The sequence below is a fragment of the Brasilonema sennae CENA114 genome (assembly GCF_006968745.1).
Taxonomy (GTDB): Bacteria; Cyanobacteriota; Cyanobacteriia; order Cyanobacteriales; family Nostocaceae; genus Brasilonema; species Brasilonema sennae.
Genome location: NZ_CP030118.1, coordinates 3,941,716 through 3,999,386, shown reverse-complemented (window position 1 = coordinate 3,999,386; position 57,671 = coordinate 3,941,716). Strand labels below are relative to the sequence as shown.

At 43.3% G+C, this 57,671-nt stretch carries 45 protein-coding genes, 1 other RNA gene and 3 pseudogenes (2 of these 49 only partly in view); 24 read left to right on the top strand and 25 right to left on the bottom strand.

Annotation, left to right across the window (positions count from 1 at the left end; all coding sequences use genetic code 11):
* Positions 1 to 2,132: the 3' portion of a phosphoketolase family protein gene (locus DP114_RS16990; protein WP_171976662.1), read on the top strand. The gene continues 82 nt to the left of window position 1, outside the view; 2,132 of the gene's 2,214 nt are visible here — the last part of the coding sequence; its start codon lies off the left edge, out of view; the stop codon is at positions 2,130 to 2,132.
* 753 nt (positions 2,133 to 2,885) lie between these two features.
* A complete protein-coding gene (locus tag DP114_RS16985; RefSeq protein WP_171976661.1) occupies positions 2,886 to 3,953 on the top strand; it encodes a DNA cytosine methyltransferase in 1,068 nt (355 codons plus the stop codon).
* A gap of 22 nt (positions 3,954 to 3,975) precedes the next feature.
* On the opposite strand, the gene DP114_RS16980 is transcribed toward DP114_RS16985, so the two are convergent.
* Together DP114_RS16980 and DP114_RS16975 are read right to left on the bottom strand one after the other, a co-directional pair.
* Positions 3,976 to 4,200 (bottom strand): DUF4926 domain-containing protein, encoded by a 225-nt coding sequence (locus DP114_RS16980; RefSeq protein WP_169268375.1) that lies wholly within the window; start codon positions 4,198 to 4,200, stop codon positions 3,976 to 3,978.
* Positions 4,197 to 4,499 carry a DUF6883 domain-containing protein gene (locus DP114_RS16975; protein WP_339379358.1) on the bottom strand — a complete coding sequence of 101 codons (303 nt, stop codon included), beginning with the start codon at positions 4,497 to 4,499 and terminating at the stop codon, positions 4,197 to 4,199. Before DP114_RS16975 ends, DP114_RS16980 begins: the two co-directional genes overlap by 4 nt.
* A 276-nt stretch (positions 4,500 to 4,775) precedes the next feature.
* Here DP114_RS16975 and lysS point away from each other — a divergent pair, with 276 nt between their 5' ends.
* Positions 4,776 to 6,299: a lysine--tRNA ligase gene (lysS, locus tag DP114_RS16970; RefSeq protein ID WP_171976660.1), complete on the top strand. Its 1,524-nt coding sequence runs from the start codon at positions 4,776 to 4,778 to the stop codon at positions 6,297 to 6,299.
* Between the two features lie 112 nt (positions 6,300 to 6,411).
* Here the strand turns inward: lysS and DP114_RS16965 are convergent, their stop codons facing one another.
* Both DP114_RS16965 and fldA read right to left on the bottom strand, forming a co-directional pair.
* On the bottom strand, positions 6,412 to 7,029 hold the full coding sequence (locus DP114_RS16965; protein ID WP_169268377.1) for a superoxide dismutase: 618 nt from the start codon (positions 7,027 to 7,029) through the stop codon (positions 6,412 to 6,414).
* Between the two features lie 651 nt (positions 7,030 to 7,680).
* Positions 7,681 to 8,193 (bottom strand): flavodoxin FldA, encoded by a 513-nt coding sequence (gene fldA, locus DP114_RS16960; protein ID WP_169268379.1) that lies wholly within the window; start codon positions 8,191 to 8,193, stop codon positions 7,681 to 7,683.
* A gap of 24 nt (positions 8,194 to 8,217) precedes the next feature.
* Between fldA and DP114_RS16955 the strand changes: the two genes are divergently transcribed.
* Positions 8,218 to 8,409, top strand: coding sequence for a hypothetical protein (locus tag DP114_RS16955; RefSeq protein ID WP_169268380.1), 192 nt, complete (start codon positions 8,218 to 8,220; stop codon positions 8,407 to 8,409).
* A 1,382-nt stretch (positions 8,410 to 9,791) separates the two neighbouring features.
* Here the strand turns inward: DP114_RS16955 and DP114_RS16950 are convergent.
* A complete protein-coding gene (locus DP114_RS16950) occupies positions 9,792 to 10,832 on the bottom strand; it encodes a class I fructose-bisphosphate aldolase (protein WP_171976659.1) in 1,041 nt (346 codons plus the stop codon).
* A gap of 441 nt (positions 10,833 to 11,273) precedes the next feature.
* On the opposite strand from DP114_RS16950, the gene DP114_RS16945 reads away from it, so the two are divergent.
* Complete coding sequence (locus DP114_RS16945) at positions 11,274 to 11,720, top strand: hypothetical protein (protein WP_171976658.1); 447 nt, start codon at positions 11,274 to 11,276, stop codon at positions 11,718 to 11,720.
* A gap of 423 nt (positions 11,721 to 12,143) precedes the next feature.
* Here DP114_RS16945 and DP114_RS16940 read toward each other — a convergent pair whose 3' ends face one another.
* Together DP114_RS16940 and DP114_RS16935 are read right to left on the bottom strand one after the other, a co-directional pair.
* A complete protein-coding gene (locus DP114_RS16940) occupies positions 12,144 to 13,457 on the bottom strand; it encodes a CO2 hydration protein (protein WP_171976657.1) in 1,314 nt (437 codons plus the stop codon).
* Between the two features lie 344 nt (positions 13,458 to 13,801).
* Positions 13,802 to 15,304 carry an NADH-quinone oxidoreductase subunit M gene (locus tag DP114_RS16935; protein WP_169268384.1) on the bottom strand — a complete coding sequence of 501 codons (1,503 nt, stop codon included), beginning with the start codon at positions 15,302 to 15,304 and terminating at the stop codon, positions 13,802 to 13,804.
* Positions 15,305 to 15,534: 230 nt separating this feature from the next.
* Between DP114_RS16935 and DP114_RS16930 the strand changes: the two genes are divergently transcribed.
* The gene (locus tag DP114_RS16930; protein WP_171976656.1) at positions 15,535 to 15,801 is read left to right on the top strand and encodes a hypothetical protein; all 267 of its coding nucleotides are present in this window, start codon (positions 15,535 to 15,537) and stop codon (positions 15,799 to 15,801) included.
* 190 nt (positions 15,802 to 15,991) lie between these two features.
* On the opposite strand, the gene DP114_RS16925 is transcribed toward DP114_RS16930, so the two are convergent.
* From DP114_RS16925 to DP114_RS16915, 3 genes are all read right to left on the bottom strand, one after another.
* A complete protein-coding gene (locus DP114_RS16925) occupies positions 15,992 to 17,854 on the bottom strand; it encodes an NAD(P)H-quinone oxidoreductase subunit F (protein ID WP_171976655.1) in 1,863 nt (620 codons plus the stop codon).
* A gap of 948 nt (positions 17,855 to 18,802) precedes the next feature.
* Positions 18,803 to 19,003 (bottom strand): hypothetical protein, encoded by a 201-nt coding sequence (locus DP114_RS16920; RefSeq protein ID WP_169268911.1) that lies wholly within the window; start codon positions 19,001 to 19,003, stop codon positions 18,803 to 18,805.
* Between the two features lie 370 nt (positions 19,004 to 19,373).
* A complete protein-coding gene (locus tag DP114_RS16915; RefSeq protein ID WP_171976654.1) occupies positions 19,374 to 21,488 on the bottom strand; it encodes an acylase in 2,115 nt (704 codons plus the stop codon).
* A gap of 1,295 nt (positions 21,489 to 22,783) precedes the next feature.
* On the opposite strand from DP114_RS16915, the gene DP114_RS16910 reads away from it, so the two are divergent.
* Complete coding sequence (locus tag DP114_RS16910; protein ID WP_171976653.1) at positions 22,784 to 24,322, top strand: FAD-dependent oxidoreductase; 1,539 nt, start codon at positions 22,784 to 22,786, stop codon at positions 24,320 to 24,322.
* A gap of 128 nt (positions 24,323 to 24,450) precedes the next feature.
* On the opposite strand, the gene ggt is transcribed toward DP114_RS16910, so the two are convergent.
* Entirely contained in the window at positions 24,451 to 26,211 is a 1,761-nt protein-coding gene (gene ggt, locus DP114_RS16905) for a gamma-glutamyltransferase (RefSeq protein WP_171976652.1), read from the bottom strand.
* A 183-nt stretch (positions 26,212 to 26,394) separates the two neighbouring features.
* Between ggt and DP114_RS16900 the strand changes: the two genes are divergently transcribed.
* The 3 genes from DP114_RS16900 (at position 26,395) to DP114_RS16890 (ending at position 29,157) form a co-directional block, all read left to right on the top strand.
* Positions 26,395 to 26,766, top strand: coding sequence for a hypothetical protein (locus tag DP114_RS16900; protein ID WP_171976651.1), 372 nt, complete (start codon positions 26,395 to 26,397; stop codon positions 26,764 to 26,766).
* Between the two features lie 806 nt (positions 26,767 to 27,572).
* Positions 27,573 to 27,905, top strand: a complete 333-nt coding sequence (locus DP114_RS16895; protein ID WP_171978221.1) for a hypothetical protein — start codon at positions 27,573 to 27,575, stop codon at positions 27,903 to 27,905.
* A gap of 745 nt (positions 27,906 to 28,650) precedes the next feature.
* Entirely contained in the window at positions 28,651 to 29,157 is a 507-nt protein-coding gene (locus DP114_RS16890) for a hypothetical protein (protein WP_169267521.1), read from the top strand.
* 755 nt (positions 29,158 to 29,912) lie between these two features.
* On the opposite strand, the gene DP114_RS16885 is transcribed toward DP114_RS16890, so the two are convergent.
* Together DP114_RS16885 and DP114_RS16880 are read right to left on the bottom strand one after the other, a co-directional pair.
* A complete protein-coding gene (locus DP114_RS16885) occupies positions 29,913 to 30,956 on the bottom strand; it encodes a glycosyltransferase family 4 protein (protein ID WP_169267522.1) in 1,044 nt (347 codons plus the stop codon).
* 1,629 nt (positions 30,957 to 32,585) lie between these two features.
* Positions 32,586 to 33,392, bottom strand: a complete 807-nt coding sequence (locus DP114_RS16880; RefSeq protein ID WP_171976650.1) for a glucose 1-dehydrogenase — start codon at positions 33,390 to 33,392, stop codon at positions 32,586 to 32,588.
* 160 nt (positions 33,393 to 33,552) lie between these two features.
* Between DP114_RS16880 and DP114_RS16875 the strand changes: the two genes are divergently transcribed.
* Positions 33,553 to 35,010 carry an LCP family protein gene (locus DP114_RS16875; RefSeq protein WP_246162562.1) on the top strand — a complete coding sequence of 486 codons (1,458 nt, stop codon included), beginning with the start codon at positions 33,553 to 33,555 and terminating at the stop codon, positions 35,008 to 35,010.
* A 499-nt stretch (positions 35,011 to 35,509) separates the two neighbouring features.
* Here the strand turns inward: DP114_RS16875 and DP114_RS16870 are convergent, their stop codons facing one another.
* Together DP114_RS16870 and DP114_RS16865 are read right to left on the bottom strand one after the other, a co-directional pair.
* The gene (locus DP114_RS16870; RefSeq protein ID WP_171976649.1) at positions 35,510 to 35,911 is read right to left on the bottom strand and encodes an ExbD/TolR family protein; all 402 of its coding nucleotides are present in this window, start codon (positions 35,909 to 35,911) and stop codon (positions 35,510 to 35,512) included.
* Positions 35,895 to 36,548 carry a MotA/TolQ/ExbB proton channel family protein gene (locus DP114_RS16865; RefSeq protein ID WP_171976648.1) on the bottom strand — a complete coding sequence of 218 codons (654 nt, stop codon included), beginning with the start codon at positions 36,546 to 36,548 and terminating at the stop codon, positions 35,895 to 35,897. The genes DP114_RS16870 and DP114_RS16865 overlap by 17 nt, the downstream gene beginning before the upstream one ends.
* A 531-nt stretch (positions 36,549 to 37,079) precedes the next feature.
* Between DP114_RS16865 and DP114_RS16860 the strand changes: the two genes are divergently transcribed.
* Positions 37,080 to 38,735 (top strand): energy transducer TonB, encoded by a 1,656-nt coding sequence (locus tag DP114_RS16860; RefSeq protein ID WP_171976647.1) that lies wholly within the window; start codon positions 37,080 to 37,082, stop codon positions 38,733 to 38,735.
* A gap of 271 nt (positions 38,736 to 39,006) precedes the next feature.
* On the opposite strand, the gene DP114_RS35785 is transcribed toward DP114_RS16860, so the two are convergent.
* Complete coding sequence (locus DP114_RS35785; RefSeq protein WP_256379268.1) at positions 39,007 to 39,141, bottom strand: hypothetical protein; 135 nt, start codon at positions 39,139 to 39,141, stop codon at positions 39,007 to 39,009.
* Between the two features lie 49 nt (positions 39,142 to 39,190).
* Between DP114_RS35785 and DP114_RS35045 the strand changes: the two are divergent.
* The 7 genes and pseudogenes from DP114_RS35045 to DP114_RS16820 all read left to right on the top strand — a co-directional run.
* Positions 39,191 to 39,499, top strand: a pseudogene (locus tag DP114_RS35045) (Rieske 2Fe-2S domain-containing protein); the annotation flags it as partial.
* A 107-nt stretch (positions 39,500 to 39,606) separates the two neighbouring features.
* Positions 39,607 to 40,071, top strand: a complete 465-nt coding sequence (locus tag DP114_RS16845) for a hypothetical protein (RefSeq protein WP_169267527.1) — start codon at positions 39,607 to 39,609, stop codon at positions 40,069 to 40,071.
* 45 nt (positions 40,072 to 40,116) lie between these two features.
* Complete coding sequence (locus tag DP114_RS16840; RefSeq protein WP_171976646.1) at positions 40,117 to 40,860, top strand: cytochrome c biogenesis protein CcdA; 744 nt, start codon at positions 40,117 to 40,119, stop codon at positions 40,858 to 40,860.
* 11 nt (positions 40,861 to 40,871) lie between these two features.
* On the top strand, positions 40,872 to 42,269 hold the full coding sequence (locus tag DP114_RS16835) for a cytochrome c biogenesis protein (protein WP_171976645.1): 1,398 nt from the start codon (positions 40,872 to 40,874) through the stop codon (positions 42,267 to 42,269).
* Between the two features lie 497 nt (positions 42,270 to 42,766).
* Positions 42,767 to 43,540 (top strand): hypothetical protein, encoded by a 774-nt coding sequence (locus DP114_RS16830; RefSeq protein ID WP_171976644.1) that lies wholly within the window; start codon positions 42,767 to 42,769, stop codon positions 43,538 to 43,540.
* Positions 43,541 to 43,611: 71 nt separating this feature from the next.
* Positions 43,612 to 44,769 (top strand): S-layer family protein, encoded by a 1,158-nt coding sequence (locus tag DP114_RS16825; RefSeq protein ID WP_171976643.1) that lies wholly within the window; start codon positions 43,612 to 43,614, stop codon positions 44,767 to 44,769.
* A gap of 683 nt (positions 44,770 to 45,452) precedes the next feature.
* The gene (locus tag DP114_RS16820; RefSeq protein WP_169267533.1) at positions 45,453 to 46,166 is read left to right on the top strand and encodes an acyltransferase; all 714 of its coding nucleotides are present in this window, start codon (positions 45,453 to 45,455) and stop codon (positions 46,164 to 46,166) included.
* A 3-nt stretch (positions 46,167 to 46,169) separates the two neighbouring features.
* On the opposite strand, the pseudogene DP114_RS16815 reads toward DP114_RS16820, so the two are convergent.
* Both DP114_RS16815 and DP114_RS16810 read right to left on the bottom strand, forming a co-directional pair.
* Positions 46,170 to 46,262 (bottom strand): annotated as a pseudogene (locus DP114_RS16815) (preQ(1) synthase); the annotation flags it as partial.
* 2 nt (positions 46,263 to 46,264) lie between these two features.
* A complete protein-coding gene (locus DP114_RS16810) occupies positions 46,265 to 49,837 on the bottom strand; it encodes a WD40 repeat domain-containing protein (RefSeq protein WP_171976642.1) in 3,573 nt (1,190 codons plus the stop codon).
* 509 nt (positions 49,838 to 50,346) lie between these two features.
* On the opposite strand from DP114_RS16810, the gene DP114_RS35960 reads away from it, so the two are divergent.
* Both DP114_RS35960 and DP114_RS16800 read left to right on the top strand, forming a co-directional pair.
* On the top strand, positions 50,347 to 50,979 hold the full coding sequence (locus DP114_RS35960) for a calcium-binding protein (RefSeq protein WP_169267534.1): 633 nt from the start codon (positions 50,347 to 50,349) through the stop codon (positions 50,977 to 50,979).
* A gap of 247 nt (positions 50,980 to 51,226) precedes the next feature.
* On the top strand, positions 51,227 to 51,820 hold the full coding sequence (locus DP114_RS16800; protein WP_169267535.1) for a hypothetical protein: 594 nt from the start codon (positions 51,227 to 51,229) through the stop codon (positions 51,818 to 51,820).
* 100 nt (positions 51,821 to 51,920) lie between these two features.
* On the opposite strand, the gene DP114_RS16795 is transcribed toward DP114_RS16800, so the two are convergent.
* The 6 genes from DP114_RS16795 to DP114_RS16770 form a co-directional block, all read right to left on the bottom strand.
* Positions 51,921 to 52,607, bottom strand: a complete 687-nt coding sequence (locus DP114_RS16795) for a hypothetical protein (protein ID WP_216669914.1) — start codon at positions 52,605 to 52,607, stop codon at positions 51,921 to 51,923.
* 283 nt (positions 52,608 to 52,890) lie between these two features.
* The gene (gene queF, locus DP114_RS16790; RefSeq protein WP_169268663.1) at positions 52,891 to 53,268 is read right to left on the bottom strand and encodes a preQ(1) synthase; all 378 of its coding nucleotides are present in this window, start codon (positions 53,266 to 53,268) and stop codon (positions 52,891 to 52,893) included.
* Between the two features lie 76 nt (positions 53,269 to 53,344).
* On the bottom strand, positions 53,345 to 53,749 hold the full coding sequence (locus tag DP114_RS16785) for a hypothetical protein (protein ID WP_171976640.1): 405 nt from the start codon (positions 53,747 to 53,749) through the stop codon (positions 53,345 to 53,347).
* Positions 53,750 to 53,901: 152 nt separating this feature from the next.
* Positions 53,902 to 54,291, bottom strand: a complete 390-nt coding sequence (locus DP114_RS16780) for a phasin family protein (protein WP_171976639.1) — start codon at positions 54,289 to 54,291, stop codon at positions 53,902 to 53,904.
* A 25-nt stretch (positions 54,292 to 54,316) separates the two neighbouring features.
* Positions 54,317 to 54,413: signal recognition particle sRNA small type (gene ffs / locus DP114_RS16775), an RNA gene on the bottom strand.
* 38 nt (positions 54,414 to 54,451) lie between these two features.
* Entirely contained in the window at positions 54,452 to 54,718 is a 267-nt protein-coding gene (locus tag DP114_RS16770; RefSeq protein ID WP_169268666.1) for a YciI family protein, read from the bottom strand.
* Positions 54,719 to 55,122: 404 nt separating this feature from the next.
* On the opposite strand from DP114_RS16770, the gene DP114_RS16765 reads away from it, so the two are divergent.
* From DP114_RS16765 to DP114_RS16755, 3 genes and pseudogenes are all read left to right on the top strand, one after another.
* The gene (locus DP114_RS16765; protein WP_171976638.1) at positions 55,123 to 55,560 is read left to right on the top strand and encodes an RrF2 family transcriptional regulator; all 438 of its coding nucleotides are present in this window, start codon (positions 55,123 to 55,125) and stop codon (positions 55,558 to 55,560) included.
* A gap of 60 nt (positions 55,561 to 55,620) precedes the next feature.
* A pseudogene (locus DP114_RS16760) lies at positions 55,621 to 56,207 on the top strand (pyridoxal-phosphate dependent enzyme); the annotation flags it as partial.
* A gap of 21 nt (positions 56,208 to 56,228) precedes the next feature.
* Entirely contained in the window at positions 56,229 to 56,930 is a 702-nt protein-coding gene (locus DP114_RS16755; RefSeq protein ID WP_169268668.1) for a J domain-containing protein, read from the top strand.
* A 147-nt stretch (positions 56,931 to 57,077) separates the two neighbouring features.
* Here DP114_RS16755 and DP114_RS16750 read toward each other — a convergent pair whose 3' ends face one another.
* Positions 57,078 to 57,671, bottom strand: the final stretch of a protein-coding gene (locus tag DP114_RS16750; protein WP_169268669.1) for a PrsW family glutamic-type intramembrane protease. 684 nt of this gene lie beyond the right edge of the window; 594 of the gene's 1,278 nt are visible here — the last part of the coding sequence; its start codon lies beyond the right edge, outside the window; its stop codon occupies positions 57,078 to 57,080.

Below are 57,671 nucleotides of genomic sequence, written 5' to 3'. Positions count from 1 at the left end.
GTTTTGAAAAATATGGTGGAACACCTGTCATAGAGTCAGGTAAAGTGGCGATCAAAAATCCTGAGGATCCAGCCGCCGCCTTCCAAACCTTACTTACTGCTGACGCTTTGCGTTACCTAATACTGCAAGTCACAGCAAGTAAAGCTTCTGGACACCCAGGTGGTTTTGCTTCTCAAGCCGAAGCTTATGCGGCGCTTGTCATGCTCGGTTACAAAAACATTATTACGGAAGTGGGACACCATGCCCCTGGATTTTATAGTGCCATGTTCTTGGATCGATCACTAGAGGACATGGGAATTGAGACGGTGCAACAATTGCGCGATCGCTTCCGGGAAAAACATGGGCTGTTAGGACATCTTTCTGGCTACATTCCTGGTATTCTTGGACCAGCAGGTCCTTTAGGACAAGGGCAACACTTTGCAATGTCAGCTGCATTGTTGCACAAAGACAAGCTTTTCCCCTTCACCGTTGGCGATGGTGGATTGGGTGAACCGTATATCATGAGTTCTATAGCACACTTCCACACCGCTTTTCCAACTGTCACCAACTTCTTACCAGTTTTGGTGTGGAACGGTTACAGCCAAGAACACCACAGCATGGTGTCTCTCAAAACCAATGAACAAATGACGGCATACTGGTACGGTAACGGTTTTGAAAAAGTCGTGTTAGTCGATGCCAAAGACTTTGACGACGCAAATCAAAAGGGGGATTACGTTGATAGTACCGCCTTTTCCTTTGAGCAGCGGCTAGCTTTTACCAAAGCTGTACTCACAGGTGTGGATGAAGCAGCGCGTTCTGCACTCAGTGGCAAGCTAACCGTATTTATCATAAAACAACTCAAAGGTGCAGGAGTTCATGCACGAGGTGCCAAGTCTCACAACCTCTATGCTAAAGACACCTTAGATGCTCCCCATATTGTCAGTGCGCTGAAAGAACGTGCCTTACCTCCAGAAGTTTGGCAACTCGTACGGACAAACTGTGAACGCGCAGGCGGAGGTCCAGCAGCGAAAACAGTTGTGACAGAATTTGAGTATAAGTTGCCAGAATTAGGCGAATTGCCTTTGGAAGAATATCCAGTGGGTGGCGAACCAAAAGTTTCCACCACAGCAATGGGAACATTGGTGGCTAAGGTAGGACAGATAGATCGCAACTTTTTCGTGACTAACGCCGACGGTAACGAAGCATCTGGTATTGCCAATATTAACCAAGCACTCAAAATTATCCACCCCACGACAGATGACTTATATTACCAAGCACCCAATGGACAAGTGTATGAACCATTGAGTGAAGATGGTTGTGCGGGGTTAGCTGCTGGTTTATCGTTGATGGGTGCGCGGACTTTGTGGTGTTCTTACGAATCTTTTGCCATCAACGGTTTACCAATTTGGCAAACAGTCACGCAAGCAATGGCAGAATTGCGGCGTCGCACTCCCTCAACTATTACATTATTCACCGCTGGTGCATTAGAGCAAGGACGCAACGGTTGGACTCACCAACGTCCGGAAATTGAAGCTTATTTTGCTTCGTTAATGCGCAACGGTAATGTATTTCCATTGTTTCCTCCTGATGCTAACAGTATTCAGGTTTGTTATGACTGGGCATTGACGACTAAAAATAAGGGAATTGTGATTACTGCGAGTAAGTCACCATTGCCAATTCGCACGACTTTTGAACAAACGAGTCAAGGGTTACGCGATGGTGCAGTCGTGTTACAAGAAGTTTCTGGTAATAAGAAAGTTGTCTTTGCTGTTATTGGAGATATGACATTAATACCAGTCTTTGAAGCTGCTGCTTTATTAGAAAAAGAAGGTATTGGCGCAAGAATTGTTTCTGTTATCAACCCCCGTCGTTTGTATCGTCCCCATGATACTGCTTGGGATACTTGTTCTGAAGCTGATGGTGGTTTTGTGGATGATGAGAAATTTGCCGAATTGTTTGATGGCGATGCACTCATTGGTGTGACTGGTGGTGCTGCGGCGATGCTAGAACCCATCATGTTACGGAGTACCAGCAAGCGGGATACCTTCGCATGGAAGCGTGGGGAAACCACAGCGAGTGCTGGCGAGTTGATGGCGTTTAATGGTTTGACAGCAGAGGCGTTGGTGAAGCGGGGGATTTCGTTGGTGAGTTAGATTTAGCAATCTGATACGATACGGTATTGCCGCTCTTCACACATGAGGAGCGGCATAATCTTTATTATCTGATTAAAATATATAGCAATCCTAGATAGGTCGTGAACAAAAAATAAAAAAACTAACCGCCAAGACGAGCCAGCGCTGCACAGAGAAGTGCCTTGCGCGGGTTAAGCGCGTTGTGGCAACTAGCCCCGATAGGCGTAGCCGTGCCGCAGGCATAGGGGGCGCTACGCAAACGGAGAGGGTCTCCCGACCTAGGCGTCTGGCGTCGCAAAGAGGAGCCAGCGCCGTGGGCGGGTTCCCCGACTTGAGGCGACTGGCGTCGCAAAGAAAAAAAAGAGAAGAGAGAGAAGGTGTTTACATGCTACTTAGTAAATTTCAAGTAAGAAAAACAATATATACGACTCATATTTGATTTTTGTTGGCATAGCCTGCGCTCTGCGCTTAAAAAACTCAGTACACTATTATTGCTTCTTCCCTGTTAAGCGTTAAGCGTCTCTACTTTGTGATTCACCCTTCGGGTGTGCGCAGAGCGCACGCCTTACGGCGTAAGCGCAAGCGCACGCTAAGAGCGAACGCGCAGCGTCTGGTGGAGGAGATACGCCAGATGCCAAGTGAGGGAAACCCTCATCAAGCACTGGTCTCACCAAATCAAACCGGATTCCTATATATTTATAGCAGATTTACTTAAAGCAATTAAAACAAATGTTTATATATAAAATTAAAAATAAATTGATGGAATGAAAAAATATGAATATAGTATCTCTATTTTCAGGTTGTGGAGGTTTAGATTTAGGCTTTGAGCAAGCTGGATTTAAGACAGTCTGGGCAAACGAATATGATAAGTCAATTTGGGATACTTATGAACTTAATCATCCAGATGTCAAACTAGATAAAAGAGATATCAGAGCTATTGAACCTGATGATATACCTGACTGCATAGGTATCATTGGTGGTCCTCCTTGCCAAAGTTGGAGTGAAGCTGGTGCAGGACGAGGAATAGATGATAGCAGAGGTCAGTTATTTTATGATTACATTAGAATTATTAGAGAAAAAAGACCTCTTTTTTTTCTAGCTGAAAATGTCAGTGGGATTTTAGCCCAAAAGCATAACAAAGCTTTTACAAATATTTTATATCAATTTAAAGATGCTGGATATGAAGTAACTTATAAATTGCTCAATGCTTGCAATTATGGAGTACCGCAAGATAGAAAACGGGTAATTCTTATAGGGTATAGAGAGGAGATGGGGGGAATCTTTGAATTTCCCTTGGAAAGCAATCACATTTTAACTCTTAGAGATGCTATCTACGAGCTAAGTGATATTGAACCGACACCAGTAGCAGGAGAGGTATCTAAAACTCATCCATTAGTACCTAATCATGAATATATGGAAGGTAGCTTTTCTAGTATTTATATGTCAAGAAATAGAGTCAGAACCTGGGATGAGCCATCTTTTACAATTCAAGCAGGTGGTAGACATGCTCCGATACATCCTCAAGCACAAAAAATGATTTGGGTTGAGAAAGACAAATGGATTTTTGATCCTAATTCATTCAAACCATACAGGAGATTATCTGTTAGAGAATGTGCCAGAATTCAAACTTTTCCAGATAATTTTCTTTTCAAATACAACAATCTACTTGATGGATATAAAATGGTTGGAAATGCTGTACCTGTATTACTAGGCAAAGAACTTGCCAGTAAAATAATTATAGATATAAAGCAGTACCAAAATTTTGGCGTCTGTCATAAGTTGCGTCGTCACAAATATCCTACACAACTTACATTATTTGAACCCAGTTCTTCTTTCGCCTGAGACTTAATTTTATGCAATACCATCAATTGATCACTCGTGCATGAGCAATTTCTCTATTACCAATGGAACGAACTTGTGCAGCCAATAGTGAAACAATTGCCACAGTTTCTCCATTCAAGGTGAGAAATTCCACTTCATATCCCTTACCACCTTGATGTACCAAAACAACTGTACCTATATCACCTTGTTCTAACCCGTACTCTGAAATATCAGTTGTTATAATAACTCTATCAAGTTCTGCAATCATTTTTCTGACCTTTTCAGTGGATAAGCAGTCACAAACTTAGGAATATTGTCTCCTGTTTCAAGAAACCAGACAGAACGAAGCAAAGGATTTCTATTATCTGGTGATAGCAGTATACCTTCTACAACATAACGTGTTCCAAATGGTGAATCTTCTAGCTTTGTAACATCGTTGTTAGCAACATGGTTCAGTAATGCAGTGGCAAGAGTTTCGCACTCATTCACTGTAAAACCAAACGCAGTGAAAAATTTTTCTTTACTGCGTCCATCTGGGTGAGTAGGCGACAACAGATACTCAGTGATTTTTCGTTATGGTATAACCGCCAATTCATGGTTCGGCAGTTTCAATTGTTTTCTCCTACTCTCTTAGCTCTAGTTTATCCTCAAGTATAAGGTTAGGTATGCAATCTTGACGCTCTCACGGCTAAAAGCCGATAGGTTCAAAGCTAAGCCCAAAGCGCACTGTGGTTTGATGAACATCGGCAGACGCAATCTGACCAGTTTATCGTCTGGCAAAACTACAGCTATTCTTACAATTACATACAATAATGAAATCTTGCCCTATTTAGTTCGTCAACCATGTCGGAAGAAGATATCCGTGCTACGCGGCTAGAAAAAGTAGAACAGCTAAGGCAATTGGGGATGAACCCCTATGCCTACCATTGGGAATCCAGCCATCACGCGGCTCAATTGCAGGAAAAATATGCTGATTTGCCTAACGGTGAAGAAGTTGATTTAAACGTGACTGTGGCTGGACGCATTATAGCGCGTCGTGTTTTCGGTAAATTGGCTTTCTTCACTTTGGAAGATGAAACCGGCACAATTCAGCTTTATTTGGAAAAAAACCGCATTCAACAAAGCATGGCAGATGTTGATGCTGATGCTTTCAATCACCTCAAGCAACTCACAGATGTCGGCGATATCTTGGGAGTGAGTGGGACAATTAAACGGACTGAAAAGGGCGAGCTATCTGTTTTTGTCACAAAATACACGATTCTCACAAAATCTCTTTTGCCCTTGCCTGATAAATGGCATGGGTTGACGGATGTTGCTAAGCGATACCGTCAGCGTTACGTTGACTTGATAGTAAACCCTGAAGTCCGCCAAACTTTTCGCCGTCGCGCTCTCATTACTGCTGGTATTCGTCGTTACTTGGAACAGCGTGATTTTATTGAAATTGAAACTCCTGTTTTCCAAAAAGAAGCGGGTGGTGCAGACGCGCGTCCCTTCATTACGTACCACAACACTCTAGAGATGAAGCTGTATCTGCGAATTGAGACAGAACTCCATCTTAAGCGCTTGATTGTCGGTGGGTTTGAAAAGGTGTTTGAACTGGGGCGGATTTTCCGCAATGAGGGAATATCAACTCGTCACAACCCTGAATTTACCACAATTGAAATTTACCAAGCTTATGCCGATTACAACGATATGATGGCGCTGACGGAAGGTATAATTACCACCGTTGCCAAAGAAGTTCTCGGCACGCTGCAAATCTCCTACCAAGGTACACCAGTGGATTTGACTCCCCCTTGGCGACGCGCGACAATGAACGATTTGGTGAAGGAATACACAGGTTTGGATTTCAACTCGTTTCAAACTTTGGAAGAGGCAAAAGTAGCTAGTAAAAATGCTGGTCTTGAAAATGTAGAAGATTGCCCTTCAATTGGCAAGCTGTTAAATGAAGGATTCGAGCAAAAAGTAGAGGAAAACCTGATTCAGCCTACCTTTGTTACCGATTTTCCTGTGGAAATTTCACCACTGGCAAAGCCGCACCGTTCTAAACCTGGTTTAGTGGAACGATTTGAGTTATATGCTGTTGGGCGGGAAACTGCCAACAGTTTCTCAGAGTTGACTGATCCTATCGACCAAAGACAACGTTTAGAAGCGCAAGTCGCACAAAAAGCCGGTGGTGATTTGGAAGCGCAAGTGGATGAAGACTTCTTGACGGCGTTGGAATATGGTATGCCTCCCACAGGTGGGTTAGGAATTGGAATTGACAGGTTAGTGATGTTATTAACAGACTGCGCTAGTATTCGAGATGCGATCGCATTCCCATTACTCAAACCTGAAAAATCCGAATCATCCCCAGAATCAGATACATAGCCACAAGGTGCGTTAGGGAAAAGCCTAACGCACCTTCTTAAAGCGATACTAATGCAAGAAGGCAGGAGGGATTATCTATAATCCTGCTGATATTTCATGCAAAACGCGATTTTTAAGCGCTAGTTGCTATATTATACCGTTCGTTCACCGCATTCCAGTTAACGGTATTCCACCACTGTTTGAGATATTCTGGGCGACGGTTCTGATAGGTGAGATAGTAGGCGTGTTCCCAAACATCGTTACATAAAATGGGGTAATGTCCCTCTGACCAAGGACAATCCTGATTAGGCAAACTGACGATCTCAAATTTATTGTCGGTTGTTCGCACCAGCCAGACAAATCCACTACCAAAGTGCTTTGCACCTGCATCATTGAACTGAGTTTTGAAGTTCTCGAAGTCGCCAAAGACTTCATTAATAAGAGTAGCGATCGCTCCGGTTGGTTCACCACCTGCATTAGGACCCATAATTGTCCAGAAGATGGAGTGATTAAAGTGTCCACCACCATTATTGCGAACCGCGTTACGAACACCTTCAGGCAATGTATTAAGATTCCGAATTAAATCATCAATGCTTTGATTGTGTAGATCTGGATGCTTTTCTAAAGCTGTATTGAGATTCTTAACATAACCACCATGATGAAAGCCGTGGTGAATCCCCATCGTTTGAGCATCAATGTATGGTTCTAGAGCATTTTCAGAATAGGGTAATGGTTGTAGTTCAAAAGCCATGAGTTTTCTCCTCGTTTAATAATTAAAGCGATGCATTTGAGAGAGTGGCAACCTGTGAAAAGTTCGCTACGAGTCCTATGCCGCTTGATTTTTCATAGACAAGAATGGACAACCCTATTACGAGTACTCGTTGTGCGCTCCACGATTAATCGTGGAGGCAACCAAATCAAGCAGTTTACTAGAAGTAATTCTCAATCCCAGCAGAAAATCCTACTTGATTTGGCGAGGGTTGTCCATTTTTGCCCTTTGGGTTTGCCCAACCCAAAGGGCAGGCGCTCGTCGCAAAGCGTCCCGCCCAAAGGAATACGCCAACGCAAAGCTCAACGGGACGCACTCAATTGAATCGAGGCGTTTGAGTCGAGTTACACGACTAAACAAAAGCAGCACAAACCGTCCACAGAAAGTTAATTAGCAAGACTAATAAAACTAGTGGACATAGAGACGCTCCTAAAATTAGCACTACATCCGTCAAAAAGGTCTGTGGCATTAGTTATCTCCGAAATTCGGACTTCATCAGCGCTATCGTTACCATGTTTGCATCAATCGCACCTGTTCATGGTATGCGTTGAGCATAAAGCAATGACACCAAACCCACCGATGCAGTGCTCGGATATCTCACAACGCCTTAATGGCTTATATTTCAGAGGAACCTTACAAGCTAAACTCTCCTTTCAACTGACTTACCCACTTTTTGACGCGCTGATCCGTCAGGTCAGATTGATTATCTTCATCCAACGCCAAGCCCACAAACTTGCCATCTTTGACGGCTTTAGACTCCTCGAATTCATAACCCTCTGTAGGCCACTGTCCAACCGTTTTGCCACCGAGTTCTGAAATCTTTTCCTCTAAAATGCCTATTGCATCCTGAAAGTTCTCAGCATAGCCAACTTGATCGCCTGGTCCAAAGTAAGCCACCTTTTTACCATTAAAGTCAATCTCGTCTAGGTCTTCGTAGAAGCCTTCCCAACTGCCCTCCAATTCACCAACGTTCCAGGTTGGGCAACCAACAATGATATTTTCATACCCCTCAAAGTCGTCCGTACCAGCATCGGCAATATCATGCAGTGTTACAACGCTATCACCGCCAAACTCTTTTTGAATCGACTCTGCAATGTTTTGAGTGTTTCCGGTTTGAGTTCCATAAAATAAACCAATCTTCGACATTTTTGCTCCTTAACAGTGTATGTTTTGGCTTTTAATTTTGCTTTGTTCGTGTTCTGTCTACCCCAGGCTTGTTCAGTAGCGATCGCCCAAGCCGCGCGCCCTACGCCCGAGGCACAAAGTGCCTCTCCTGAACTTCGTTCAGGGAACCAAGCGTTGCAAGAGCGTGTCCGCAGGACTCAGCTTGGTTGGGCGTATACGGGCGATCGCTTGTTTTAACCCCACTGCAATCTAGGTGTAGTTCGTTGATAGGTTGTAATCTTTGCTCCTGCGTTGGCTACAACACATCGGCTGTAGTACTTCGTCAAAGAGCTTGATTTAGTGTGAGCGCAGCGAGACCGGAGGTCTTCCCAGCGCTGCCCAGACGGTGAGACAGCGCTACAGGAGGGTCTGTGCTCTCACCGCGACTGCGTAAGCGTAAGCGCACGCCCAGTGGGCAAATGCGTAGCGTCTGTGTACCCTTCGGGCGCACTCCACAACAAAACGCGCAACGCACAGAACGGGCAATCGTATAACGGCCCTTGCGTTTTGTGCAGGTTTTCCTATCGACTCAGAGGATGACAAGAGTCTTTAGTTGCATTGGGTGGAGAGCGCCCATCTCCATAAAATGGCAATTTAAATACACAAGTGATGGTATTTTCCATCAAACCTCCGCAGGAATTGCAGTAAATTTCTCCTAAATTATGACTATTATGGAAGCACCAGCCTCATTATTGCAATTATCTGTAAATAAATCTAGGATCTATTGTCAGTAGATTGAAAACTTTTGTCACCGAACCCAAGAATGAGGGTTCCAGCCGATATTTCTGAAATTGACCAAGAAGGGGTGTAAGGGTGTGGGGCAGAAAGAAGAAGTAGGGAGCACCGGAGCACTCCTTGTAGGGAGAAAAAGAATTTACGTGGATCAATCAGTCCTCTCTCATGCACCTTGCCCCCTTTCGCTGGTGCTTCTTCTCCCTGCAATCAGTTCATGCGAACGTATTTATTCGTGGGGTTTTCTCCCCCACTACAACCGCTCCCTTCTCAGGCGTGTTTCTTCTTCACCATTCTCCGTTACTCCCACCAAGAAGTGCTCCAGAGCTTCTTTTTGTCAATACCAAGAGTCAATATATTATTTTTGTAATAGAAAAAATACATAAAAACAAATATAAAAGACATCTTGGAGGTTAGATTAGGGATTAGAAATATCAATAGCTTCAATTTATGAATTGGAAGATTTATCATATAAATTCTCAATAAATATGAATTCACTAGTACATAACGGCGTAAATAAACCACCCCTTTGGGTTCGGCAGTTCCTCATGGGGAGCCAGTACTTGATGAGGGTCTCCCGACCTAGGTATCTGGCGTTGGGAACCCCCAAGACCGGACTGCCGAACCATTCCAAATCGATGAAACGCTTACGCTATATCCTAATCATCCCCAGAATCAGATACATAGCCAAAAGGTACGTTATGGCAAAGCCATAACGCACCTTCTTAAATTGAATATTGCGACACCAAGCCTTCTATGGTGCAGGGCGAGGGGGCGAAGAAGCTAACTGCACTTTAATACACAAGTGATGGTATTTTCCATCAAACCTCCGCAGGAATTGCAGTGAATTAGACTAACGCAGGTGTTTTCTCCATTTCCACGTTGTACTTACCAAGACTTGCAGCACCATTCAACTTTGCCCGATGAAAAAGCAGCTGTTGTGCGGCTTTGGTATTGTCATCGTTTCCGCGCCAGTGCTCTAGAGCGGGTTGCTGAATCGCACGAGCATATGAGAAAGTCACAGGCCACGGACACTTTGCACCATACTTGAGATTCATCGTATTTAGGTGTGCGGTTGAGTTTTCATTCGTTTGTCCACCAGACAGGAATGCCACACCCGCAACTGTTGCAGGTACATTGTTGAGCAAGCATTGGATCGTCATTTGGGCCACTTGATCTACTGTTGATTGAGTAGAACAATTTAATCCTGCGATCACCATGCTGGGCTTGAGAATCATTTGATCGAATGCCACTTTGTTCAACCGCAGTTGAGTGAATACGGCTTGCAAGGTTTGATCGGTAAGTTCATAGCATCGCTCAATTGTATGATCGCCATCAATCAGCACTTCTGGTTCTACAATCGGCACCAATCCCCCCTCTTGACACAGTGCTGCATACCGAGCAAGGGCATGGGCATTCGCTTCAATACAAGTACGGCTGGGAATGCCGTTACCGATGGTAATCACCGCTCGCCACTTCGCAAATCGCGCACCCATTTTATAGTACTCAGCAATGCGCTCGCGCAATCCATCAAGTCCCTCTGTGACTTTCTCTCCAGCACACCCTGACAAATCTTTTGCTCCGGTATCTACTTTGATGCCTACGATCACGCCTGCTTCCGGCATCACCTGGGTAAAGGGTTTACCTGCTTGTGTAGATTGATGAATTGTTTCATCATACAGAATCGCACCGCTAATGAACTCACCCAAGTTAGGAGTCGTCAAAATTAGTTCCCGGTAAGCACGTCGGCGATCCTCTGTGGGTTGAATCCCCAGTTTCTCAAACCGCTTGTTACAGGTGCCATTACTTTCATCCATTGCCAGAATACCTTTACCAGGAGCAACCATAGCTTGGGCTGTGGCTCTCAATTCCTTGGCGTAAGTGCTCATGTCAATTTCTCCTAAATTATGACTATTATGGAACCAGTAGCAATATTATTACAATGTATTTTCAATAAGTCTATGATTTATTTTAGTTAAATTTTGTCGTTTTTCTGGTCTCGGGTCAGAGTTAATGTATTATTTTTGTCCTAATTTAAGTACAAAAAAGCAAATCTAAGAGGATGTTTTAGAAGTATTGTTTTAAATACATGGAGCTTCAAAATCCCCCGAAACTCTCCTTAAGAAAGGTGTCCTTACAAGACTCTCTTAAAAAAGGGAAAACGGTGATATACGATCAAGTTATGTACGAAATAACACTAAAAAAATATCCTTTCCGAGAGATCTTGGAGGTTGTATCAGAGATGAAAAATATCAATAACTTTAATCTTTGGATATAAATATCTCTAATAAAAATTCTCAATAAATCTGAGTTCACTAGGAGTGCAAACCTTGAATGCTGCTGAACAAGGCAACAGCGTTGAAATAGTCAGTAAAATTGCTGCTGTTGTCAATCTCTTTAGATCCCAGTTTCCTGATAGTTCGGCTGATCTAAGCCCATGGTTAAAGAATTCAGAAACCGAAAAATTTGATGATCCGCATTCGGTGGATCTTGCCTTTCACTTTTCTAAACGCAGTTTCCTTTGCCAAAGCTATAGTATTTTGATGCAAATCCGACTATCCAAAGAGGCACAAATTCAGACACAACGAGTTGTGGGAGTGGAACTGTCTGGACATGACTACATGGGGCAGTTGTGGCGATTTGCAACCACAGGATCTTGGGAATTTTGGGGTGTTACGCCACCTTTGCCAGAAGCTCAAGAGAAATTGAGACAGATTTGTCACCAGATTTTCAATCTATTTGATCAAGCGACCAAGAGCAGCGTCACTGAGTTATGAGCCAAAAACCTTAAATGGCATAGCTTGAGGAGAGAGTTTTAAGGTTTTTGCACAAGACAGGAATAAGAACTCATCAATCAGACTTGACAAAATTCGTAGATAACGGTATAGGGAGTATCTTGCTCCCTATTTTATTTAGTTCCGCTAAAAGACTCATGCCATAATGGTATAGCAGGGAGCAGGCTGGGAATTGTCCCGTGGTTTCAGTGTTTTCTCATTAGTTGATGTCCTAATCTACCTGGCAACTGCTATACTTCATTTGGTGGTAGTCTTTTCGCGGATAAAAACGAAAATCCGTCCAAAGGATATCACATGATTAGTTTTGTGAGCGCACTACAAATCACCGTTCTGGATCGTGGTAAGTGGCGAAAGCCCCCGCGCTATGCCCGAAGGGGCACGCTGCGCGAACAGCCGGGGGTTAGCTTACCTATAATCCTGACTCTGAATATCCCGCAGACGAGCAGCATTACGAATACCATACTCAGGACGAGTAAAACGATTTAACTGAGTTTCAAAAAAGTCCCGATTTGCTTGTAAATGTTCGGGATTTTCGTCATCTAAAGGATGTAAAAGTGCTGTTCGTAATGCTTGAATCACTGCAGAAGTGACGCAGTACATTGAACGTTGGAAACTCACTCCCAACTGAATCAACGTATCTTCTTCGCCTCGGCAATAATTCTTGTAGTAATCAACAAGATAAGGTGGCAAGAAATGCAACATATCTTGCATGAGCAGTGTTGGTGGAATACCTGCGGTACCTACAGGAAAGACATCTGCATAAAGAATTCCGTAGTGAAAGTCTTTTTGATCTGTTGGCACTTGTCCTGCTTGAGCATTATAAGATTTTGTACCCCGGAAGGGAGCAGTACGGTAAAAAACAGCTTCCACATAAGGTAATGCAGCTTCGTGAAGCCAGACAAAGCCTTTAGATTTGGGAACGATTTCGTAGCATTCGCCACGGATGTAAACGTTATGATAAATAGGACGACTTGCGACTGCAAGAATTCCATTCACCAAGAAATTCATCGCCTCTGGGACACTCGTAATTTTCCCTTCGTCATATAAGTCTGACATTTCAAAAAACACGGGAGCCATGATTTCCCAGAACAAACCCAGATTAGCATAGTAAGACATTTGACGACACTGTTCTATAAACATATCTGGGAACAGTTTGTAGAGTCCCAACATGAATGGGTTACCTTTGAAGTAAGCTTTGATTGCCCTATCGGCATTCACTTTGTATTCTTCAGTATCCAGATAAGGGTCAAATTTTCCACCCATTCCTCTATGCCAAAGCATTGCTCGCATACAAGCTTCGGCAAATTCCATGTTAATTCGATCATGGAATAAGTGATGCAATAATTTAGGCATTTTGAAGGTTTCACCCTTTTGCATAAATGCTAAGAGTTCCGGATGAGCAGTCGCCTCACCGCGCCAAACTCTCAACTCAGCATCATCACCAGCATAATGATTGTGACGTTCTAAATACTCCTGAGAAATGAAGTATTTAAAAAAGGGAAATGGATCTATAAATACCTGCTCAGCAATATATAATAAGTCGCGCCAGTAAAAGTCCATCGGTACTGCATAAGCTTTGTAAAGACCGATGATTTGCATTAAGTTTTCTGGCGTGTCGGGCAACATTGCACCACCTGCTTCTAACCGATGAATCACTTCTGCAAATTCATGGGTGGAAGGTGGTAATTTGGCTTCGGTTTTGTTTGGAGTTTGTACCATTTTTATTTCCTCTTCATCAAGGCTTGGGCAAGATTATGAAAAACGAACCGCCTAGACGCGCAGCGGTGAGACAGCGCGAATGACGGCTTTCCCGACCTAGGCGACTGCGTAAGCGTAAGCGCACGCCCAGAGGGCGAACGCGTAGCGTGCGCTTTGCGCTTACCCGAAGGGCTTCCCGCAGGGTAGGACGCCTTAGCGTAGCGTGCGCCCTATGCGCCAAGGGCGCAAAGGAATAAGAGTTTGAGAGAGTTCTTGCGTAAGTCCTATTTATACAATAGACTTTTGCAAGAAACACCATGAACGACGTTTATAACAAGGGACAAAAGTAGACTTTCAAAGGAAGTTTATTGATCGAGAGCGACTTGAGTCGTTACGGTTTTTTCAATAGGAGGAATAGCCGCAACTATTGCTGTACTTGTTGGTTCACTCCAACGCACTAACCAACTCGGTTGTACTCCCAAAAACAAGATGAGGACAGCTAAGATAAAAGCTGGTATTTTCTCAGACCATAAAACTTTAGGATAATAAGCTAAGTCGTTGTCAAGTTTGCCAAAACAGGTACGGTTAAGCAGGATGACAAAGTAGACTGCGGTTAAGCCACTGGCGACGACACACAATAGTGTTGGTATAGGAAAAACGGAGAAACTGCCTTGAAACACGATAAATTCAGCAATAAATCCTGTCATACCAGGAATACCAGCACTTGCCATACCTCCTAAAATGAGTAAAGCACTCGTTAGGGGTAATCCGCGTATAGGACTCATTAAGCCATTGAGTTTATCCAATTCACGGGTTCCGACTTTGGCTTCTACAACTCCTATAAGATGGAAGAGGATGGCGAGGATAATACCGTGGCTGAACATTTGGGCGATCGCACCAATCAATGCTAAAGAAGTACTAGCTGCTGCTGCTAACAATATATATCCCATGTGCCCAATGGAACTATATGCAACCATGCGCTTGATGTCTTTTTGAGCGATCGCTGTGACTGCCCCGTATATAGCACTAATTGCCCCCCAAGTTGCTAAGCTGGGTGCAAGAATACTCCAAGCTTCGGGAAATAGCGCCATCCCAAATCGCAAAACGCCATAAGTTCCTAACTTTGCCAGCACTCCACCAAGAAGAATCGCAATCGGGGCTGAGGCTTCAACGTAAGCATCTGGTAACCAAGTGTGTAAGGGAACCAGGGGAATTTTGATTCCAAACCCTAGCACGATTCCTACAAGTAGAATGATTTGCAGTGTTGTTGATAAGGCTTGAGTTGAGAGTGTATTGTAATCAAAACTCGTTGAACCACTCAGCCAAACTGTACCCAAAAATGTTGCTAGAATTAATGCTCCTGAAACAGCGGTGTAAATTAGGAACTTCATGGCTGCATAAGTCCGCTTTTCACCTCCCCATATGGAAATTAGGAGATAGAAAGGTATTAATTCTAGTTCGTAGAACAGGAAGAAGAGTAATAAATTCTGCGCTGCAAATGCGCCTGCAACTCCTGCACTGACTAATAAGATAAGGGAATAAAAAAGTCGGGGACGTTCTGTCTGTTGGCTGCTGCTGTAAATAGCAATCCAAGTGAGCAAACTATTTAATAGCAGCATTACTATGGAAAGTCCATCAACCCCGAGTTGGTAACTTAAACCAAGGGTTTCATTCCAAGGTAAGTATTCCTGCAACTGCATTCCAGGAAGTGAGATATCAAATTTAAACAGGAGGAAGATATTCCAAAGAAGAACTAATCCAGTAACGGTTAGGGCTGTTAAACGAATGTTTATTGCTGGAATGGTACGAGGTAGTAAACTAATGACGGCGGCTCCTAAAATAGGTAGCCAAATTAAGATACTGAGCATAGATTGGTTAGTGATGTAATTAAAGAAAAGAGTAAAAAACCGCTTCAGATGCAGAGAACGCAGAGGAAGGGAGAAGAGAGAGGAATTTTTAGTTATCTTTTTATCAGTTAACAGTTAACAGTTATCAGTGTGGTGTCTTCTTGTTCATTGTTCATTGTTTTTTATGAAATTTATAATTGGTGTTTTTTGATGTCATGAAAAATCAAAGTCTAAAGTTTTTGAAAACGCAGATGACAGCGGTTTTATGTAAGGTGGGCATTGCTCACCAAGATCTCAAATGTCTATCACATAAGTTTTTCCGAGCAATGCCCAACGCCCTTCGGGTTCGCCAGTCGCCTACGGAGGGAGACCCTCCTGCAGCGCTGGTCTCACCAGATGCTATCTCCCAAGGGGAGACGCCAAAGGCGAACAAGCCGGGAAACCCGGACGCCCTTCGGGTTCGCCAGTCGCCTACGGAGGGAGACCCTCCTGCAGCGCTGGTCTCACCAGATACCTAGGTCGGGAGACCCTCATCAAGTACTGGCTCTCCAACGCACTGGCTCCCCTACGATTTGTGGTCTATTCATATGAAAACCGCTGTAACGACTTTTTGGTGTATAAACTTTGGATGGTTAGTTTTGAATTGTGAGTTGACTGCTTTTTCTGGGCGCAAGGCTTTGCGCCCCATGTTACTAAGAGGTCTGGAAACTAAAACATCAAATTCAAAAGATCAGAACCCCAATATTGCCAACTCACTACCATTCCTAATATACCTACTCCCAATAGCACAGTGAATGCATAAAACTGGGTTTGTCCGGATGTGCTATATTTCAAACCTTCTCCACTCAATATGGAAACTAAGCCAACTAAGTTCACAATTCCATCGAATATGAGGCGGTCGATCATGTCTGCTAGTTTTGAAATCATAGCAACAGTGAAAACTATGCTCACCCGATACAGTTTTGGAGTGTAAAAGTCGTATGCTAGCAAGTCTTGCAAAGGTTTTAAAGGGAAGCGAATTGGTTTGGGAATGACGTTACCTAGATAAACAACGCTTGCAATGCTGCAGCCAAAAATACTTGACCACATTAACAGAAGTCCGACATCTTTGTTAAGAGTTTCCCAAGTTGGCAGTAGTGATAAGCTTTGTAACACCAGGGGTAAATGGAGAGTAAAGCCAAGCAAAATGATTGTGGGTAGAGCCATTTGCCAACTGACTTCAGGTGAGCGATCGCTCATTTGCTTTGGTTTTCCACCAAATATTAAACTGAATTCCCTAGTTAAGCTGAAGGCTGTTAAAGTGTTGACTATTATCAGCACTCCCACAAGCCAAGGTTCTGTTGTCCACAGTCCTGAAGCTAATTTCAGCAATGCCCAAAAGCCCCCTAAGGGTGGAAACCCAATTAATCCTAGAGTCCCTACTATATATGCTAGTCCAGAAACTGGGCGGCGTGACCAAAGTCCCCCCAGAAGACTGACATCTTGAGTGATGCTGTTCCAAACAATTGCACCAGTACTCATGACTAGGAGTGCTGAGGCTAAGGCGTGGGTGAGGACTAACAATAGTGCTGCTTCGTCTTGTTGTGTTCCTACGGCGATGAACACTAAACCCATGTAGGTACTGACGGAGTATGATAAGCAGCGTTTGATATCAACTTGGGCGATCGCAATCAAAGAACCACCCACTGCTGTCACAACACCGATAGCTACCATTGCAGAAGTTGCTATTGGTGACAAACTGAAAACAGGTTGCAGTTTAATCAGCACCCAAGCACCACTCGCAACGACGACTGAATTCCGTAAAATTGTACTGGGAACAGGTCCTTCCATTGCTTCATCTAACCACAGATGCAAGGGAAACTGGGCACACTTACCCATTGGACCTGCAATTAATGCCAGACATGTTAATGTTATTAAGGTTGGGTTGACATTGGCAGTAGTCGCCCATTCTGCTAAATCGGTGTAGTTCCAACTTCCAGCTTGTGACCATATTGCCAGAACTCCCATCAGCAGAAATAAATCTCCTACCCGTTTGGTTAAGAAAGCATCTCTAGCGCCTGTGACAACTAAAGGCTGACTAAACCAAAGTCCTACCAATAAGTAGGTTCCTAAAGTTAGGATTTCCAAAATCACGTAACTGAAAAACAAAGAATTGCATAATGCAAGGGCGCACAGCCCAGCTTCAAACAATCCCAACAGAGAGTAAAAACGTGCCCAGCCCCAGTCCATCTCCATGTAGCCGACAGCAAAAATTTGTGCCAGCAAATTTAAGCCGGTAATGACAACCATTGCGCCGACACTTAAAGAGGAGATTTCTAAATCAATAGAAAGATTTAAACCAGCAGTACTCAGCCAAGGTATAGATATCTCATATGGCGCTTGATTCCAGGTGATTGGTAATACAGAAGCAGAATGAACAAACGCAAGAAATGTCATGACCAAATTGATGTAACCTGCTGGTCTTGGTCCTGTGCGTTTAATGATTCCTGGAGACCAAGGGACAGCTAAAAGCCCCCCCATTAAAGCATAGCAAGGAACTAACCAAACACTTTCAAGCAGAAAATGACCCATTAATTCTCCTCTCAATTTGCAGCACAACAGGACGCTGTTGTCAATGAAAAACCGTTGTTTTTGACAACACAGATATGCGAGTCGAAAAATTTAACTTTTATTTTATATTTTATCTTCGTTAAATCATAGATTACCGTATATTTATGTCAAAGGGGAATAAGTCAGCTAAATCATTAATCTATGATTACTCTAAGAAATTCTTATAGTTTCAAAAATTCTAATAGTTATTATTGTTTGCAATCTATGACCTGAGATCTTGCACCTTAGCGGTGATTACGCCTTGAACTCAAGTTCAAGGCTAATATATCAAGTCCGTAAAAACTCAGATCTTGCACCAGTATCAACAACGAGGCAGAGCCTCGATATCTCGTTCCCAGGCTGCAGCCCAGGAACGAGGGTTGGGAGGCTCTGCCTCCCGATTATTGAGAATGGTGAGCCAGCGCGGTCTTGGGGAGCCAGTGCGGTCTTGGGGTCTCCCCAAGTGGAGCAACTGGCGTGGTTTCCCCATGAGCGACTGGTGAGACAGCGCTGCAGGAGGGTCTCCCGACAGAGGCGACTGCGTAAGCGCAAGCGCACGCCAAGGGCGTAAGCGCAAGCGCACGCTAAGAGCGAACGCGTAAGCGTGTCCCTTTGGGACTTACGCGTAGCGTGCGCTTTGCGCTTACCCGAAGGGCGAACCCGGAGGGTGCAAGATCTCAGTTAAAACGGACTACAAGACTTACCCAGTCAGTTTTAACGGACTTTAGCTTTGAGCCAATATTTTTTTTGGCGGACGAAAAAGCAGATGCAAGATCTGAGCGCCCAACTAGCGGCTTACCGATGCTCGGATTATTGCCGACAACACCTATTTCTCCATCACTGTTTGCAACGCCAGCTATAATTCTTACACCGCTCACACTCAATCTCAAAAGTTCTCTCTTGTTTGAATGCTACTTGGTACCATACTAGTTAGTAGATTTTTTCTACTATTGCTTGCGCATTTCCTGGTAAAATATATGCGACTACTGATGACTGGTGCGATGACTCACTCATAGGAGCAGGTTTCATTTCACCCCTAAAGTCTAGCAGTTGTACAAGCAGGAGGTAGCCAAGTGCCAAAATTATGGAAACCGCACCTGTGATAATTGCAACTATTTTCCCACGATCCATCAATCTCACCTGTAATGTTAAGATATAGTAATATCCCTATATTAAAATTGCAATAGCACATAGTGGTGCAGCAGGCACGTAAATAAGCATAACATCCCAGACAGCCAAAAAGCCTGAAATCAAGGCTTTTTGACCTTTTTTGAATTCAAAATTCAAAATATGCCCAAAGGGCACGCCAAAGGCGAACAAAGTTCAATCCGGAAGAATTTTTTTGAATTAATTAATGAGGGTCAGAGCCCCCACGATAATCTTTGATTTGGTGGTCAACAATAGCGTAGAGAGTTCAAGCTCCTACTAATTGTCTTTAATTTTGAATTTTGAACTTTGAACTTTGAATTTGAGCCCGAAGGGCGAGTGACCCTGGTTACATTCAGAATGCTTTGCGCTCCTCTAAATGCGCTAGAATATCCTGACGCTCGCGCCAAACTGGACGCAACTGCTTGCCAGTGAACAACTGTAACTGATCACCGACATGGGGCGAATTTGGTTGAGTTGCATTACCATAGCCAATCAACGCCATCGCCTTTACTGGTTGAGAAAACTCAATAGCAGCGACGAACGAATCACCTTGAACTGCTTGGAAGCGACCTTCTGCTCCTGGTGCAAAATCGACGACGCGGAAAATACCGAGACTTCCATCGCCACCATTAGCAGGCAAATCCTTATCGCCCACATGCAGCCGGAAAACATCTCCCCACGCGACATCTAGCTTTCCATAAGCTTTTTCAATTTTGCCCGCAACAGCTTCAAGTGTTGCAACTGCTTTGTTGGGATCGGCTAAACCGTCTGGAGTGGTACGTGGAGAGTCTAGATTCCAAGGTTTGCTAAATGATTTATCATCTAAGTTCATCTGTTCTGCCCAGGAGGCAAAAAGTACAGCACCCTTAGAATCTGCATTCGCTTGTCTATCCCACGCCAACAGGACATCAGCTGCTCGCCGCGCTAATTCACCCCCCTGCTTTCGGGAAGCCGGGATTAAGTCATCTAAAATGCGGTCTGCCAGTTCCATGCGGGTTGAATGTTTGTATTGCACCATCTCATCAAAAGAGATTTTGTCGTCCTCAGAAAGCATTCTTATAGAACGCTCTGTCCGAAACTTGCCGGGAAAATCTAGGGAACTCGGTGCCATGTAAGCAGGGTAATTGTTTGCTTTAATAGCAGTAGGATACGTCGTTGTCCAAGGTGGATCATTAGTATTTTGCAACCAACCGCTTTTTGGATCAATGACGCGCGGTAAATCTTGGTAGGGATGGATTTTCGTCCATAGTGTTTTAGACGTGTCACCAGGAATAATCCCTTCCCAGTATTTAAAATCACCTTGAGAACGAATTGGAACATCACCGTTGAACAGGTGCATGATATGCCCATCTTTGTCTGCATACATCACCGTAAACATAGGTAGTTGCAAACGCTTGAGAACAGATTGAAACTGGGTGAGGTTTTGGGAACGCGCCATATCCCACCATTGCTCAAGCACACCAGGTCGATCAAGACCAGCAACGCGCAACGCCAAAGCAGAACCATCTTTTTGTGTGACCACAGGACCGTGAACAGAACGTTTGACGATGAGGGGTTGTTCGGTTAACGTACCGTTAGATTGTTTTACCTTCAACGAAAGGGTTTTAGTCTCGAAGGGACGAACTTTGCCATCGAAGCGATAACCATTTTCTGCTAATTTGAGTGAGTACGTATCCCAACCATCGTAAGTGTTGACGGTGTGAGTCCAGCCCAAATTATTGTTGAAGGCGATCGCCAACACCGGAATTCCAACAAGTGTTGCACCATAAGCATCAATATCGGGAGTTTTAAGTTGTGCTTCGTACCACAAAAATAAATCCGACCAAGGCAAATGTGGATTTGCAAGCAGCATCGCTTTGCCACTTTCAGAATGTGATGGGGCGATCGCCCAACCATTAGACCCGGCTTTTGATTCTTGCTTGGCAACACCAGCAACCGACTGTGGGTCGACAATAAAAGTAAAATGCAGGACTCTGTTTAGGTGAGCCAGTACATCTTCCCCTTTGACTGGCAGTACTACCTCTACTTCATCATCAAGTTTGTCTGCATGCTCCTTAGCATAAGCATTAATTCCAGCAGCAAAACCATCCAGATAGTTGCGAAAAGTTGGATTTTGTGCTTTGTACCAAGAACTCGCGCGTTCTGGAACTCCCATAGTCTGAACCCAACGGTCTGATTCTAAATATTTTTCTCCCCAGTATTCGGCTGCACGTCCGCGTGCTTGACCGTAAAGACGCAAAAGCAAGTTACCATGACTTTGCATTTGTGCCCAACCAAAGGCTTGAAATGCACTTCGGGTATCTTTGCCGTAGATGTGGGGTATGCCGTAAGTATCCCACAGTATTTCAGTCGAATTTGATAGCTGTGCCGAAGTCTGACATCCCAAAACTAAAGCAAAGATGATGCCAAGTAAAAATGCTAGAAGTCGGAATGGTTTTCGCGCCAAAGTTTTATGTAAATGACCCATATTTCTATTTAGGAATTCATAAGGAGAAAAGCAAATGAGTTGCTCACCACTGTTGGATCTCAATTTTGGAGCATGGATTTTGGGAGATTTAGTTGTCAGTTAAGTTCGACTGACGGCGTGTTTGGTAACGTAGGCGACGGGAGCATTGTGTGCTCTTGGCTGTTGGCTCTATCTGACTTAATCGCCTAATTTGTCAGATTAGTTCAACCTCCCGTGTAAAGGTAACCACAAATATTTCTTAAGTAGAGTCCGCGAGGCGTGTTGGCGGATGCTCTACTTTGCCAACTTCACTTATTAATATTTCCTCGCTTCTAGTAAAAGATGTGACCAACACAAAAATTACGCTTGATAGCAACAGACCTGGAAGAACGTGCTTAGATTTCATTATTTTTCTCTAACTCCGTCACACCACGAATCTTTAGTTGATGACTAGTAACAGGAAACTATTGAAATTGATTTGCATTGAGAAAGCAAGCTTAATCAAACGACAAAAAACAAAAATTTACATTTAGTAGGTAAATTTTAAATACACTATTGCTAGTCATTAACACTAATTAATTCATAAAACTTCATTATGTCAAGTTAGTATTCTAATCGCTTTTCGCTTTTAACTAGGAATCCGGTTTGATTTGGTCAGACCAGTGCTTGATGAGGGTTTCCCTCACTTGGCATCTGGCGTATCTCCTCCACCAGACGCTCTTGCAACGCCTTCTGGCGTGCGCTCTGCGCACACCGGAAGGGTGAAATTGTTTGCGTAGGGAGAGAACGCTTAACAGGAAAAAAGGCTCTTGAAGTGTACCTAGCTTCGTCAAAAATCAAATAGTAAGTAAGTAAGCATGATTAAATCGAACTATGTTAACTTATGTAAAGCGCCAAAAATCTTTTAAAAAGAAGCTTTTAAGCGATTTACATTTCTTAATTTAGTTGTGTTTTTTAGCGCCCACCTACTTAGTCCTATATCTTGAAAAACAAGTTGAATTCTATTTCCTTTCATTAATGACTCTTTCATGAAATCAAGAGTTATTTATCTCATATAGAATTCCTCGGCAGATTTTGACGAAGCTAAGTACAGTTTCTGTTAAGCGTTAAGCGAAGCCTGCGATGCACTGAGCGTGGTCGTTGTGTTCCCTACCTCAACGAGTTCCTATGGCTTTGCCACGCAAGCTAAGAGAAACAAAACCGGATTCCTATAATCATCTATCTTGAGAAATAACTTCGGAAAATTTAAGATTGACTTTGACTTTTAATTTATATTAGTACGATCACAAATAGTGACTATAGTGGAATTTAGTATTATGTCCCTGACGGAAAATGTTCTTTCACAACTACCAGGAAATATTTTAGATAAGTTACGCCAAGCTGATCGCATTTTGACATCAGTGAGAGAGGATAACGCTCCTGTACCAATGGTCGTAAAAGAAACTCAGCAACCTTTGGGTGCTATAGATTGGGATGTTGTCATCTGCGGCGGAACATTAGGCATTTTAATTGGCTGTGCCTTAGCTGTGAAGGGAGTGCGAGTGGCGTTAATAGAACGCTCAATGTTACGTGGTAGAGAGCAAGAATGGAATATTTCTTGTAAAGAATTACAAGTTTTCTTGGAGTTAAATTTACTGACGGATGCAGAATTAGAACAGGCGATCGCCACACAATACAATCCCGCAAGAGTCAGCTTTTTTGGTGGTACAGAAGTTTGGGTAAGAGATGTTCTGAACATTGGTGTCGATCCAGTTTATTTGCTGGAAACTTTAAAGCAGCGATTTCTTACATCTGGTGGAAAGTTATTTGAAAATACTCCGTTTACAGAAGCAGTTGTTCATCCTGATGGAGTGATGGTAAACAACCAATTCAAAACCAGGTTATTAATTGATGCAATGGGATATCTTTCTCCCATAATCCAGCAAGCACGTCAGGGACAAAAACCAGATGCACTTTGTTTAGTTGTGGGAACTTGTGCTCAAGGTTTTCCAGAAAATCACACAGGCGACTTACTGTTATCATTCACACCTGTGCAAAATCAATGCCAATACTTTTGGGAAGCTTTCCCAGCAAGGGATGGTAGAACGACTTACATGTTTACTTACATGGATGCCAATCCACAACGCTTGAGTTTAGAAGCTCTATTTGAGGATTATCTACGTTTAATGCCGGAATATCAAGGCGTGGAGTTAAGCCAGCTTACATTTAAACGAGCGCTATTTGGCTTTTTTCCCTCCTATCGTTCTCCACTCAAGACACCTTGGAATCGCATTTTACCTGTTGGAGATAGCAGTGGGAGTCAGTCTCCCTTGAGTTTTGGCGGTTTTGGTGCGATGGTGCGTCACTTACAGCGTTTAACATTAGGTATTCACGAGGCGCTACAAATAGATCAGTTATCTGCAAAACAAATCGCACCACTGCAACCATACCAACCTAGTTTAGCTGTGACTTGGCTATTCCAAAAAGCAATGAGTGTTGATGTTAATCAAAAAATTGATCCAAATCAAATTAATCAACTCCTGTCTACAGTATTTCAACAAATGCAACAACTCGGTGAATCTGTACTCAAACCATTTTTGCAAGATGTGGTACAGTTCCCGGCGCTGACAAAAACGCTTATAAAAACTGGCGTAACACATCCAGGATTAATTGGCAAAGTTATTCCTCAAGTTGGTTTGGGAACTTTACTCGGTTGGATGGTTCACTATGGGAATTTAGGAATTTACTCTGTTTTATTTTGGCTGAGTCAAATGTTAGAACCGTGGAAAAAGAATTTACCCAGTATATCTAAATATTATTGGAATCGTTGGAGTGATGCCTGGAAGTATGGTTCTGGTAGTGATTATTCTGATTAGACCTCTCCAAAAATGATTTTTAGTGCAAGCGCGGGGTATTGGTTTCATAGCCATTTTTGGAGAGGTCTATTGATGATTTGACAAAAGACGCGATGTATCGCGTCTCTACAATTTTTCACTACACCAATTTATTTGCCTATAGCTTCTCCTTCGCGACGGGGATCTGCGCCGCCGAGCAAACCCTGCTCGGTTATGATAATGCCGTGGGAACCACTGGTTTGCTCCACAACTTGCACCGAATGACCGAGCGCTTCTAACGCAGACTTGAGGTTCGCAACACTTGTACCCGCCTCCAGTTCCGTTGGACCATTGCGGTTACCGAAATTTGGCAGTGATAACGCTTGCTGGCTGTCGAGTTTCCAGTCCAGTACTCCAACCAGTGCCTTAGCTACGAAGTTGATAATTCTCGCACCACCTGCAGAGCCAACCACCATGACTAGCTTGCCATGCTGGTCAAACACCATCATGGGAGCCATCGAACTTCTGGGGCGCTTTCCAGGTTCTACCCGATTAGCGACAGGCTTACCATCACTTGTTGTGGGTGAGAAAGAGAAATCTGTGAGTTCATTGTTGAGCAAGAAGCCTCGCACCAGCAATCTTGAGCCAAAAGCATCCTCAATACTAGTAGTCATCGACACCGCGTTACCGTAGCGATCAACAATTGCAACATGGCTGGTGGAAGGAAACTCTGGAGAATCATCTTTTCCCCTCAGAAGCGCAGGCTGTAAAGGTAGCTCACCAGGTTTGGCTTCAGTCAAGGCACGGTCAAGACTTATTAGCGCAGCGCGGCGCTTGAGGTATTCAGGGTCGAGCAATTCGTTAGATGGTACGGACACGAAATCTGGATCGGCTATGTAGAATCCCCGGTCAGCATAAGCAAGCCGTCCAGCTTCAGAGAACAGATGCACTGCCTTTAATGAAGCCGGCTCTAAGCTAGCTAAATTGAAATTTTCGAGGATGCCGAGAATTTGTAACACGGTTAGACCCCCAGAACTTGGAGCACCCATACCGCAAACTTTGTAAACTCGGTAAACCCCACACACTGGTGGTCGTTCTATTGCTTGATAGGTTGCTAGATCGGTGGTTGTTAAATCGCCTGGTACGCCTGCTTGTTGCACCGTAGCAACGATATCGTTAGCAATTTCACCCTTGTAAAAGGCATCAGCACCTCCCTTGGCAATTTGGCGCAGTACCTGGGCATAAGACCGATTGACAAGTATAGTGCCGACAGGCTTGGGAGTGCCATCCGGTTGGAAGAAGTAGTTCCTAGCTCGCTCCGTGCGCTGGAGATACTGTTCTGTCTTCAGTAGAGTGTACAAGCGTGGCGAGATGGGAAAGCCTTTTTCAGCCAGTTTGATCGCAGGTTGAAAAAGTTGCTTCCAAGGTAACCTGCCATGTTTCTTGTGTGCCAGTTCTAGCATCCTGACTGCCCCAGGCACACCTACAGATTTTCCGCCAACAACAGCATCGTAGAACTGTAGCGCTTTGCCATCCGCATCAAGAAAACGGTCTGGTTTAGCAGCAGCTGGAGCAGTTTCTCTACCATCATAGGTACGAAGTTGTTTAGCTTTAGCATCGTAGTAAACGAGGAAAGCCCCTCCACCCAGTCCAGAGGACTGTGGCTCAACTAAGCCGAGTACTAATTGGATAGCGATCGCCGCATCAACCGCACTTCCTCCAGCACGGAGAATTTCACTACCTGCTGCTGATGCTAGAGGGTTAGCTGCTACTGCCATATACTTCTGAGTAATGACAGCTTCGCGCTCAATGCGACCACTACCTGCTTCGGGTGCATCTTGTGTACGCGCCACCATAGGCTGCAAGAGGGCGGTACCAACGGCAAGGGCTAGCAGACCAAAACGGAATCGAATTCTACGTGCTTTTACCACAGAGAATACCCTAAGTTATGTAATTTTCTAAGTACTATTAGACCAGAGAATTGGCTTTGGCATTTAAACAAAATTTCTATTTTACCCAAAAACCTTATAGACGACTTAAAACAAGGTACAGGAAGAATAGTTTTCACCTCCTCCACAGGAAAACAATCATCTTATATTCGTCCTGATGGCAAAATGAGCGTTTACACATACCATTTCCTCGAAGCATTGCAAGGTGCAGCCAACCAACCAGGAGATAAAGTCGTGCGGGTTTCCCATTTAATGAATTATTTAGGGAAAACTGTTCCCCAAAGCGCCAATAAATTAGGTAAAGAACAAACTCCGTTTTTTGACTTTGCAACTGAAGATTTCCCCGTCGCATTGTTACGCGGAGGTAAAGGTTTACCTCAAGAGGGATGGGATAACGTGAAAACAGAAGCGCAAGAAAACATTCGCAGTATCAGCAATCAAGTTAATAATGGGGTGGGGATTGTTGGTGATAGAAATGTTGGCTTTAATATAGGTACTGCCGGAAATATTACATTTGGTGATATTTCTTCTGGATGATAGCAATTGAAAATAATGCTGACTGAAATTTACGACTGATTAAAGTGATACAACCATCTATAGATTGAATTGACTTTTGACCGAGACAATTTTAGATTTTAGATTTTGGATTTTGGATTAAAATCTAGAATCTAAAAAAGGGTTTAAAGCCGACGCAAAGTCAGCGGCAGCTTTTGGGTAAGAAGCTTCTTACCCGTTCGCGTAGCGTCTCCGGAGGAGATAAGCTGCCTTGTCAATCTAAAATTTAAAATCCAAAATCCAAAATTCAGTGACTTTTGACTTCCCCGTATGCGCAGAGCGCACGCCGGAGGCTAACGCGCAGCGTGCCCGCAGGGTGTACCACAAAAAATTTTCTCTTCCCCTTACAACGCGCTTGTGCTAACTCCTGCCCAGACGCTCTTGCAACAAGTCGGGAAACCCGCTGTTAGCACCTGGCTCCCCTTACACCCCCATACCCCTACACCCTTTCTTGATCATGGAGATTTTAGCAAACTTACCCTCAGCAGCATCATAGGGTTTTGATTCACTTGATTGATAGAGTTATTTTGATTTGATTTCTTTACATTTTTTTAAAATGAAGAGAGTGATATTTCAATTAAAATATTATATGAAAAGATATTCTAAAACCTTATCTATACTGGATTTAGCTTCACTTTCTCTGCTTGGTTCGATAAAAATACTTTACTTATCTAAACTTATGTTAATTTAATCGTGTTTTTATTAAATCTCTGTACTAAGCTATGTTGCATTATTTTATAAGTATGTTGAGTCTCTTACAAAATGCTGACATTATCCCCAAAATATTAATGCTTGACCTTAACAGCCTTGCTGAGTTCTCCCGTGCCAACTGTGTAAGTATTTGTGCATTTTTGGTACCAGCCAACTTGCTTACCACATTGTTGACCATGATTTTAGTTGCACTCCATCGCCCGTCACATTATGTATGGCAAGTAGCCGGAATTGGCAACATATTTGCATCAGTAATGGTATTGCACGTATATACTTGGTTTATGATTGGCGTGGTCATGGCTCCCACCTATATCTTGCTGTGGCTCGCACTTACCTGTTTGGTGGTAAACGTAGGGGCAATTGTTTTTCAAAAACGCTACCAACAGACGCCTCAACATAGTAATGGATAAGCTGAGCGATACAGCACAAGAATTCATGATGACAGCTTGTGGAATCACAAGACAATTGTACCTGGCAACCAAAACCATTTCTCCCTCAGGTTTTTCATCAAAGATCATCAAGTAGATTGAATTTCGCGGTGCAAGCACGTACTTTAGTTTTTTGAGATATTTGTTACAGTCCTCAGCCTCAAGGTTGAGGTTTTTTGTTTGTAATCAGTCTAGGAGATATAGATAACAAACATCAAAAACCCGGCATGAGACGAGAAACGAGACATGATTCTTTAGCTCAGATCTTGCACCTCGACCTGAGTACGCCTTGAACTGAAGTTCAAGGCTTATAGCCAAAGTCCGTTAAAACGGACCCAAACGCATATCCAGTAAGCTAAAGCTTACTTGAAGCTCTGAGCCAAGAAATTTATTTCTTGGTGGACAAGAATTATGGTGCAAGATCTGAGTTAGTCAACATTCTGCTACCTCTGGGATTAATCTTTGGTTTGGTTCTACAGCTGAGGAGACGCCTCGATAGTTACGAGTTCTCTGGCAAGAGATAGAACAAGTCAGAAAAATGACATTTCTATGAGAAATAGGCAAATATGGAGAACTGCTTCAGTTTTCTTTCAACCTGAAGATTGACGTTTTTTACTGCTTCGATACTTATTGTTTATGGTGAGTTGGCTCATTTTATTTAATAGTCCACACAAGTGAGCGAAAGATTTTTTGACTCAACAATGACAATATAACTTGGGATGACACTATGAATTATCTTGTTGCAGTTCTACCAGACAGGTTAAAAGTAGAAGAAGCGTACACTGCCCTAGAAAAAGAAGGTTTACCCACCAATCAAATTGATATTTTAGGCAGGGGATACAAAAGTGCTGATGAGTATGGGTTCATCAACCCAAATCAACAAGCAAAGAAAGGGATAAATCGTTTGGTATCTTGGCTGATTCCCTTTGGTTTTGTTGCTGGTTACGCCTTCAACCTTTTGACAGGCATCGAAGTACTTCCTATTGGCAGCCTTGGTAATCACCTGATTGGTGGACTGTTGGGAGCCGCTTCTGGTGCTTTGGGTGCATACTTTGTCGGCGGTGGAGTTGGTTTAACTGTGGGGAGTGGGGATGCTCTACCCTACCGGAATCGCCTCAATGCAGGCAAGTATCTGATTGTTATTAAAGGGAATCAAGAGTTAACCAATCAGGCAACTCGCATTCTGCGCCAATTTGAGCCAGAGAACTTGCAAGGCTATGCCGAGCCAACTTAAGATCTAGACTCCGAACGGAGTCTGTGATCGCTTTTGGTTCAGAGGAGAATGCTGTGGAGGCGATTACGCTCCTTTGCGATACGCGTAGCGTCAAGCCTCCGGCTTATCGCCCCTGTTTGCAAAGGAGAGCAGTTTGGAAAACTACCCTCCTCCGACTCTGACTAGCAGCAAATTTGCTCTGTGACTTTGGGGCACTAGCGCGACGGAGCGATCCGCCCCAAAGAGCACACTTGCTTTTCCTAATTGACGTACTCCCCAGCATAAATGCGCGGGGATTCTTAAAAGATGTTACGAGACAGACTAAAGTCGTGTCTCTCCACCTTTCTTCCTGCTTCGTTGACTCTTAACTAGACGGTTTCCCGTCCCTGCCAGACCCTCCGGGTTCGCCAGTCGCCTGCGGAGGAGCCAGTACTGCACGAGGGTCTCCCGACAGAGGTATCTGGCGTTGGAAACCCTCCCGCAGCGCTGGTCTCACCGTCTCCACAGGGAATTTTGTTTTACATCCACGATGCGTCCCACCGCAGATCAGGTACAGTCTAAGACTACGTTTCTGCCCTCGGAGTCCAGTTATGGATATCCTGCATGGGTCGTCACCCAGTACCGCATGAAAATTATAACTGGTAAAAGTGATACAAAGGGATACATCCCTTTGAGTTGAGTTTCATCACCCTGCTTAAAAGGTAGGGGTTCTCACTCTCCCACGCTTATGCCTGATAGACTAGTTTCCTGAAATCACAGGATTGGGCAAATGTCCATTACAAAGAAGCAAACGGTTCTCCCACAATCTTGCGATAAACTGCTTCATAGCCATCAGTCATCTGCTGAACACTGAAACGCTCCCAGACATACTCCCAACAAGCATAGCGATCTAGTTCAGCAACCTTGCTAACGGCACTGATACACTCTTCAACATTGTTGCAGAGAAAGCCTGTTTTACCGTGGGCAATAACCTCTTGTGTAGAACCCATGTTCATCGCAATCACTGGAGTACCAGATGCCATTGATTCAATCATCACCAACCCGAATGGTTCTCGCCAAGTAATTGGGAACAAAGTGGCTACTGCACCTCCCATCAAAGCATTCTTTTGCTCATGGTTGGCTTCACCCAAATATTCAATTTGCTCACCATCAATAAAAGGTTTGACTTTACTTTCAAAGTATTCCATATCAACCAAATCCACTTTACCCGCTATCTTTAAGCGCCAGCCTGTTTCTTTAGCAATTTGTATCGCCAAATGCGTTCCTTTCTGTTGAGAAATTCGACCTAAAAAAGCCAGATAATGTGGCTCTTGTGGTTGGGGATGAAATTTATAACTGCCAACATTAATCCCGTTGTAAACTGTCGCTGCATAGTTCATCCCTAGTCTTTCTTCTCGCTGTGAATCGGAAATACTGATGTAAGGCTGATTTTTTCCATATTTATACAATTTTTCGTTGTCAGGAGTAAAAATTCCATGCAATGTGTGAACGGTGGGTGTTTTTACCAGATTGGCGTAGCTCAAGCTGATGTGTCCCGTGTGAGAATGAATAATATCAAACTCGTTCGCTCGCTCATACACTCGAGCTAAATTCAGCATCTCATACACACTGTACTCTTTGACACTCTCATCAAGTCGTATGGCATGAGGATGAACTGATTCAAGCTTTGCCAAACTGATAGAATCTCCCGATGCAAATAGCGTAACTTCGTGTCCACGTCTGACTAATTCATCAGTTAACAATCCAACTACTAACTCTGTACCGCCATAACCTGGAGGTGGTACTCTTTCCCAAAGTGGAGCTATTTGAGCAATTCGCATAAAAACTCTCCTAAAAACTAAGTCTTAAATCAAAAGAGTGTTCTCTCTGACTAATCAAGAATTCCCATATACTCACAATGGTGATATCTGAATTTGTAGATAAAATCGTATATTAATAACAAGACAGAACGCAGAACGAGAGAATTCCCCAGAAAGAAAATGTGTTGTATTTGGCAAGAAAGGAATTATTTTCGTCTCTATGAAAAAAAATACGAACTTGATACCAATACTCTCCAAGGGCGTTGTACAGAACTTATACCGATCTACAGATGAAAGTTTTTTATTCACCAGTTATCACAACTGTGTTCTGTTAGCGCAGCGTTAACGAAGTGGATAGTAGATCGGCGCAGCCCGTTCTTTTTTATAGCGCTTCTCGTTTGGAGCAAATACACAACGATATGTATAACTCAAAGGATGCAACGTCTCTACCGTATTGCACGCAATTGAAAACCGCTATAGTAAGAATTTAATGATATTTTTATATGTAGCTTTAACAAAAGAACTCAGGTGTCAGTCGCCAGAATTCAGCTTGGGTATTTCTGTGCGACGCAAGGGAGGAGTATGGGGTTTAAATCCCCACTGTCTACGGGGGTGGCGACATAACTGTTGGGGTTTAAATCCACATACTCTTGATTCTGACTCAGGAATTGCTGTTAGCGCAGCGGGGCGCAGCCCATTCTGACTTCTTTGTTAAAGATTGTTTGTCTGTTTGTCTGTCTGAGGTAGGGAACTTATTCTCTACGTAATCAAAATATACCCTTGTGATTCATAATGAGAAAAACTACAAAATTTATTTCCATGGATGGATTACAGTTTATAAAAAACGATACAACTTTCTTAAAACTACCATTTGTCCCTCGCAAAGAATAGGACAAAATAAATAGATAAAATGGATTTTTCATTATCTGCAATATTGTCAACTACCCTTTTTACATAATTTTGAAAAGAGTTTTGTAAACACATATAAAGTTATTTCTCCCTACAAAAGATTATTAATATCGCTAGAATAGTTTTATCCACAAAGTTTAATGTGGTTGATCAACCAGAACCAAAGGACAAAAGTCCTGCGGAATACTGGCGTCGTTTGAAGAAAATTTGAAAAAAATCAGGAATAGCAATTAGACTTTAGTTCTCGTACTCCATGACTTAGAGAGTTGAGAAAAAGATATTTGGTATTACCTAGTTTGTACACCGTGTATTCGTTAAACCAGTAAAAATCACTCTAAAACATATGTTTACGGACAGACCAATTGTGTTGTGGTTAAGCGTTTTTCTTGTGCTTCTCGGTTACTGGCTTCTGGTTAATCTAGTACTTTGACATCCCAGCGCCAACACTTCGTGTATGGCGTGGGGCTTCTATCGGGAAGAAGCTAAAAATGTCTTTAATTTTGAGACAAGCCTGAGCGCCGGCTTCCGGCGTTCGTGCAGCGTCTGGTGAAGGACACTCAGATCTATGCCCTAAGTCCTTACGGACACGCTGCGCGTTCGCCCAAGCCGCGTGCGCTTGCGCTTACGGTGATTTTGTTAGCGCAGCGGGACGCAGTCCCTAAGTGAATTTTTAATTGTTAATGCGCTCCCCCACTTCTGAGAAAAGTCGGAGATGTTGTTTTTTCACTTCTAATGTATTTCTTACGATGACCAAGGCTCGCGAAAGCTAGGGTAAAGTGTTAATCCCCCATCAATAAACAAAGTTTGACCAGTAATATAAGCGGCTTCATCTGAGCAAAGAAATGCTACAGCCGCTGCCATTTCTTCTGAGGTTCCAGCGCGACCCATAGGAATATTGCTCTCAACTTCAGCCTTGCCCTTTGGGTCATTAATCCATGATTTGTTAATTGGTGTTATTGTTGCTCCTGGTGCAATTGCATTCACGCGAATGTTATGAGATGCGTATTCCAAAGCTAGAGAACGCGTGAGATTTTCCATTCCTCCTTTACTCACAGAATACGCTATATATTGGGGTTTGGGAATGACCTCGTGAACACTAGATATATTAATAATGACTCCACTATCCGGACAAGAAAGGAAATGTTTGATGGCTTCACGGGCGCAGATGTATGCACCTCGGAGATTTACAGAAATGACTTTGTCAAAATCTTCTATTTTAATTTCATGAGCTGCACCCTCCGTTTGAATGCCAGCGTTGTTAATTAAAATATCCAAGCTGCCAAACTTTTCCACAACAGTAGCCACCATTTTGACCACATCTTCTTCTTTAGAGACATCTGCTTGGATTAGGATGTTTTCAACACCACAACCCCGAATCTCACCGCAAGCATTTTCCACCATCTCCTCAGTTTCTTTAGCATCTTCAGGGCTTTTCCTGTAATTGATGGCAACGTTTGCTCCTTCTTGAGCAAATCTCACTGCAATTGCTTGCCCAATTCCCGAACTGGCACCAGTCACCAATACATTCTTGCCTTTTAAACCTTTCATATTTATTTTTAAAAAGTATTTTTTGCTTTTCTTCAATTCCTATCCTAAGACAGTAGGAAAAAAACATATGATTAGATAAAAATTTAGAAAGAAATAGTTCGATGATCTACTTTAACTCTATAAATTTATCGGAATTTTCTCAGTGAGTACAAAGAAACCTGTGAGCGTTCAAAAAACTTCCACAACGAGAAAAAGTTATCGCCCTAACTATAGTAACACAAAAAGTTGGCTAGGGTTATGCTTAGGTTTTACCGGACTTGCCATTGTTTCAGCAATAGCTGGAGAACTGTTGACACTTTCTTTAAAGAGTCAACCTTTAATGCAGGCAAATTTGAGTCCACATGAGGCAGCAGTCTTTGATAATGATCGCATTTTAGAACAAAAGCTACAATTTTCAGAGTTAACTCGCCCTGTCAATATTTTAGTTATGGGAATGAGCGTACTTTCATCAGATATTCAAAGTCCCCCAAAAAAAGCTAAAAATCTCAAATATCTGCCCCAAGTCAACTCATTTGATGGTCTTTCGGATGTCATGCTCTTGGTACGATTTGAGCCAGAAAAGAAAACAATAACCATGCTTTCTATTCCAAGAGATACCCGTGTTCCTATTGAGGAGCATGGTGTGAAAAAAATTAATGCCGCTAATGTTCAAGGTGGACTTTCTTTAAGTGCCAAGACTGTTACTCAATTGCTGGGAGGAGTAGAAATTGACCGATATGTGCGGATTAACGTTTTAGGAGTTGGCAAGCTGATAGATGCTTTGGGAGGAGTGACGGTTAATGTGCCAAAAGATATGAAGTATCAAGATGATTCCCAGCATTTATACATCAATTTAAAAGCTGGAAAGCAACATCTCAATGGCGACAAAGCACTACAACTGTTACGTTATCGTCATGATGGGCTTGGGGATATTGGTCGGGTTCAGCGACAACAAATGGTTATGAGAACACTGATGGAGCAAACTCTTAACCCTAAAACTCTAGGACGATTGCCAGAAATTATCAAGGTCATTCAAGCACACATCGACACGAATTTGACAGTTGAAGAATTGATAACACTCGCAGGCTTTGGAATGCAAAACAAAGGGTCAAATGTAGAAATGTTAACGGTTCCAGGTAGATATAGCCAGAAGGGAGAATTTGATAGTAGCTATTGGATACCAGATTCTGATCGCATCGCAGCTATGATGACTCAAAATTTTGATTTGGAACCTGTTAAGACATTACAAGCATCTGATCCAAGTACTGTACAAATAGATATTCAAGATACTACAGCTAGCAATAGCACCAGTGTGCAAGATTTGATCACAAAATTACAACAAGCTGGTTATACCAACGTTTCTATGTCTTATGCTTGGATTGAACCTGTTAGTGTAACTGAGATTGTCGCCCAACAAACAGATAGTGCTAGTGCCGAAGCAATTCGCAAGACTTTGGGATTTGGAAAAGTTCAAGCGCCAAGCACTCCTGAGATCGACTTGCATATCACTATTGTGTTAGGTAAGGATTGGTTGCAGCAACAAGATAGCGGTTTTCAATTGAGTAAAATACATCAAACAGTTCAGCAACCGCAGATAAACACAGATGAATATGTCTTTCATCTGGATGATAAGCCCTAATATCGTTAAAAAAAGCACAAAAAATCGGACTCAGAAACAATCATTGCCCGCTTAAAAACTTTATTTTTTTAATTTCTACATTAGTTCTGAATTACGCGCATCAAATTCTTACTGTTGCGCTGTTTTGTTGTGTCTTAGTCTAAAGTCCAGCAGTTAGCAAATGAGTGAATTGCAAACAAAAATACCAACTGATACTTGGGTGGTAGGTACCCCTGAAAATAGATAATTTATAGTCATCTTGCATTTTATTTGTAAGAAAAAAGAGGTAACAGGGAACCTTAACGCTTAATAGGGTACAGAAAATAAAATGCGCGTTGTGGGTTAAAAGCCCATTTCAAACAAAGAATTGTTTTGAGGGCACGACGAGACTGATAAAACAAGGCGTCCTTATTTCAATCTCACGTTCTGGGGTGCACTGGTCTTAAGAGTTCCCTTTTTGCTATTCCCTCTAAATTTTTAAGTTTCATGCAAGATGTCCAATATTGCAGATGACAAATAACTATGGTTTTTGAGTGGCGATCGCTAATTTTGCTCCCTCCACTTTCCGGACTTTATCCATCACTGCGACAACTTGACCGTGATTGACTCCTTCATCTGCATTTATCACAACCATCATCTGCTGCTGTGGCTGTACTTTTTGTCGCACACCGTTTTCTAACTGTTCTATACTAATCACCTGCTTGTCTAAAAACATTTGCCCACTCTTATTGATTGTCACTGTGACTTGTGCTGGGCGTTCTGCTTGTCCTGTAGCTGCTTTGGGTAAATTGACTGGTAACCCTTCTGACCGTGTTAAAAACAGCGTTGACATGATAAAAAACGTCAAGATCGCAAATATCACGTCAATCATCGGCACAATGTTAATCTGTGGTGGTAAATCCGGTTCATCTTGCAGACGCATAAGTCCTGTCTCCTCTTTCATAGCGACGGCGATAAAGTAATTCTAGTTGTCCGCCATACTCCTGAATCAGCGCAATTTGGCGCAGGTAAAGTCCCCGAAATGTGTTGGCAAATAGGAGTACAAAAATCGCAACAACTAATCCTGATGCAGTAGAAACTAACGCTTCACTAATACCAGCCGTTACACCTCCTGTTTTAGAAGCTCCGACATCACCAATGTTGAGTGAGGCAAAAGAGACAATCAATCCTAAAACAGTTCCCAGAAGTCCCAACAGTGGTGCTAGAGAGATGATAGTATCGAAGATATTTTGAAAACGCTTGAGCAAAGGTATCTCAGCTTGTGCTTCACTTTCTAACGCCAAGCGGAATTCTTCTGGATTTGGTTCTTCCAGTTCTAAAGCCGTTATAAAAATTCGTGCGATGGGTAAATCTGCATTTTTCTGCAATTGATCCATTGCACCAACAACATTATCACGACGGTAAAGGTTCAACACCTCTCGCACCACGCGATTTTGCCGATTATTAATCTTAACCCAAAATCTAACGCGCTCAATAATCAAAGCAACTGCCAGTACAGAGAAAGCCAGCAGTGGCCACATGACCACACCGCCTGCCTCGAACAAATTTTTAATCGCCATGTACTCTTCTCTCAAGCCACTAATTTTGTTAGGCTACCAGATTATGGGTTGTAAATGATATAACTTCTCAATATATTTTCAAGAAAATAAAAATTTATGTTCATACTCTGACAATTCACTTTCAATTTACTTTATTGTTTAGCGTTATCAACTTAGCACAGGTAACATGTTTCGGCGATATTTCACTCGAAATTCAGTCAGCGTTTATTTTGATAGCCTGATTGACATTTGCTTATAAATGTTTTAATATTTACTGTCTAAAAATAGCATGAAACTATGATCTTCTCTGATACAGCTAGCGGCTGAAAGATGAAACCTACAATTGTCCACTTATTTCGCCATGCAGGGATGGAAGTTGTTTCTCTCTAAGTAATCAACCATGATCTCTAAATTTGTTGAATTACTACAGATACTAAGCTGAAGCTACATTTCACTCGATACAAAGTCAGTAATAGTCCTAATAGGCTAATTGACATTTGCTCGTAAATGTTTTAATCTTCCTAAGTTGCTGATAATTGGTGGCATTAAATTATGAGCTTCTCTGGTACAGCTTTCTCTGGTACAGCTATAGAGCAACGGGGTAAAGAAGAAAGGGCGCTTAAGGCATTTCTCGCTTTCAGTGTGATAGCCTCATTAGGGATCCACGCGAGTGTACTCGCTTCCGGTATAGTAAACAATATTTTGAACCTAGGGCAAGAAATTGACAAAGAACCTATAGAAGTGGCGATTATTGAAACGCCTGCTCCAAAACCTATAGAAAAACCTATAGAGCCAGTAAAACCTGTTCAACAGGCTCCGAAACCAAAGATTGTAGAGCCAATCAAACCCTTAGTTCAACAACCACCACCAGTCCTGCCAAAGCCTCCTGTGCTTCCGCCAGTGGTGCCCAAGCCAATAGTACCGCCCAAGCAAACAGTAGTAGTGCCCAAGCCTCCTGTGCAGCCTAAACGAACAGTGGTAGTCACAAAACCTGTAGTCCCGCCCCCAAAAATAGTAACACCTCCAGTAGAGAAGCCAGAGCTAAAGCCTTTACCAAAAATTCCTGATCCTGCTCCACCACAGCCGGAACAAAATTTGACACAGACGTTGCCACCTTTACGAACCCCCAGAGAAATTCCACCTTTACGAACCCCCAGAGAAATTCCACCTGCTGGAGGTGGCGGTGGCGGTGGCGGGGGTAATAGTCCCCGTATTGCCACCGGTTCAGGAGAAGGCACTGTGAGATCTGGCACAGGTACTGGTACTGGTATTGGTACTGGTAGTGGCTCAGGTATCGGCTCAGGTACCGGTTCAGGTATCGGTTCTGGTAGTGGCTCAGGTATCGGTTCTGGTACTGGTTCAGGCATCGGTTCTGGTACTGGTTCAGGTATCGGTTCTGGTACTGGTTCAGGTATCGGTTCTGGTACTGGTAGTGGACGAAGTCCTAAGACAGAAGTCGCTGCACGCCCAAAACCAAAAATCCCAGCTCCAACACAGTTAGATTTTGCGGAGTGTATCAAATGTGATATCAAGTATCCAGAAAAGTCTAAACAGCGAGGTGTTGAAGGCAGACCAGGTGTTGCTTTTGATATTGACAAAAATGGTAATGTTAAGAACGTCCGGCTTATCAGCCCTAGTGGTCACAAAGAACTGGATAACGCACTGGTAGACTCTGCAAAAGACTTTAAATTAAATTCTGGAGCTGCTGGCAGACAAAACGTACAATTATTTGCCAATTTTGCTATCCAAGGCTCGCGAACTAACCAAGAAGCTCAACAACGTCAAAGAGAAAGACAAGAAAGACTAGAGGCTCAGAGAAAAAGACAACAAGAATCAGAACAGAGAAGCCGCGAAGCTGTTAATGAGCAAGAAAATTCTGGACGTAAAAGACGAGCCTTATCAACACCTCCAGAAACAGCCCCGTTAACCACTCCAGATACTGGGATCACGGGCGGGCAAGATACACCAAGAACACCCATACTACCAAGTTCCGGACAAGTAACTCCACAGCCACCGACTTTAAATCCGCCATTAGAGCAAAATTCTTCTTCCGAGCAGAATGGAGAGCAACCCTCCGGTCAGCGCAAAAGAAGAAGTCTAGGCACATCTGACAATCTAAATAATTCGGGCGACCAATTACGTCTGCCTCAAAATCCATCTTTGCCGTCAGAACAAGTTCCTTCAGATAGTAGTGGAAACAATCAATAAGGCTGTATAAAAAGTGATGCAATACAGACCTGGCGTAGATGTGGAGTAGATACTTAAACTGCACATCTACGCCACTTTTGTTTTGAGGTTTCGCCAATTTGAAGTCATGGGCAGAAATATCTGCTAGTCATTACTCAAAACATACTCTGCGTTTACGGATGGTATGCACCACTGCTCTTTTAACCAAGGTTTTACCTCATGTGCTGAAAATCAATCGTCAGTACGTGATGTTTTACGAAGGTGTCAACAGCAGTGGATACCACTGATACTTTTAACCCAGACATTTTCCGACATCAGAGACATCCTGGACATCGAGTACAACATCACCGAGTGAAGGTGGTATCCGAACAGAGCTTAGCAATATTGTTAAAATCCCCGTTCCCAAACTCCAGGAAATCGCTGCCATCGAAGCCTGTGATAAAAGTTCTAACTCCTGGATCAAGAGCTATAACCTTGTTCGTGTTCCAGAAAACTTGGAAATTAATAATAATCGCTCCTTCGTGCTAAATCGCTACAAACAGCACACTCAGCATTGCAGTAGCTGCCGAGGTGCGCTGAGGACAATACAGCGTTTGCAGGTAGTGCTCTTAGCATATTTTGCCATTACTGTTTCCGGAGTTGCGATCCTTCCTGATACACTCCGAGTTAAAGTTGGTTTACCCTTAGTGATTACCGCATTATTAAGTCTATCAGTTTATACTTGGCTTAAATTCTGGCTGAGTCCTAAATTTTACTTTGTGGACTATGTCCATGCCCAAAGATAAAACCTCAAATTTGCGAGCCTGTTAATTCTAGTACTTTTTTTAACATAATTTACAGGATATACTATCAATGTAATGGCATCTTTTTTGCTTGATAGAAAATATCTACTATGTTTCAAAAATGGTTCAAAAAGTATCTAGAATCTCGACCTGTCCTAACTGCCTACAACAATCTAGCAAAGACACAAGCTCGACAGCATACCCACTTTATCTTGTTCTCAGCAAATAAGTGGTTTAATATCACACTTAACCATATTTTAGACCGACCAGAATGGTATAAAGGAGTACTTCACAATCATCCTTGGCCTAACGTCAGTCTGATTTTGAAGGGTGGCTATTGGGAGAAAACTGAGGATGGGGTAAAGTGGTATGGACCAGGTTCAATTATTTTCCGCTCTGCATACAAACACCACAGCATCTGGATCAAAGATCATCAACAAGCGTGGACAATATTCATCCACGGGCCAATGATGAAAAACAGTTTTGATTTCGTGCAGGAGGGTAAACCTGTCACTCCAGAACAGCTTGGGTTACCAAGAGGTGTGGTGACCCGTGGAGCCTCAATCCAAAATTAAGCTAAAATTCAAGCATACTAAGCATTTCCTGCTTTTAGATCTCCCATGCTTGAAACCCTGCAAACCCGACTTTACGAACTAGAACAATTTGCTAACACCCTTGTCGCCAACCAACTCACGCACTTAAGTTTGCTGAGTGTTGGCGTCATTTTTATCGCTGGGTTGCTCACTAGCCTCACACCTTGTATGCTTTCCATGCTACCGATTACGATTGGTTATATCGGTGGTTATGAAGCTAAAAGCCGTCTGCAAGCCGTTGCCCAATCAACATGGTTTGCTTTGGGATTGGCTACTACCCTGGCAGCACTAGGTATTATAGCAGCTTTTGTAGGAAAAGTCTATGGTCAGGTAGGAATTGGGTTACCAATTATTGTCAGTATCATAGCCATTCTCATGGGGCTGAATTTATTAGAAGCCTTACCATTGCAATTGCCCTCTTTTGGTGGAACAGAGTGGATTTCTAAAGAATTACCGCAAGGAGTGCGGGCTTATTTGATTGGTCTGAGTTTCGGTGTCGTCGCCTCTCCTTGCAGTACTCCTGTTTTAGCAAGCTTACTTGGTTGGGTTGCCAACACACAAGACTTAATTCTAGGTGCTGTTTTGCTGATTTCCTACACAGCAGGTTATGTCGCACCGTTAATCTTAGCCGGTACGTTTACAGCTTCTATTAAGAAATTGCTAGAATTGCGGCGTTGGTCAGGTTGGATTAACCCAGTCAGTGGTGCTTTGTTGGTAGGATTTGGTGTGCTTTCTTTAGTTTCTCGGATTCCAGTGGAAATTTTCAGGTAAATATTAGATAAATGACTATAGAAAATTCAGTTGACAAAAAATCTATATGGTCAGCATTTGGGCGGTTATTGCGACAAGAGTTACTGCCCGTGCTGACAGATTTACGCTTAGCAATCGTGATGCTGTTAGCCATTGCAATCTTCAGCGTCACTGGTACAGTTATAGAGCAAGGTCAATCGTTAGCGTTCTACCAAGCTAACTATCCAGAACACCCAGCTTTATTTGGTTTTCTCACCTGGAAAGTTCTCTTAACACTGGGCTTAGACCATGTTTATCGAACTTGGTGGTTTTTAGCATTACTCATCTTTTTTGGGACAAGTTTAACTGCTTGTACTTTTACTCGTCAGCTACCAGCTTTAAAAGCTGCCCGTCGGTGGAAATTTTATGATGAACCCCGTCAATTTCAAAAGTTAGCTTTGAGTGCTGAAGTAGACAATGGTTCTGTGAATTCCCTGACTCAACTTTTGCAAAATCGCCGCTACAAAGTTTTTCAAGAAAAAGATGATTCTCTCTACGCCCGCAAAGGTCTGATCGGACGCATCGGGCCGATTGTGGTTCATGTTGGTATTGTGACAATTCTTCTGGGATCTATTTGGGGAGCAATGACTGGTTTTGTTGCTCAGGAAATGGTGAGCAGTGGTAATACCTTTCAAGTGAAAAATATCATAGATGCGGGGCCTTGGGCAACAGCAGTATCTAAAGATTGGTCTGTGCGAGTCAATCGCTTTTGGATTGACTACACTGCTTCTGGTGGAATTGACCAGTTTTACTCAGACATGTCTGTTTTGAACAATCAAGAACAGGAAGTTGACCGCAAGACGATTTTCGTCAACAGTCCTCTGCGTTATCGCGGCGTGACTTTCTATCAAACTGATTGGGGAATTTCTGCTGTTCGAGTCCGTGTGAACAAAAGCCCTATTTTTCAACTACCTATGGCGCAACTAAACACCAACGGTCAGGGACGCATCTGGGGAACTTGGATTCCGACTAAACCAGATTTGAGTGAGGGTGTCTCTCTACTCACAAAAGACTTGCAGGGAACGGTGTTGATTTATGATGCAACTGGCAAGTTGGTTGACACTGTTCGCACTGGAATGTCTACCCAAGTCAATGGTGTGACGTTGAAAATTCTGGATGTCCTTGGTAGTACTGGCTTGCAAATTAAAGCTGATCCAGGAATACCAGTTGTTTATACAGGATTTGCCTTGCTGATGCTAGGTGTAGTGATGAGTTACTTTTCTCACTCCCAAATTTGGGTGTTGCAGAAAGATAGTCGCTTATATGTGGGTGGAAAAACGAATCGTGCTCAAGTTACTTTTGAGCGGGAAATGTTGGAGATTTTAGATAAGTTGAGCTTACCATCGAAGGATGAAGAGAAAGCGGTTGCGATAGAACCTCATTCGGCTTAATTATAAATCAATACGCTTGCTGTTAGTGGTATTTAAGATCCCCCAAGCACGCTAGACGCCTCAAGTCGCAAAGTCTGCCGGGCGGAAGATTCCGTCCGGCAACGCCAGACGCCTCAACGGGGGGAACCCCCGCACGGCGCTGGCTCGACTTTGCGGGAAACCCGCCCACGGCGCTGGCTCCTCTTAAAAAGCTTGCTCAGTTCCCTCCTTTTTAAGGAGAGCCAGCGCGTTGCGGAGGTTCCCTCCGTTGTAGCGACTGGCGTGGGCTAGGGACGATCAACCCTTAACTGAACTCTATTGAATTATAAATAAACTCCTTTATTTATTGTTTGCACAATTAAGATAAAATTGAACCCATAATTGTGACTGACTGAGTATTGGTGCAAATACCATAAAAACTGGAGGGTGCAATTCAAGACGATATCATCAAGTATAATCGTGACGATTTTGCCAATCAACCTAATCCCTTTCTTAACAGTAGCCAACCAGGATTGCAAGTGAGTGAGGGGAAAACCTTAGCATTGGTGGGAGGGAATGTGTCTATTGAGGGTGGCATTCTCAAGTCACCAGCAGGACGTATTGAAATCGGTAGTGTTGGTAGCAATCAGGCTGTGAGTCTCGCGCCGATAGAACAAGGTTGGAAGCTGGGTTATGAAGGTGCGACCAGTTTTGCAGACATCGGGTTTTCAAAGAATTCGTTTATTGGTGCTACAGGAAATGGCGGTGGTGCGATCGCAATCGCTGGTAAAAATATTAATTTCACTTCAGAATCAATAGTACGATCTGATACACTAAGCGACAAAAATGGGCAACAAATCAGCATTGTTGGCGATGCGATCAATGTCGATAAATCCAACATCGGCGCTTACACCTCTAGTTCTGGCAACGGCGGACAAATAAAGCTGGAAGCCAACAATATAAAGTTGGACAATTACGCTACCGCACAAACTCAGGCAACAGCATCGGGAAGCGCGGGAGACATTACCGTCATAGCTAAGAATTCTTTTGTTGCTAGCATTGGAAGTGGGCTAAACAGCAAAACCTCTTATACAGCTACAGGGAATATCGCAGCAATAAACATTAACGCTAATTCTTTTAAACTTACCGGTGGAAGTGGGCTACCCAGCTATAACTATGGTGCAGGTAATGGCGGAAAAATCAACATCAACGCAAATTCTTTTGAACTCGAAGGGGGGGTATCAGTAGCACTACGGGGAGCACAGGTAAAGCCGGAGAAATCAAGTTTAATGTCGCAGACTCTTTTGAGCTGACCAATGTAGATATACAAGCTAACAGTTCTGGTAGGGGTGATGCTGGAACTATCAAAATTGATGTCAACAATGTGCAGATTTCAGGTGGAAATATCAATAGCGTTGCGTCTAATTCAGGTAAATCAGGCGACATCTCTATTAGTGCCGCAGACTCTTTTAAGGTGGTGAATGGCGCAAATATAAATGCTAAGAGTGAAGGTACGGGTAATGCTGGAACTATCAGCATAACTGCCAAGAATGGGGAGATTTCAGGTGCGGAGGTTAATAGCAGTACACAGAACAGAGGTATAGCTGGAGAAATCGTCTTTAAAGTCGCAAACTCTTTTGACCTCAAGTCTGCAATTATCAATACAAACACTAGTGGCGAGGCTAATGGTGGAAAAATCAGCATTAGTGCAAAGAAATTGCAGATGCTAGATGGTTCGAGTATTCGTAGCAATGCAAGCAACATAGGTAGGGGTGGAGATATTGACCTACAGATAGGAAGTTTACTTTTGTTACGTGGTCAGAATTCTCAGAATTCTAGGAGTTTTATCTCCACCAATGCAGTCAGTGGTAGTGGCAATGGTGGCAACATAACCATCAATATTCCCAATGGCTTTATTGTTACTCTCCCCAATGAAAACAGCGACATTACCGCTAATGCATTTAGTGGGGGTGGTGGCAATATCAAAATCACATCTGTAAGTAATTTTTTCATCGAACAGCGTAGTCGAGAAGACTTGATCCGCCTGTTGGGAACCACCGACCCAAACCAATTGAACCCTGAAAAATTATCAACCAACGATATTACAGCATTTTCCCAAATCAGCCCGACTTTAGAAGGTCAGGTGATTCTCAATACATTATATCTTGACCCCAGCAAAGAATTTGTGGAACTACCCACGCTGCCAGTAGATATATCAGCACTCATAGACACAAGCTGTGCCGCCTTTGCTGAAGGAGAAAATAATAAGTTTAATGTCACCGGACGTGGCGGGTTACCCCCCAGTCCTAACGAACCCCTCAGCACTGATGTCCTATGGACAGATACTCGCACTAGGGCTATCACAACACAACAGCAAGGGAAACACGAACCGACTACTAAACCACAGTCTAAACCTGAAGCTATAAAAATTGCCCCTGCTACGGGTTGGGTGTTCAACGGCAAGGGCGAAGTTACCCTCATCTCCCATGCATCCAATTCTAATGGTATAGCGACCCCTCCTGCTAGCTGCCCAAAACGGTGAAACAGCAGCAACAAAATCGTTTAGGATTTGATTGCCGATTCTTCGTGGGAAATATAGCGATACGCTACGCGTATTGCCCTTTGGGCGGCGAGAAAGCTGGAGTATTGCCAACAGTCTTTTTGACATCACGACTGTTATGACCACATCTATAATCTTTTGATTTTTTTGATTTTGATGAAAATATTATAGGTTATTGAAAAAAAAATTCTAAATCAAATTTTAAGATGTAATATAATTATTATCTGCGTCACTATAAAGGCGCTGTAGTTAAGATCTCAATTCTCTTTGCACCTCATGATTAGAGCAGCGGAATCCAAAAACAGGCTGCAAGAGAGCCGTTATAGTTGTCGGGGAAGTGTTTATTTGTTCGCTCCGATGATTAACTTTAATGTGATGGCTGAAGTTGGAGACACTCCACCCTAACTTCATGTACTAATATTTGGTGGGAAATTTCACTCCTAAAATCAACAATGACATTTGCATGCAAGTGAAACTTTTTCACTCCTTGTTTGCGTTGCTATGAATATTTAATACTAACTTGAGGACTCTTGATTTTAATAAGTCCTCTGGTTGGGCAAGAATTTGACAAACCTGATGTTACGCATCTGATGTTTTCTCATCAGAACAGATTATTTTTCTGGAATCTAAGCTTCAGTTTATATTCAACAGGGGAGCTAAAAACCATGAGTGGAGAAAATTCAACTTTTCAATTATTGCAGCTTTACGGGAAGGAATACATATTGACAGGACTCCTGGGAGGAATTCCTACCCCCATCGGTAAAGTGCTACGAAATATAGTTTATCGGACTATTTTCGGTCGAGTCGGAAAATCCGTTTATATCCAACCTAATGTCCGGTTTATCGGCACGCGCACTATTGAGATTGGAGATAATGTCCGTATATATAGTGGCACTTATCTGAGCAATAAAGGTAATAAGATTTGCTTTGAGTCAAACGTGTCAATTGATCGTGGTGTCGATATTAGAGCTTACGGTGGTCACCAAGATGGTCATATTCATATTGGTGAACATACTTACATTGGTCCCTACGTCTGTATGGCTGGCCCAGGTTTCATCAAGATTGGTAAAGATTGTATGATTGCATCCCACTCATCACTCTACGCCAATAATCACATTTTTGCAGATCCTAATCGGAAGTTCAGAGAACAGGGATTAAGTGTAAAAGGAATTGTGATTGAGGATGATTGCTGGCTGGGAAGTGGGGTGAGAGTACTAGATGGAGTTACAATTGGGCGGGGTAGTATTATTGGTGCAGGATCGGTTGTGACTAAAGATATTCCACCTTTGTCAGTTGCAGTCGGCGTGCCCGCACAAGTGATCAAAAAGCGTGATGACAACAGAACTGTCAAATCGATCGCATCCCAAATACAGGTCTAACTACTACGATGTGATTTCTTGCTTATGATGACGCACCTCAATCACGGTATGTACATTACCGCGAGGTGTGAAATCTGTCTTAACTGTGACTTCTAAACTCATGTTTCATTTTCTAGTGCACCTAAAGCTTTGAGGACAGCTTTTTGTGCTGCAGTTAATCCTGTAGCACCAATAATGTTCATGCCTTCTAATGGTCTACAGCATCGCAATGTTTGAATACATTTACCAGTTCCCACATCCCAAAGCTTTATCGTTTCATCTTCGCTACCACTAGCTAAGATAGAGCCATTTGGACTAAAAGCAACCGACTGTATCCATTTGTCATGTCCTAACAAAGTATACAAGCATTGACCAGTTTGCACATCCCATACTTTGATAGTGTTATCTTCACCGCCGCTTGCTAAAAATTGACCATCTGGCGCAAAGGCAATGGATTTAATTTTGTTATCATGTCCTTGCAGCGTCAAGATACATTCCCCAGATGGCAGATGCCACAAGTTTACTGTCTGGTCATCACCCGCACTAGCAAGCATGGCACCATTTGGACTAAAGGCAATTGTCCACACACCACCTGTATGCTTTTGTAGCGTTTTAAAGCATTCCGCTGTATTTAATTCCCAAAGCTTCACAGTTTTGTCGCCACTGCTGCTAGCTAATATACAGCCATCAGGAGCAAAGGCGACTGATAAGATGTTACCAGTATGACCTTGTAACGTCTGGAAACATTCCCCTGTATGCACATTCCACAATTTAATCGTGGTATCCTGACTACAGCTGGCTAAGATATGATTTGTGGGATGAAACGCTACAGATAATACGATATCGATATGACCTCTCAAGGTACCAAGGCACAAACCTTTTTGGTTCCAAAGCTTAATTGTTTGATCCCAACTGCCACTAGCAAGAAGCTGACTGGAATGCGAACCCAAAGCAACAGTCCAAACGGTACTCGTATGCTCTTTCAAAACGTGAGTCGGTTGCCCAGTGTCAATATCCCATAAAATGACAGTCCCATTGTCGCAGCTACTAGCAAGCACGTTTCCATCCGGACTGAAAGCAACAGAACGAACAGAGTTCGTATATCCCTGGAGTGTGTTAAAGCAACGTCCTGTATCACACTCCCAAAGCTTTACTGTTTCGTCATAGCCACCACTGATCAGCGTAGAACTGTCTGGGCTGAAAACCACTGAACGTACGCTAGCTGTGTGACCTTTGAGCGTATTGACACAATGACCAGTTTGTCCGTCCCAAAGCTTTATAGTCTGGTCATCACTGCTGCTAGCCAAAAATCGATCATCGTGACTGTAAGAAATACAACGTACGATACCTGTATGTCCCTGCAAGGTACGGAGACAATCACCCGTGTCAACATTCCAGAGTTTTATTGTTTTATCAGCGCTACCACTTCCTAGAATTCGTCCATTGATACTAAAAGCAACAACACGCAACTCACTAGCGTGCCCCTCAAGCGTTCTGATGCACTGAGATGTCTGTATATTCCAAAACTTTATGGTTCGGTCACTGCTACCACTGACCAGCGTAGTGCCATCCGGACTGAAAGTAACAGTCCACACAGAACTAGTATGACCTGTTAAAGTATTCAAGCACTTTCCTGTGTGCACACTCCATAATTTAACAGTATGGTCTTCGCTAGCACTTGCAAGTATGGCACCACACGGGCTAAAAGCTACCGAGTAGACAGTTTTGGTATGATCCTTTAAGGTGTGAAGACACTGACCGTTGCGGGTATCCCAGAGCTTTACGCTTGGATCGTTGCTACCACTGGCTAGAAGCAGCCCGTCAGGACTGAAAGCAACTGACCATACCCAATTAGTGTGACCGCGTAGCGTGAGGATTGGTTGATTGTCTATGATGTGCCACAGACGGATTTCATTGAGAGTGTCTGCGGTGGCGAAGCATTCTCCACTAGGACTCAGTGCAAGGGATAAGATTTTTCCAAAAATGGTCGTGAAAACAGTTTGTACGAATTTAGAATAAGCAAAGCTGACCTTATGTAAAGTCATTCCTTGCAGATAAGCTTGCCGAATTTCGAGATAGGAGAAGTCGTATTTCTCCAAGCTAGAGTGTCCAAAGCAAAGGAGGTTAAGGGCATTTCCTGCTATGTAACCGGATTTGCAAGGGGATTGTTGACGTAGCGTGGAGAGAATTTGAGTCAGTCGCGCTTCAAGGGTAGTATTCTCTAAACTTTCAATGAGTGTTTGATGAAGGGGATGAAGGATGAGAACTTCTTGACTTTTGCGTACATAATCTTTGGCTGAGGCTTTGATAATTGCGTGAGTGTTAAACAAAGAAACATTGCCCGTGGAAATCTCTTGAGTGATTTGTTCAATCAATCGCTCGGTTATGTACTCAATGAGAACAGGCTGTAAAGTAAAGGCAGAGGCTTGTTCGTTTTTTTCAACTGGTAATCTGCGTTGTAAGGATTGTAGTGTGGATGGAAGGCATTTTTGCCTGGAAGAAGTTAGGATATCATGACGTAAATCGACAATTGATACAGCTTCCCGGTTAATCGCAAACCAGTAAGTGATTTCCCTTTCTTGCTCACAGAGTCGTTCAAAATGCCAGTCCAGTAAGTCGTGCAAATCTTCAAAGACTTGTTTACCTTCCCGCAAGAAATCAGAGATATTACCGAAGAAAACTTCTTGGATATGCCGCGCTGCGAGTTCAAGAACCAGAGGATTACCATTATAAAAAGCAATCAATTCCTGCCATTGTTCATCAGAACCCTCAAAAGAGCCAATTTGGGCAAAAATCTTGCGTCCTTGTGCATAATTTAGACCCCCCAGTTCCAGAACCTGCACAGAATAGGGACTACGATCTAATTCTTTTGGCTTCTCGCGGCTAGTGAGCAATAAACAGCTTTGATGGGGAACTTGTGCGATCGCCTTCAGCAGTTGACCATACTCTTCATAACCTTGGCGATACTGTCCCGCGCTAACCCCACCTTGCAGCACAGTTTCCATATTATCAAGTATCAGCAGACAACGTTCCGATTGCAGATACTGCAACACCAATCTCAGTTGCTCATCCACAGTCTCAGGTAAACGAGTTTCTTGGTGGTTAGACAAAAACTTAATCCAGTCAGTGAGGATAGTTGTCAGGGGTGGAGCGTTAAGTAAAGAGCGCCAGATAAAATAAGTAAACTCATGCCCAATGCTGCGAGCTAACTTTAAGAATAGGTCCGTCTTGCCAATACCACCTTTACCCAAGCAAACGGACAGTTTAGTTTTACCAATCCCACCAAAACCAATAATACCAACCAGTCGGCAGCGGTCTTTGAGAATCCATTGCTCAAGAAGTTGCAGTTCTTCTTCACGTCCAAAGAACACTGAAACATCTGGTGCTGTTCCCCAGTCTTGGTTATCTCTTGATTGCTGCGCTGAGGTGTTCTCTATTCGCCGACGTTCCAAAGCTGCTTTAAAGTTTTTTTTAGTGACTTTTTCCCCTAGCGCCTTTGATAGGGATTTCCATAAACTAGAACCTGCATCTTTGAGAGTTTTCTCAGACCATGAAAACTTCTGTGCCATCTGCTCATACGTTTGACCTTCCCAAGAAGCTGACAGTATTGATTTTTCCTGATCCCTCAAATGTTTACCCGTATAAGCAAATATGGCAGCGTCTGCAACAGCCAGCGCTTCCTCAATATTCATGATTTCAAGTGGTTACAGAATACTTCCACCAGCATTTTACGGGAAAGTCAGTAGATATCCGACTTTTTCCGACTTTCTTCCAATTCTGTCCGACTTTTTCGCACTGACATTACTTAGCAGATCTGAGAGTATGGCTTTGCAAGCAAAGATTCAGATTGATTTTGATAGCGAAAACAGGTTATTTAACAGTGAACAGTAAACAGTAAACAGTTATCAGTTAAATCCTTGGGTCGCGCGTCCCCCGCCATACGCCTGATAACTGATAACTGATAACTGATAACTGATTTGATGTCCGCTTAGTCTTTACTATAAGCAGGTAGCTTTGTGGTATTGACTTACTTGTTTTGCTGACTTTTAATAACATTTTCGCTAATACAAGAAGCGCATCTCATTAAGCGCAATGAAGGTAAAGAATGGTTTATTGCAGCGAGATGGTTTTCAGTAGTTAATCACGTCGCAAAAGCCATTTTTTACCTTAGAAAATAACTTGAAAATCGGAGTAATTTCACATGGCTGACGTGACTACAAACCCTTACAACGGTACTAATGGCAATGATAACATTCAGTACAATGGTTCTAGCAATTGGACTGCCTACGGTAATGGTGGCGACGATGTTCTTGGAGGAGGTTATTATGTCAAAAATACCATCTACGGAGGCTCTGGTAATGACACAATAGCTGGTAGGGGCTATGATGACATCTTGTCTGGTGGCGACGGCAAAGACGTACTGTATGGTGACTACGGCAATGACATCTTGTATGGTGGTGCTGGCAATGACACTTTATATGCTGGCTACGGCAATGATACCTTGAATGGTTATGGTAGTGGCACAGACATTGACTACTTGTATGGTGGTACTGGCGGGGATATAAACAAAGATACTTTCATTTTAGGTGATAGAACCACCGGTGTTTACTACAGAGGTACAGGCTACGCCGTAATTGGAGATTTCGAGTTTGGAGATACCATTCAACTTCGCGGTAGTTCCAGTCAATACACCTTGAGTCAATCTAAAAACTGGGAAGGGGATTTGAATAGCACAACACCAGATACACGGATTTTCTACGGCAATGATTTAATTGGCGTCGTACTAAATAACACTAGCGTGAGCTTCTCCAGAGGAGACTTCACCTTTGTTTAAGCTGTAGGTTGAGTTAATTCACATATCGTGAAATTAGTGATGGTGTAGAAGTCGTGCACGTTGTATAGCGTGCGGCTTCTGCCTGATACCATACCAATCCTAAATCATTCGTCAACAACAAGATTCCCGACTTCGCAGAAGTTGTCGGGAATCTAAGCTTTTTTTATTTGAGACTTTTCTCAGACCTAAAGAACTTCTGAGCCATCATATAGTTTTACTTTAATGCTGTTCATATCATTTCAAAAAAATGATCACAAAACACAAATTCATTTTTTTCATAATCCCTTTTGGTCTTATTTTTACTGCACTACGAGTAACAGAACAACCTGCAATACCAAACTCTTTAGCAAGTGCAAGTACTCTAGAAACAAGCACGCAGAAAGTCAGTAAAACATCCCTAACTAAAGAAACACTTTCAAATGCTGAGTACCATATTTCCGAGTACGGCTCTTTCAAACTAATTAATGGTTTTTTTAGAAATCAGGAGCAGAAAGTACGTATATGGGGGGGAAAGACCATCACTTTTGGTGATTTGAATAATGATGGTATAAAAGATGCTGTTACCCTTTTGACAATGAACGGCGGTGGTTCAGGAATTTTTGAGTACTTAGCAGTAATCATCAATGATAAAGGTAGCCCAAAGAACGTTGCTTCTGAGTCTCTTGGAGACCGGGTGGTAATCAAGAATATCTCTATTAGTGCAGGAAAAATAAAAATCGTTATGTTGACTCAAGGTCCAAAGGATGGCTTGTGTTGTCCAAGGTTGAAAGTTGCTCAAACATATATATTGCAGGGGAATAAATTGAAGCGTATCGGATACAAAGAATTACCTGCAACCTAATACACCTTGAGTCAGATCTTGCACCATATTTTTTGCCCGCCAAGAAATAAATTTCTTGGCTCAAAGTCCAAGTCCGTTAAAACGGACTCTTGTTAGTTTTTCAGGAGGCACTGCGTTGGGGAGCCAGTACTGCAGGAGGTGACGACAACCGGCTGCGGGAGGGTCTCCCTCCGCAGGCATCTGGTGAGTCCAGCGCTGCGGGAGGGTTTCCCTCATGTGCCACTTCTGTGCGGAGAGCAGCGCCTTGCGGTGAATCCAGCGCTGCCAAGAGTTGTGCCTTGCGCGGGTTCCCCGCGTTGTGGCAACTTCGGAGAGGGTTTCCCGCCGTAGGCGACTGGTGAACCCGGAGGGAGCCAGTCCTGTAGGAGGGTTTCCCTCCGTAGGGATCTGGCGTTGGGGTTCCCCCAAAGTCTGTCGGGGGAAGCAACCCAAGCGACGAGCTTTGACCGTTGTGGCGACTGCGGAGGGTTCCCCCCGTTGTAGGCGGAACGCCTTCGGGCAGGGTAGAATGTGGCGTCAGGCGACGGGCGTTCCCGATAGCCCTCCGGGTTCGCCAGTCGCCTGCGGAGGGAGACCCTCCCGCAGCGCTGGACTCACCGTAAGGCGTGGCCGTTCCCACTAGGGCGTTCGCCGTAAGGCGTGCGCTCTGCGCACACCCGAAGGGGTTTCCCGACCTAGGTATCTGGTGAGACAGCGCTCTTTGGAGGGTCTCCCGACCTAGGCGACTGCGTTCGCCCTTGGCGTGCCGCAGGCATACCCGATAGCCGTAAGGCGTGGCCGTTCCCACTAGGGCGTCCGGGTTTCCCGACTTGTTCGCATGATTGCGTCTCCCCTTGGGAGAAGCATGTGCCGTTCCGTTTTAACGGACGCGTGTTTATGAGCCACGAACTTGAGTTCTGGGCGTACTCAGCCGGAGGTGTAAGATCTGAGCCTCCGACTGACGGCTTCGCAGCCAGTATCACCTCATCATCTTCCTCATATTCGTCCAGAAATTGCAGATTGAACATTAAGACATGACGAATAGGATATCTGAATAAAAAATTTGTAACCAGGGCAGCGCTATCAGATTTCTACGCGTTCTTCTGATGTCGCACTTCAACCACCGTATGCACATTACCACGAGGTGTGAAATCTGCCTTAACAGTGACATCCGTTGGATCACAGGCAGCAACAAAATCGTCTAGGATTTGATTGGCAGTTTCTTCGTGGGAAATATAGCGATCGCGATAGCTATTAATATAAAGTTTTAGCGCCTTCAATTCCACGACTCGTTCATTAGGGATGTAGCTAACGTGAATCGTGGCAAAGTCAGGATAGCCAGAAAACGGGCATTTACACGTAAATTCTGGCAGAGTAATGTCAATATTGTATCGTCTGCCAACACGCGGATTGGGAAATGTGATTAGTTGCCCTTCCGCAATGTTGCGTTCTCCATATTTGATTTCCATAGTCAACAGTCAAAAATCAACACTCAACACTCAACAGTCAAAAATTCTTTTGGACTTTGGACTATTGACTAACTAATCATAACTCTTCTTGTTCCCAGTCTGGACAATTCTCATCTTCCCAACCGTGGGGATGCATACCGCAAACTAACAAATTTCCACTATACACTTGACCGTGGTAATGACGACAACCAATGCAAGCGGGATTTTTTTCTTGACAGGCTTCAACAGGATAAGGAAAACCCAGATCAATATCATCTGTAACAATGTCTTCCAGTTCGCTGTAAATTTCCAAAATCGGATCAGCCAGTTCTTGTAAATACTGATCTAACTCGGTGGCTATAGTATTTTGTACTTGGTCGCTAATCTCTTCTGTAAACTCAAAAAAGGTGTCTACCATCTCCGTCATGCCCACGAAGAAGCGTTCGACTTCATCAGTCACTATTTCTATCATGTCCCAAAACTCTTCTTGCCACTTTTCCATAAACCCGACGCCCTTACAAGTTAGTTACTGGACGCTTAATGCTACATGGCTGGGAGCACTTTTGTACATCCTAAGGACTATTTTTTATAAAAATTTTACATTATAAAGAAAATTTTCAGTCTCATGCTCAAGCACCTCTGCCAGCCTGACAACTACTTATCGCGTTGTAACCTACGCAGTTCTTCCTGCATTTGTCTGACTTGGTCGCGTAGCTTATCAACATTCTCAGTTGGTTGAGTTACTTTTACAGTAGTTGGCTCCTCGTCTTCTTCTAAAATCTCAATCCGACGTGGTTCAGAGGGAGACGTTTTAGCAGCTGTTGTATCAGATGCGGGTACGCTTTGGGCTTGCTTCATCATATCTTCTACAAACCGGCGGGCTTCGTCTGTTGTCATTTCGCCCCGCGCAACCATTTCATCTGCTAGCTTTTGGACTTGCGATCGCAGTTCGGTTATTGTCCCTCCTGCTTTCTCTCCCGCATAAGAAGCCAACCCGACACCAAGGTAAAAAGCTTTTTTTACAACATCTCCAAAACCTGGCATTGCTGCTTTTTTGCTCCTAAAATGGGGCGACCCGGAGACTACGCCTACTATAAGCATCCCGTGTTGCTGCTACCTTCCGGTCCTGACAAGATTTGGGCGTTACAGCCGCGTAGATCCGAGTCTTTAAACACCATAGCATTAATTTTTCGCTTTGTGTGTGTTATTCCACTACAATTTTCCACTCGTAAAGCTGATAATTAACACAATCGTTTTGTATCAATGGATCAAGAGCTACGATATTTTGTGCTTCATCCATTGAGGCTGCCTCAAACAGCATCATACCGCCACCTTTTTGCGCCCAGTAGCCAGTTTTCGCTTTGTGTCCTTTGGCAATTAATTCCTGTACGTAAGCATGATGAGCGCTTACGTATTGATCAAACGTGGACTTCTCAACTTTGCCTTCTTCTATCTTCACAAACCAGGGCATTGCTTGTTACCAAAACTAGGGGTGTGGGGGTGTAGGGGTGTAGGGGTGTAGGGGTGTAGGGGTGTAGGGATGTGGGGGTGTAGGGGGAAAGAAAAATCGTATTTTTCGTACATCCTACGGGGTCTTACACGTAGAGAATGAACAAACCCTATTAAAACGAGTAGCTCATGAGGAGGGTTCTTCCTTTTTTTTTCAGGATACAAGCTCCTGAGCGACAGGGATCAATAAATTTGAGATAAAAGCTTCGGAATATTTAGAGCAACATTTGAAAATAACAAACCCTAGCGGATAGCCGGAGTATACTATAAAAAGAGGACAAGAAAAGTCAGAAAGAAAAAAGCAAAAAATCTTTTAACTTTTAACTTTGTTTCTTATAAACCCATCATTTTTTTTAAAAGCTGCCCGTGGAACTATCTTGTAAATCAGAATACGCAATTTTGGCTCTAATAGAGCTAGCAACTCATTACCAAAGCGGGGAACCGCTGCAAATTCGACAGATAGCGACACAACAAAATATACCAGACCGCTATCTAGAACAACTGCTAGCAACTTTGAGGCGTGGAGGTATACTGAAAAGCCAGCGTGGCTCAAAGGGCGGTTATCTGTTGGCGCGAGAACCTTGGAAAATAACTCTTTTCGAGATTTTGAATTGTTTAGAAGGGTTAGATGTGGGCATAGGTGAGGAAGACATCAACCCGAAAACTCTAGACAGTGGTGTTGTCGAAGAGATCTGGCAAGAAGCAAGGGTGGCGGCAAACGCAGTTTTGCAAAAGTACACGCTTGCAGAACTCTGTGAAAAACGCGATTCTCGACGACAGTTGGACATAATGTACTACATCTAGTATCTAGTATCTAATCAGTAGGGAAAGAAGGTTGTAAATTTTTACAATTGAGTGTTGAGTAACCCAGCTAACGCCAAAATACACCGGGAGACGACAGCGGAGGATATCTGGGAAGATACTGACGGACAGGTCGATATAGTAGTTGCTGGAGTCGGAACAGGTGGTACAATTACAGATGTAGCTGAACTTATCAAAGCACGCAAACCAAGTTTTCAGGCGAGCAGCCGGAAGACTTTGCCGTGGGCGCTACTTCGACAGGCTCAGCACAAGTTAGCCAGAAGGTTGACTCTGTGCGTATCGCAGTTGAACACCCAAGCAGCCCAGTGTTATCTGGTAAAAGACCAGGTTTTCACAAAATTCAAGCAATTGGTGCTGGCTTCATTCCTCAAGTGCTGAATGTCAACATTATAGATGAAGTCATTTCGGTCACTGATGAAGAGGCGATCGCTTACAAGTGAAGCTGGCAAATGAAGTTGGACTACTGCTTGGCATATCCAGCGGTGCTGCTTTGTTTGCTGCTATTCGTGTTGCCCAACGCAAAGAAAACGAGGGACGCGAAATCCGTAATGATTCAGCCTAGTTTTGGAGAAAGGTATTTGAGTACACCGTTGTTCCAAGACTTGGAACCAAAACTAGCAGTTAGCTGATGCTAACGGTACATTGAATAAATGGCAGATCAGACGAACCACTACCAAACACTCAAAGTTAGTCCAAACGCAACCCAAGCGGAGATTAAGCAAGCTTATCGTCGCTTGGTCAAGATGTTTCATCCTGATAGCAATCAGGGTACCGGTGATCCTGAGCAAATTATCCGTCTCAATGCAGCATATGAGGTTTTAGGCGACGCTCAAAATCGCCTAAATTACGACCAAAAACTGCGTCAACGCTCTCAACAAACCACTACCAATAGGCAACACCGTACAGCAGCAGCTCAACAGCAATACCAGGCGACAAGAAAAACAGGAAAAGACGCCGATGAGCAAATAGAGGAATGGCTGCACCGAGTTTATCAGCCAGTGAACCGCCTGCTGTTTACCATTATGGCTTCTTTACGGGAGCAAATTGAGAAGCTTGCTGCTGATCCCTTTGATGATGTCCTCTTGGAAGAATTTCAGGATTACTTACACGCGTGTCAAGCTGACTTCAAGCAGGCGCACCTGACTTTTCGTTCTTTACCAAATCCACCTAGTTTAGCAAGAGCAGCAGCCCATCTCTACTATTGTCTCAATCAAATAGGCGATGGGCTAGATCAGTTAGCATATTTTCCTCTTAACTATGACGAGAGTTACTTGCACGCTGGTCAAGAAATGTTTCGCACTGCCGCTAATATGTACCGTGAGGCACAAGAATCTCTCGGTGCCTATGTGTAACGGTTGATAATTAGTAATCGTAATAATTCGTGGTCGGATTTACCCACTGTACAAATGCACCCACTTATAGCTGTTCTATTTAACACGAACTAGAAACCATCATGATGCAGATACGATAATACTACGCGTCTAAAGTTAACTTGTCTTCTACCTATTGACTGATTTGTGTGAATGAGCGGGCGAAAGTTGATTGGCTTTGACAATTGCTGCCATCAAAAATATGTAAGCCACAGAGCCTATCAAAGCTGAGAGTACGTTACCGATGAGAAAATCTAGTTTATGTTCTTTTTGCAACTCAGAGATAATCGCTCCAATGGTATGTAGAGATGCTGAAGTCAGGTAGCCGATTCCTATAAACCGCCAAAGTTTTTTAGGTTTCATTGCACCCAATCCAATGAAGTAGCCAAAGTAGCCGCTATATGCCACCTGTCCACAAATATCTCCTAAGATCAGGGGAATTAAAAGTGTTAATCCCGCAAAATTACCTTTGCTTTGAGTTTCTTCATGCACTAGCATCAAACTCTCTACTAATGCAAATCCAGTGGCAGATGCTGTTGCTAAAAGGATTCCGTCCATAGGTTCCCATACCCCAATCAGTTCGCGCTTGGGTGATTGGAGTAGTCTGCCTATAAAGTAAACTAATATCACTGGCAGCACTTTAAACAATTCTTCTAACAAACCTGCCTTGAAAAATTCTTTGAGAATGATAGCAAGAATGCTCTCGTTGTGTTCCGAGGCATC

Bases quoted from the DNA above. Each gene is read 5' to 3' on its own strand.
- DP114_RS16985 (WP_171976661.1), top strand. From the start codon at position 2,886: ATGAATATAGTATCTCTATTTTCAGGTTGTGGAGGTTTAGATTTAGGC.
- DP114_RS16980 (WP_169268375.1), bottom strand. From the start codon at position 4,200: ATGATTGCAGAACTTGATAGAGTTATTATAACAACTGATATTTCAGAG.
- lysS (WP_171976660.1), top strand. From the start codon at position 4,776: ATGTCGGAAGAAGATATCCGTGCTACGCGGCTAGAAAAAGTAGAACAG.
- DP114_RS16965 (WP_169268377.1), bottom strand. From the start codon at position 7,029: ATGGCTTTTGAACTACAACCATTACCCTATTCTGAAAATGCTCTAGAA.
- fldA (WP_169268379.1), bottom strand. From the start codon at position 8,193: ATGTCGAAGATTGGTTTATTTTATGGAACTCAAACCGGAAACACTCAA.
- DP114_RS16950 (WP_171976659.1), bottom strand. From the start codon at position 10,832: ATGAGCACTTACGCCAAGGAATTGAGAGCCACAGCCCAAGCTATGGTT.
- DP114_RS16940 (WP_171976657.1), bottom strand. From the start codon at position 13,457: ATGGTACAAACTCCAAACAAAACCGAAGCCAAATTACCACCTTCCACC.
- DP114_RS16935 (WP_169268384.1), bottom strand. From the start codon at position 15,304: ATGCTCAGTATCTTAATTTGGCTACCTATTTTAGGAGCCGCCGTCATT.
- DP114_RS16930 (WP_171976656.1), top strand. From the start codon at position 15,535: ATGACAGCGGTTTTATGTAAGGTGGGCATTGCTCACCAAGATCTCAAA.
- DP114_RS16925 (WP_171976655.1), bottom strand. From the start codon at position 17,854: ATGGGTCATTTTCTGCTTGAAAGTGTTTGGTTAGTTCCTTGCTATGCT.
- DP114_RS16920 (WP_169268911.1), bottom strand. From the start codon at position 19,003: ATGGATCGTGGGAAAATAGTTGCAATTATCACAGGTGCGGTTTCCATA.
- DP114_RS16915 (WP_171976654.1), bottom strand. From the start codon at position 21,488: ATGGGTCATTTACATAAAACTTTGGCGCGAAAACCATTCCGACTTCTA.
- DP114_RS16910 (WP_171976653.1), top strand. From the start codon at position 22,784: ATGTCCCTGACGGAAAATGTTCTTTCACAACTACCAGGAAATATTTTA.
- DP114_RS16900 (WP_171976651.1), top strand. From the start codon at position 26,395: ATGAGCGTTTACACATACCATTTCCTCGAAGCATTGCAAGGTGCAGCC.
- DP114_RS16895 (WP_171978221.1), top strand. From the start codon at position 27,573: ATGCTTGACCTTAACAGCCTTGCTGAGTTCTCCCGTGCCAACTGTGTA.
- DP114_RS16890 (WP_169267521.1), top strand. From the start codon at position 28,651: ATGAATTATCTTGTTGCAGTTCTACCAGACAGGTTAAAAGTAGAAGAA.
- DP114_RS16885 (WP_169267522.1), bottom strand. From the start codon at position 30,956: ATGCGAATTGCTCAAATAGCTCCACTTTGGGAAAGAGTACCACCTCCA.
- DP114_RS16880 (WP_171976650.1), bottom strand. From the start codon at position 33,392: ATGAAAGGTTTAAAAGGCAAGAATGTATTGGTGACTGGTGCCAGTTCG.
- DP114_RS16870 (WP_171976649.1), bottom strand. From the start codon at position 35,911: ATGCGTCTGCAAGATGAACCGGATTTACCACCACAGATTAACATTGTG.
- DP114_RS16865 (WP_171976648.1), bottom strand. From the start codon at position 36,548: ATGGCGATTAAAAATTTGTTCGAGGCAGGCGGTGTGGTCATGTGGCCA.
- DP114_RS16860 (WP_171976647.1), top strand. From the start codon at position 37,080: ATGAGCTTCTCTGGTACAGCTTTCTCTGGTACAGCTATAGAGCAACGG.
- DP114_RS35785 (WP_256379268.1), bottom strand. From the start codon at position 39,141: ATGGCAGCGATTTCCTGGAGTTTGGGAACGGGGATTTTAACAATATTG.
- DP114_RS16845 (WP_169267527.1), top strand. From the start codon at position 39,607: ATGTTTCAAAAATGGTTCAAAAAGTATCTAGAATCTCGACCTGTCCTA.
- DP114_RS16840 (WP_171976646.1), top strand. From the start codon at position 40,117: ATGCTTGAAACCCTGCAAACCCGACTTTACGAACTAGAACAATTTGCT.
- DP114_RS16835 (WP_171976645.1), top strand. From the start codon at position 40,872: ATGACTATAGAAAATTCAGTTGACAAAAAATCTATATGGTCAGCATTT.
- DP114_RS16820 (WP_169267533.1), top strand. From the start codon at position 45,453: ATGAGTGGAGAAAATTCAACTTTTCAATTATTGCAGCTTTACGGGAAG.
- DP114_RS16810 (WP_171976642.1), bottom strand. From the start codon at position 49,837: ATGAATATTGAGGAAGCGCTGGCTGTTGCAGACGCTGCCATATTTGCT.
- DP114_RS35960 (WP_169267534.1), top strand. From the start codon at position 50,347: ATGGCTGACGTGACTACAAACCCTTACAACGGTACTAATGGCAATGAT.
- DP114_RS16800 (WP_169267535.1), top strand. From the start codon at position 51,227: ATGATCACAAAACACAAATTCATTTTTTTCATAATCCCTTTTGGTCTT.
- queF (WP_169268663.1), bottom strand. From the start codon at position 53,268: ATGGAAATCAAATATGGAGAACGCAACATTGCGGAAGGGCAACTAATC.
- DP114_RS16785 (WP_171976640.1), bottom strand. From the start codon at position 53,749: ATGGAAAAGTGGCAAGAAGAGTTTTGGGACATGATAGAAATAGTGACT.
- DP114_RS16780 (WP_171976639.1), bottom strand. From the start codon at position 54,291: ATGCCAGGTTTTGGAGATGTTGTAAAAAAAGCTTTTTACCTTGGTGTC.
- DP114_RS16770 (WP_169268666.1), bottom strand. From the start codon at position 54,718: ATGCCCTGGTTTGTGAAGATAGAAGAAGGCAAAGTTGAGAAGTCCACG.
- DP114_RS16755 (WP_169268668.1), top strand. From the start codon at position 56,229: ATGGCAGATCAGACGAACCACTACCAAACACTCAAAGTTAGTCCAAAC.